Annotated in this window: 42 protein-coding genes and 1 tRNA gene (1 of these 43 running past the window's edge); 33 read left to right on the top strand and 10 right to left on the bottom strand. The window is 62.8% G+C overall.

What is annotated here, in order from left to right; genetic code table 11:
- Window positions 1-229 carry the 5' portion of a glucose-1-phosphate thymidylyltransferase RfbA gene (gene rfbA, locus ACLQ7E_RS10600; protein WP_411732539.1) on the bottom strand. 656 nt of this gene lie to the left of the window's left edge, so only the first 229 of its 885 coding nucleotides appear in the window; the start codon lies at window positions 227-229; its stop codon lies off the left edge, out of view.
- A 57-nt stretch (window positions 230-286) separates the two neighbouring features.
- On the opposite strand from rfbA, the gene rfbB reads away from it, so the two are divergent.
- The gene (gene rfbB, locus ACLQ7E_RS10595) at window positions 287-1,327 is read left to right on the top strand and encodes a dTDP-glucose 4,6-dehydratase (RefSeq protein ID WP_411732538.1); all 1,041 of its coding nucleotides are present in this window, start codon (window positions 287-289) and stop codon (window positions 1,325-1,327) included.
- The gene (locus ACLQ7E_RS10590) at window positions 1,324-2,724 is read left to right on the top strand and encodes a sugar nucleotide-binding protein (protein ID WP_411732537.1); all 1,401 of its coding nucleotides are present in this window, start codon (window positions 1,324-1,326) and stop codon (window positions 2,722-2,724) included. The genes rfbB and ACLQ7E_RS10590 overlap by 4 nt, the downstream gene beginning before the upstream one ends.
- Here ACLQ7E_RS10590 and ACLQ7E_RS10585 read toward each other — a convergent pair.
- The 3 genes from ACLQ7E_RS10585 to ACLQ7E_RS10575 are packed head-to-tail and all read right to left on the bottom strand — an operon-like array spanning window position 2,706 to window position 7,587.
- Window positions 2,706-5,153 (bottom strand): DUF3488 and DUF4129 domain-containing transglutaminase family protein, encoded by a 2,448-nt coding sequence (locus ACLQ7E_RS10585; RefSeq protein WP_411732536.1) that lies wholly within the window; start codon window positions 5,151-5,153, stop codon window positions 2,706-2,708. The two genes, ACLQ7E_RS10590 and ACLQ7E_RS10585, sit on opposite strands and share 19 nt — an antisense overlap.
- Window positions 5,150-6,574, bottom strand: a complete 1,425-nt coding sequence (locus ACLQ7E_RS10580; protein WP_411732535.1) for a DUF58 domain-containing protein — start codon at window positions 6,572-6,574, stop codon at window positions 5,150-5,152. The genes ACLQ7E_RS10585 and ACLQ7E_RS10580 overlap by 4 nt, the downstream gene beginning before the upstream one ends.
- A 32-nt stretch (window positions 6,575-6,606) precedes the next feature.
- Window positions 6,607-7,587, bottom strand: coding sequence for an AAA family ATPase (locus ACLQ7E_RS10575; protein WP_411732534.1), 981 nt, complete (start codon window positions 7,585-7,587; stop codon window positions 6,607-6,609).
- Between the two features lie 182 nt (window positions 7,588-7,769).
- Here ACLQ7E_RS10575 and ACLQ7E_RS10570 point away from each other — a divergent pair, with 182 nt between their 5' ends.
- The 5 genes from ACLQ7E_RS10570 to ACLQ7E_RS10550 all read left to right on the top strand — a co-directional run bounded on the left by ACLQ7E_RS10570 (window position 7,770) and on the right by ACLQ7E_RS10550 (window position 13,984).
- Entirely contained in the window at window positions 7,770-8,729 is a 960-nt protein-coding gene (locus tag ACLQ7E_RS10570) for a TatD family hydrolase (RefSeq protein WP_411732533.1), read from the top strand.
- A 321-nt stretch (window positions 8,730-9,050) separates the two neighbouring features.
- Window positions 9,051-10,154, top strand: coding sequence for a transglycosylase family protein (locus tag ACLQ7E_RS10565; RefSeq protein ID WP_411732532.1), 1,104 nt, complete (start codon window positions 9,051-9,053; stop codon window positions 10,152-10,154).
- A gap of 183 nt (window positions 10,155-10,337) precedes the next feature.
- Complete coding sequence (gene rsmA, locus ACLQ7E_RS10560) at window positions 10,338-11,219, top strand: 16S rRNA (adenine(1518)-N(6)/adenine(1519)-N(6))-dimethyltransferase RsmA (protein WP_411732531.1); 882 nt, start codon at window positions 10,338-10,340, stop codon at window positions 11,217-11,219.
- Window positions 11,216-12,157 (top strand): 4-(cytidine 5'-diphospho)-2-C-methyl-D-erythritol kinase, encoded by a 942-nt coding sequence (locus tag ACLQ7E_RS10555; RefSeq protein WP_411732530.1) that lies wholly within the window; start codon window positions 11,216-11,218, stop codon window positions 12,155-12,157. Before rsmA ends, ACLQ7E_RS10555 begins: the two co-directional genes overlap by 4 nt.
- An 18-nt stretch (window positions 12,158-12,175) precedes the next feature.
- Window positions 12,176-13,984 (top strand): ABC-F family ATP-binding cassette domain-containing protein, encoded by a 1,809-nt coding sequence (locus tag ACLQ7E_RS10550; protein ID WP_411732529.1) that lies wholly within the window; start codon window positions 12,176-12,178, stop codon window positions 13,982-13,984.
- A 219-nt stretch (window positions 13,985-14,203) separates the two neighbouring features.
- Here the strand turns inward: ACLQ7E_RS10550 and ACLQ7E_RS10545 are convergent, their stop codons facing one another.
- Window positions 14,204-14,650: a VanZ family protein gene (locus ACLQ7E_RS10545; protein WP_411732528.1), complete on the bottom strand. Its 447-nt coding sequence runs from the start codon at window positions 14,648-14,650 to the stop codon at window positions 14,204-14,206.
- 875 nt (window positions 14,651-15,525) lie between these two features.
- On the opposite strand from ACLQ7E_RS10545, the gene ACLQ7E_RS10540 reads away from it, so the two are divergent.
- From ACLQ7E_RS10540 to ACLQ7E_RS10460, 17 genes are all read left to right on the top strand, one after another.
- A complete protein-coding gene (locus ACLQ7E_RS10540) occupies window positions 15,526-18,150 on the top strand; it encodes a LuxR C-terminal-related transcriptional regulator (RefSeq protein WP_411732527.1) in 2,625 nt (874 codons plus the stop codon).
- Window positions 18,147-20,834: a LuxR C-terminal-related transcriptional regulator gene (locus ACLQ7E_RS10535; RefSeq protein ID WP_411732526.1), complete on the top strand. Its 2,688-nt coding sequence runs from the start codon at window positions 18,147-18,149 to the stop codon at window positions 20,832-20,834. The genes ACLQ7E_RS10540 and ACLQ7E_RS10535 overlap by 4 nt, the downstream gene beginning before the upstream one ends.
- Before the next feature lie 574 nt (window positions 20,835-21,408).
- Entirely contained in the window at window positions 21,409-22,986 is a 1,578-nt protein-coding gene (locus ACLQ7E_RS10530; RefSeq protein WP_411732525.1) for a sugar transferase, read from the top strand.
- Window positions 22,986-24,080, top strand: a complete 1,095-nt coding sequence (locus ACLQ7E_RS10525) for a Gfo/Idh/MocA family protein (RefSeq protein WP_411732524.1) — start codon at window positions 22,986-22,988, stop codon at window positions 24,078-24,080. The genes ACLQ7E_RS10530 and ACLQ7E_RS10525 overlap by 1 nt, the downstream gene beginning before the upstream one ends.
- On the top strand, window positions 24,077-25,099 hold the full coding sequence (locus tag ACLQ7E_RS10520; protein WP_411732523.1) for an NAD-dependent epimerase/dehydratase family protein: 1,023 nt from the start codon (window positions 24,077-24,079) through the stop codon (window positions 25,097-25,099). The genes ACLQ7E_RS10525 and ACLQ7E_RS10520 overlap by 4 nt, the downstream gene beginning before the upstream one ends.
- A 31-nt stretch (window positions 25,100-25,130) precedes the next feature.
- Entirely contained in the window at window positions 25,131-26,270 is a 1,140-nt protein-coding gene (locus ACLQ7E_RS10515; RefSeq protein WP_411732522.1) for a DegT/DnrJ/EryC1/StrS family aminotransferase, read from the top strand.
- A 1-nt stretch (window position 26,271) separates the two neighbouring features.
- Window positions 26,272-26,985 (top strand): NeuD/PglB/VioB family sugar acetyltransferase, encoded by a 714-nt coding sequence (locus ACLQ7E_RS10510; RefSeq protein WP_411732521.1) that lies wholly within the window; start codon window positions 26,272-26,274, stop codon window positions 26,983-26,985.
- Window positions 26,982-28,127, top strand: a complete 1,146-nt coding sequence (locus ACLQ7E_RS10505; RefSeq protein ID WP_411732520.1) for a DegT/DnrJ/EryC1/StrS family aminotransferase — start codon at window positions 26,982-26,984, stop codon at window positions 28,125-28,127. Before ACLQ7E_RS10510 ends, ACLQ7E_RS10505 begins: the two co-directional genes overlap by 4 nt.
- The gene (locus ACLQ7E_RS10500; protein WP_411732519.1) at window positions 28,124-29,293 is read left to right on the top strand and encodes a glycosyltransferase family 4 protein; all 1,170 of its coding nucleotides are present in this window, start codon (window positions 28,124-28,126) and stop codon (window positions 29,291-29,293) included. The genes ACLQ7E_RS10505 and ACLQ7E_RS10500 overlap by 4 nt, the downstream gene beginning before the upstream one ends.
- Window positions 29,294-29,536: 243 nt before the next feature.
- Window positions 29,537-31,048 (top strand): lipopolysaccharide biosynthesis protein, encoded by a 1,512-nt coding sequence (locus ACLQ7E_RS10495; protein ID WP_411732518.1) that lies wholly within the window; start codon window positions 29,537-29,539, stop codon window positions 31,046-31,048.
- Entirely contained in the window at window positions 31,045-32,130 is a 1,086-nt protein-coding gene (locus tag ACLQ7E_RS10490; RefSeq protein ID WP_411732517.1) for a glycosyltransferase family 2 protein, read from the top strand. Before ACLQ7E_RS10495 ends, ACLQ7E_RS10490 begins: the two co-directional genes overlap by 4 nt.
- Window positions 32,131-32,218: 88 nt before the next feature.
- Window positions 32,219-33,478 (top strand): glycosyltransferase family 1 protein, encoded by a 1,260-nt coding sequence (locus ACLQ7E_RS10485; RefSeq protein WP_411732516.1) that lies wholly within the window; start codon window positions 32,219-32,221, stop codon window positions 33,476-33,478.
- Window positions 33,475-34,797: a hypothetical protein gene (locus tag ACLQ7E_RS10480; RefSeq protein ID WP_411732515.1), complete on the top strand. Its 1,323-nt coding sequence runs from the start codon at window positions 33,475-33,477 to the stop codon at window positions 34,795-34,797. The genes ACLQ7E_RS10485 and ACLQ7E_RS10480 overlap by 4 nt, the downstream gene beginning before the upstream one ends.
- The gene (locus tag ACLQ7E_RS10475; RefSeq protein ID WP_411732514.1) at window positions 34,794-35,663 is read left to right on the top strand and encodes a glycosyltransferase; all 870 of its coding nucleotides are present in this window, start codon (window positions 34,794-34,796) and stop codon (window positions 35,661-35,663) included. Before ACLQ7E_RS10480 ends, ACLQ7E_RS10475 begins: the two co-directional genes overlap by 4 nt.
- 97 nt (window positions 35,664-35,760) lie before the next feature.
- On the top strand, window positions 35,761-36,567 hold the full coding sequence (locus ACLQ7E_RS10470; protein ID WP_411732513.1) for a hypothetical protein: 807 nt from the start codon (window positions 35,761-35,763) through the stop codon (window positions 36,565-36,567).
- 11 nt (window positions 36,568-36,578) lie between these two features.
- Window positions 36,579-37,928 (top strand): O-antigen ligase family protein, encoded by a 1,350-nt coding sequence (locus ACLQ7E_RS10465; RefSeq protein ID WP_411732512.1) that lies wholly within the window; start codon window positions 36,579-36,581, stop codon window positions 37,926-37,928.
- 62 nt (window positions 37,929-37,990) lie between these two features.
- Window positions 37,991-38,653 carry a hypothetical protein gene (locus ACLQ7E_RS10460; RefSeq protein WP_411732511.1) on the top strand — a complete coding sequence of 221 codons (663 nt, stop codon included), beginning with the start codon at window positions 37,991-37,993 and terminating at the stop codon, window positions 38,651-38,653.
- 62 nt (window positions 38,654-38,715) lie between these two features.
- Here ACLQ7E_RS10460 and ACLQ7E_RS10455 read toward each other — a convergent pair whose 3' ends face one another.
- Window positions 38,716-41,424, bottom strand: a complete 2,709-nt coding sequence (locus ACLQ7E_RS10455; protein ID WP_411732510.1) for a WecB/TagA/CpsF family glycosyltransferase — start codon at window positions 41,422-41,424, stop codon at window positions 38,716-38,718.
- A 79-nt stretch (window positions 41,425-41,503) separates the two neighbouring features.
- Window positions 41,504-42,124, bottom strand: a complete 621-nt coding sequence (locus ACLQ7E_RS10450; RefSeq protein WP_411732509.1) for an acyltransferase — start codon at window positions 42,122-42,124, stop codon at window positions 41,504-41,506.
- A 348-nt stretch (window positions 42,125-42,472) separates the two neighbouring features.
- Here ACLQ7E_RS10450 and ACLQ7E_RS10445 point away from each other — a divergent pair, with 348 nt between their 5' ends.
- Window positions 42,473-44,635: an Ig-like domain-containing protein gene (locus ACLQ7E_RS10445; RefSeq protein ID WP_411732508.1), complete on the top strand. Its 2,163-nt coding sequence runs from the start codon at window positions 42,473-42,475 to the stop codon at window positions 44,633-44,635.
- A 51-nt stretch (window positions 44,636-44,686) separates the two neighbouring features.
- Here ACLQ7E_RS10445 and ACLQ7E_RS10440 read toward each other — a convergent pair whose 3' ends face one another.
- Complete coding sequence (locus tag ACLQ7E_RS10440) at window positions 44,687-45,334, bottom strand: TetR/AcrR family transcriptional regulator (RefSeq protein WP_411732507.1); 648 nt, start codon at window positions 45,332-45,334, stop codon at window positions 44,687-44,689.
- Between the two features lie 153 nt (window positions 45,335-45,487).
- Here ACLQ7E_RS10440 and ACLQ7E_RS10435 point away from each other — a divergent pair.
- The 7 genes from ACLQ7E_RS10435 to sufU all read left to right on the top strand — a co-directional run bounded on the left by ACLQ7E_RS10435 (window position 45,488) and on the right by sufU (window position 51,791).
- Window positions 45,488-45,559 (top strand) — tRNA-Gln (locus ACLQ7E_RS10435).
- 97 nt (window positions 45,560-45,656) lie between these two features.
- Window positions 45,657-47,129 (top strand): bifunctional UDP-N-acetylglucosamine diphosphorylase/glucosamine-1-phosphate N-acetyltransferase GlmU, encoded by a 1,473-nt coding sequence (glmU, locus tag ACLQ7E_RS10430; RefSeq protein ID WP_411732506.1) that lies wholly within the window; start codon window positions 45,657-45,659, stop codon window positions 47,127-47,129.
- 46 nt (window positions 47,130-47,175) lie between these two features.
- Complete coding sequence (locus ACLQ7E_RS10425) at window positions 47,176-48,156, top strand: ribose-phosphate diphosphokinase (protein WP_411732505.1); 981 nt, start codon at window positions 47,176-47,178, stop codon at window positions 48,154-48,156.
- Between the two features lie 307 nt (window positions 48,157-48,463).
- Window positions 48,464-49,033, top strand: a complete 570-nt coding sequence (locus ACLQ7E_RS10420) for a 50S ribosomal protein L25/general stress protein Ctc (RefSeq protein ID WP_411732504.1) — start codon at window positions 48,464-48,466, stop codon at window positions 49,031-49,033.
- Window positions 49,034-49,054: 21 nt separating this feature from the next.
- Window positions 49,055-49,636: an aminoacyl-tRNA hydrolase gene (gene pth / locus ACLQ7E_RS10415; protein ID WP_411732503.1), complete on the top strand. Its 582-nt coding sequence runs from the start codon at window positions 49,055-49,057 to the stop codon at window positions 49,634-49,636.
- 392 nt (window positions 49,637-50,028) lie between these two features.
- On the top strand, window positions 50,029-51,345 hold the full coding sequence (locus tag ACLQ7E_RS10410) for a cysteine desulfurase (RefSeq protein WP_411732502.1): 1,317 nt from the start codon (window positions 50,029-50,031) through the stop codon (window positions 51,343-51,345).
- Complete coding sequence (gene sufU, locus ACLQ7E_RS10405; RefSeq protein ID WP_411732501.1) at window positions 51,342-51,791, top strand: Fe-S cluster assembly sulfur transfer protein SufU; 450 nt, start codon at window positions 51,342-51,344, stop codon at window positions 51,789-51,791. The genes ACLQ7E_RS10410 and sufU overlap by 4 nt, the downstream gene beginning before the upstream one ends.
- Before the next feature lie 94 nt (window positions 51,792-51,885).
- On the opposite strand, the gene nhaA is transcribed toward sufU, so the two are convergent.
- Together nhaA and ACLQ7E_RS10395 are read right to left on the bottom strand one after the other, a co-directional pair.
- Window positions 51,886-53,238: a Na+/H+ antiporter NhaA gene (nhaA, locus tag ACLQ7E_RS10400; protein WP_411732542.1), complete on the bottom strand. Its 1,353-nt coding sequence runs from the start codon at window positions 53,236-53,238 to the stop codon at window positions 51,886-51,888.
- 244 nt (window positions 53,239-53,482) lie between these two features.
- Entirely contained in the window at window positions 53,483-53,980 is a 498-nt protein-coding gene (locus ACLQ7E_RS10395; protein ID WP_411732500.1) for a DUF2505 domain-containing protein, read from the bottom strand.
- Between the two features lie 171 nt (window positions 53,981-54,151).
- On the opposite strand from ACLQ7E_RS10395, the gene mfd reads away from it, so the two are divergent.
- Window positions 54,152-57,671, top strand: a 3,520-nt coding sequence (gene mfd / locus ACLQ7E_RS10390) for a transcription-repair coupling factor (RefSeq protein ID WP_411732499.1), incomplete at its 3' end; no start/stop codon positions are given.

Genomic DNA, 57,671 nt, shown 5'->3' with positions numbered 1-57,671 from the left:
AGTCGATCCGGATCCCGAACTGCGACCCGTCGCCCAGCAGCCCGCGGAACTGGTGCGCGTCGCCCGGGGTCGTGATGACCAGGATTTCGGTGATGCCCGCGAGCATCAGCGTGCTCAGCGGGTAATAGATCATGGGCTTGTCGTAAACAGGTACGAGCTGTTTAGAAATCCCATGTGTGATTGGATGCAAGCGCGATCCGGTGCCCCCAGCAAGTATGATCCCCTTCATGAGGCCCATAGTAGGCACATCTAGCCGTGGTTGGGGAGGGGCGCTAGCCTTGCAACCATGAAAAGAATCCTGGTAACCGGGGGTGCGGGATTCATTGGGGCAAACTTCGTGCACTATTTGACCGAGCACTCCGACGCTGAAATCACCGTTCTCGATGCCTTGACCTATGCGGGCAATCTCGAATCATTGCGGGGGATCGATAAATCGCGCCTGCGGGTGGTCATCGGGGACATCACCGATGCGCCGCTGGTCGATGAGCTGGTGGCCGTGACGGACGCGGTGGTGCATTTTGCCGCCGAGTCGCACAACGACAATTCCCTTTTCGACCCCAGGCCGTTCCTGGACACCAACGTGGTGGGCACCTACACGCTGCTGGAGGCGGTGCGGCGCCACGGGGTGCGCTTCCACCACATTTCCACCGACGAGGTCTATGGGGACCTGGAGCTCGAGGACCCTGCCCGGTTCACCGAGTCCACCCCCTACAACCCCTCCAGCCCGTACTCCTCCACCAAGGCTGCCTCGGACATGCTGGTGCGGGCGTGGGTGCGCTCCTTCGGGGTCCGCGCCACCATCAGCAATTGCTCGAACAACTACGGCCCTTACCAGCACGTGGAGAAGTTCATTCCGCGGCAGATCACCAATATCCTGCACGGGGCGCGGCCCAAGCTCTACGGTGCCGGGGCCAACGTGCGCGACTGGATCCACGTGTCGGACCACTCCTCGGCCGTGTGGGAGATCCTGCGTCGCGGAACCCTGGGCAAGACCTATCTCATCGGCGCCGACGGGGAGAAGTCCAACCGCGAGGTGCTTCAAGCGATCCTGGGCCTCATGGGCCAGGACCCCGACGCCTTCGACACAGTCACCGACCGGCCTGGCCACGACCTGCGCTACGGAATCGACTCCACCGTGCTGCGCGAGGAACTCGGCTGGAGCCCGGTACACCGGGACCTGGCCGCCGGACTGGACCAAACCATCGCCTGGTACCGCGAAAACCCCTGGTGGTGGGAGGGGGCCAAGGCAGAAACCGAGGACCGCTACCTGCAACAGGCCGCCGCCCAGGCGTCCATGGGCCCCGGAACCGGAGGGGACAAGGCATGACCGCCCTCCAGGTGCAGCAGACCGGCATCCCCGGCCTGCTGCTGGTCCAGCTGCCGGTCCACGCGGATGCGCGTGGCTGGTTCAAGGAGAACTGGCAGCGGGAAAAAATGGTGGCAGCGGGGCTGCCCGATTTCCGGCCCGTGCAAAACAACGTCTCCTTCAACCGCAACCCCGGAACCACCCGAGGCATCCACGCCGAACCGTGGGACAAGTACGTGGCGGTCGTGGGCGGGGAGGTCTTCGGCGCCTGGGTCGACCTGCGAGCCGGGGAAGGCTTCGGGGCGAGCTTCAGCACCAGGCTGGGTCCCGGGCAGGCGGTCTTCGTCCCGCGCGGGGTCGGCAACGGCTTCCAGACCCTGGCACCCGACACCGGATACAGCTATCTGGTCACCGACCACTGGAGTGAGGCCGCCCAGGAAAAATACACGTTCCTGAACCTCAATGACGCGCGGGCCAACATCCCCTGGCCCATCCCGCTGGATCAGGCCACGGTCTCCGCGGCGGACCTGACGCACCCGCACCTGGATGCGGTGCTGCCGGTGGCCCCGCGCAGGACGCTGGTGCTGGGCGCCAACGGGCAGGTGGGCCGGGCCCTTGCCGCGCTGGCGCCGCCCGCTGGCGGCTACGATTTCCGCTCGCGGGCACAGCTGGACATCGCGGATGCCGCGCAACTGGAGGCGGTGGATTTCTCGGCGTATTCGACGGTCATCAACGCCGCCGCCTACACCAAGGTGGATGCAGCCGAGAGCGCCGCGGGCCGCCGCGAGGCGTGGGCCACCAACGTCACCGCCCTGGCTTCCCTGGCCGCGGCCTGCACCGCACACGACCTCACGCTGGTTCACCTCTCCAGCGACTACGTCTTTGACGGGGAGCGCACCGTGCATACCGAGGACGAGGACCCGAGCCCGCTGGGGGTCTACGGGCAGACCAAGGCCGCCGGGGACGCCATCGTGGCGGGCGTGCCCAGGCACTATGTGGTGCGCACCAGCTGGGTGGTGGGGGACGGGGCAAACTTCGTGGCCACCATGGCCAGGCTTGCCGGTGCCGGGGTGGACCCCGCGGTCGTCGATGACCAGATCGGGCGCCTGGGCTTTGCCACGGACGTTGCAGCCGGAATCCTGCACCTGCTTGCCCTCCGGGCACCTGCAGGCACCTACAACCTGAGCAACGCGGGCGAGCCGGTCTCCTGGGCGCGCGTCGCCGCCGAGGTCTTCACGCTGCTGGGACAGGATCCCGGACGGATCACCCCGACCTCCACCGCCGCCTACTACGGGTCCCGTCCCGGCATTGCCCCGCGCCCGGTGAACAGCACCCTGGACCTGGCCAAGATCCGCGCCACGGGGTTCACGCCAAGGGACCAGTTTCAGGCCCTGGCAGCCTACTTGGCCGAGGCGTAGCCCGCCGGGGCCAGGGGACGCGGGGCGAAGAGCGAACGCGGCCACAGGCTCCGGCCCAGGCGCTCGCCGGAGCCCAGGGGTGCGCCCAGGTGGTGCCGCACGTCCCTGAGCGCTGCCTCCAGCGCCGCAGGGTCGCCGTGCCCGGCCCCGGGCGCGTAGCGCAGGCGCTCATAGGCGTCGGCCAGCTGATGCAGGGAGGGTGCGGCCCCCGGGAAGGTGCGCGCCAGCCGCCAGGAGTAGTCCCCGGCTGACTCGTCCTGGCGCATGGGCCAGGAATGGTCAAGGCCCAGCGCCACGAGTTCGGACCAGGCCGCGGCGGGACCCGTCTCATGTCCGTAGCGCGCGTCGCCGCTGCCGGGCTGGCGGATGCGGGAAAGGCGGGAGGTGCGTTGGATGCGGCGCGCCAGCCACGGAATGCCGCCGGTCAGCACAGCGATGAGCGCCAGCTGCAGCACCCCGGCCACCGGGGTTCCGGCGCCGGGCACGCCGCCCGGGGCCGGCCCGGGTGCGCCGGAGGAGGCTTCGGTGGAGGCGGATGTGGCAGCGGAATTGGTCGGGTTGGACGGGTTCGGGTCCAGGGCCGAGCTGGCGCCGGGTGCTGGCAATGCCGGTGCGTAGGCCGGCGGGATCCCGCGCCCGGGGGTGGGTTCGAACGCGACCCACCCGGCGCCGGGGAAGTAGAGCTCCGGCCAGGCGTGGGCGTTGCGCGAGTTCACCGTGAACTCGCTGAGCTCCACACCGTTCTGCCCGGCAATCGACACCCCGGTGGGGGTGCCGGGGGCGTAGCCGGTGACGAGCCGGCTGGGGATGCCCAGTTCGCGGGCCATCAGGGCCATGGTGGAGGCGAAGTGCACGCAGTACCCGGCCTTCTGCGTCAGGAACGCGTCGATGACGTCCATGCCGCTGCCGTCGTAGCCGTCCTGGACCGGGGTCTGTTCCGAGTAGCTGAAGGCGCTCGAACGCAGGTAGTCCTGGATGGCGACGGCCTGGTCGTACGGGTCGCTGCCGGCATTGCCCACCGCTGTGGCCGTGGCCTGGGCCAGGGACTCGGGGACGTCCTCGGGCAGTTGCAGGTATTGCGGGTCGACCTCGGCAAAGAAGCCGCGGGGGATGGAGGAGGACAGGTCGGCCAGCATCCGTGCGGTGATCTCCGGGTTCACGCTCATCACCGAGTAGTCGGCGGCGGCAGGTGTCTGGTCTTCGGCGGCCAGCAGGGTGCCGGTGTCGGGGCTCCAACCCCAGTTCCCGCCCAGCCCGTTGAGCGTGATCGCGTTCCCGGGCAGCGGCATCCACGCGCCGCGGTACTTGTCGGTGATGACCCGCGTGAAGGCCGGTTGGGCGGACTCGAAGGCGCTCGGGAAGGCCCGGGTCACCAGGTTCTCGGTTGCCGGGACCCGGTAGACGGCGGGGTCCGGCAACCAGCGGTCGGCCGCGAGCTGGCCGATCACGGAGGTGCGCAGGTAGGTGGGGGACTGCGCATCGGTGAAGTAGCGCAGCACGGTGCCGGAGGAGCGGTTGCGCAGGTCGTTGCCCAGCGCGATCATGGGGTCGATGTTGGTGGCGAGCCTGCCCCAGGACGGGCGGGTGCCCTCGGTGAGCATGCCCTTGGAGAACCCGGGGACGGCGGCGGGCAGCACCAACAGCGCGATGAGGGCCCCGCCGAGGAGCGCGGCTCCTTGCAGCAGCGCCCCGCGGGGCTGCGGCCCGGGGGAGGCCCGCCCACCGGATGCCTGTTGCGGGTCGGCCAGTTCCACGGCGCGGCGCTTGCCGGAACGGGTGCCGGTTGAGAGCCAGCGGGATGCGGCCAAGATCAACAGGTAGCCCACGGCGGTGACTGACACCGTGACGATGCCCGCCCCGTGCGCCTCGAAGAGCGAGGCGATGGACAGCAGCAGGGCCAGCGGGATGCCGGCCAGGGCCGCGGCGCGGATCTCGAAGGCCAGGGCGTCGACCGCCAGTGCCGCCACGGCGGCCCAGACACAGATGGAGAAGACGATGACCCCGGTGCTTTGCACCGGCGGCACCTGGGATCCCATTTCCTCGTTGGCCATGGCCCAGACCTTCAGCAGGGCGCGGTAGGTCGATCCGGTCGGCAGTATGCCCAGCCAGGCAGTGTTGGAGAAGAACAGGACGGTGAGCGCCAGCACCGCCACCACGGCCCCGGCCAGCGTCCCCAGGTAGCGGCGGGCCGACAGGCAGCGCACCACGTTGGTGGCCAGCACGATCAGTGCCACGGCCACCGACACCTGGAGCATCCACCCCCAGTCGCCGACGACCCCGTGCAGCGAGGCGGTGGCCCCAAGCATGGCCACGAGTGTGGAGAGCGCGGCGAAGGCCGCCTCCGGGACCCTGGATGCAGGGGTCTTGGGCGCCCGGGCGGGCGGTGGCGTTTGGGGGCTACGGGTGCGGGGCAGGGTGGTGGTGCTCATGCCTGTCGCCCCAATTCGCCCCAGGCCTCGGCGAGCGTGGTTTTCGGGTTGACCGCGACGGCGGACCAGCCTGCCTGCCGGAAGCGGGAGATGACAGGGAACAGGTGCGCCTCGCGGTTGGCCACGCACAGCACCGTCACCTTGCTGCGTGCCCCGACCACTTCGAGCCAGGCATCGGCCTGCTCCGCGGTGGGCTCGCCCAGGATCAGCACCAGCCGGTCCCCGCGCTCGCGCATGCGTTCCTTCAGGGCCGCGGCGAGCGTGGCCCGGGCCGTCTCGTGGCGCTGGGCCCCGGCCTCCTCGAGCCCCAGGGCGGCGAGTGCCTGTTGCATCCGGGCCGTGGCGTGTGGCCCGGCAAAAAGCTCGTCGGCGTCCTCGGTGCCCGAGGCGGAAACGTTGTTGACGCCCTGGCCGCGGTGGTCGATCAAATCGATGCCAAATCCCGTTTGCGCCAGGTAGGCGCCGACGCCGAGCGCCGCGTGCAGCGCCCATTCGAAGCGTCGGCTGGAGTCCTTGGCGGCCGAGGTGAATTGCGGGATCGACAGGGTGGGTTCGGCGCCCACGCCCTGGGCGAGGAAGGCAGCGCGGGAGCGGTCCAGCATGATCACCGCCCGCGGGGTGGCCCGGTAGTCCTCCTGGCGCACCATCAGCGAGCCGCGCTTGGCGGTTGCGGGCCAGTGGATGCGCCGCACGGTGTCCCCGGGCCGGTATTCGCGGGTCATCACCTCGAAGGAGTCCGGGGTCAGCCGGCGGTTGGAGGCGGCCTGGCCGTGGGAGCCGTGTTCGCCGGGGATGCCGGTGGGCTCGAGCGCCTCGCACACCGGCAGGGCAATCAGTGCGCTGGGCGCATCGAGGGCCGCGGGGCGGGCGGCGAGCCCAAAGACGTCGGCGACCTGTGCCCGCACCGGCCCGACCGCGTAGATGCCGCGGGTGGCGGGCCGCAGCCGGTATTCGTACCAGCTGCCCGAGCCCCCGGGGCCCTGAGCCGCGGTGCGCGAGGGGTAGCTGAATTCCGGGCCCTTGCCGAAGTCCTCGGGCAGGGTGTCGGTGAGCGGAATCGATGCGCCGGCGCGCCCGGCGTGGGTGATGTGCAGCCGCACCCGGACCGGGGAATCGGTGGTTGCCTGGGGCGGGTTGAAGGTGCGGGTCACGTTAAGCGCGGGGTTGCCGAAGCGCAGCAGGAAGGCCGCCAGCAGCGGGGTGAGCAGCAGGAACAGGGACACTGCAAGCAGCTCGCGCCGCCCCAGCAGGAAGGCAAGGAGCAGGGCGAGCGCCCCGGTGGCAAACAGGCCCCAGCCGCGCGCGGTGAGGAACCCCAGGTGGACCTTTTCGCGCAGCGTCGCCGGCGGCCCGGCAATGGCCCAGCAGGTGTGGGAGGGGGATTCGCGGAACTCGTTGGGTTCCGCGGCGTCGGTGCTCATGCGTGCCGTTCCTTGCCTCGTTGCGCCCGGTGCTAGCCGCGTGCCCCGGCGCGCACGGGTATCGCGTTGAGGATCGCCACGAGGATGGACTCGGCGTTGGCGCCGGCGGCCTCGGCCCGGCGGTGCAGGATCAGTCGGTGGCCAAGCACCTTGGCGGCGATGTTGCGCACATCCTCGGGCAGCACGTAGTCGCGGGCGTTCAGCGCGGCCTCGGCCTTGGCCGCCCGCAGCAGCTGCAGCAGGGAACGCGGGGAGGCGCCCAAGCGGATGTCGGAATGTTCGCGGGTCGCCCGGCCCAGCGCCACGACGTATTCCTTCACCGGCTCGGAGACGTAGACCGCCGCAACGGTGTTGATCAGCGAGTGCAGCGTTGCCAGGTCAAGGACCGCTTGCAGGTTGTCCAGCGGCGAGGTGGACTGGTGGGTCTCGAGCATCGCCATCTCGGCGGCCGCATCCGGGTAGCCCATGGAGATCTTGGCCATGAACCGATCGCGCTGCGCCTCGGGCAGCGGGAAGGTTCCCTCGAGCTCGATGGGGTTCTGCGTGGCGATCACCATGAAGGGGCTCTCCAGCCGGTGGGTGATCCCGTCGACGGTGACCTGTCCCTCCTCCATGCATTCGAGCAACGCGGACTGGGTCTTGGCGTTGGCCCGGTTGATCTCGTCGCCGATCACGATGTGCGCGAAGACCGGGCCGGGACGGAACTGGAACTCATGGGTGTTTTGGTTGAAGATCGACACCCCTGTCACATCCGAGGGCAAAAGGTCCGGGGTGAACTGGATGCGGTGCACCGTGCAGTCAACGGACTTGGCCAGGGTCTTGGCCAGCATGGTCTTGCCGACCCCCGGCACGTCCTCCAGGAGCAGGTGTCCCTGGGCCAGCAAGACGGTCAGGGCGGTGCGCGCCACCTCCGCCTTGCCATCGATCACCGTGGCAATCCCGGCCAGCACTTCTTCGCAGACCCGGCCGAATTCGTCGGCGGGAAGAACCTGGGACTCGGTGGAAAGCGACATGCAACGTCCTCCTGGAGCGCATCCGATTGGCGGGCGGTCAAAGCCCTCCATCCCCACGATACCGCCAATGTTGTGCCCCGCATCACGCTGAAGCCGTCGAGTCGCCCATCCGCGTACGCTGGATGGGCGAGTGGTCATTGCCCCGGGAAGCCGGGGCGCGTAAAGAAGGGGACGTGGCATCCATGTCAACGGCAAAGCAGCAAGTGGAGACCTCAAGGACCCAGGGGGTGCCGGCCGCCTACCTGCCGGCCCCGGTGGCGGGGGAGTCCGGCGCCCCGGGCAGGAGCACCAAGGATGAGCAAGGCAAGAAGCGCGACCTCTCCTACCCTCCAGCCCCGGCGCCATTGCCCTTTGGCGTGCCGGATAACCACACGCACCTGGATTTCCGCGACGGCTCGGTCCACGTCACCGTCGCCCAGGCGCTGGATGCGGCAAATGCGGTGGGCGTGCCAGGCGTCGTCCAGGTCGGCTGCGACGTGGAATCCTCCGAGTTTGCTGTCCGCGCCGCCGAAGAGGACCCTCGGGTATTGGCCGCCGTGGCCATCCACCCCAACGACGCCGCACGCCTGGCCGTGACCGGGGACCTTGATGCCGCGATCGCCCGGATCGAGGAGCTGGCCGCGCATGGCCGCGTGCGGGCGGTGGGTGAAACCGGGCTGGACTATTTCCGAACCGGCGAAACCGGCCGGCCGGCCCAGGAGCACTCCTTCCGCGAGCACATCCGCATCGCCCGCGAGCACTCCAAGGCACTGCAAATCCACGATCGTGACGCACATCTCGATGTGGTGCGCGTCCTGGAAAGCGAAGAACTTCCCGAGCGCGTGGTCTTCCACTGTTTTTCCGGCGACGCGGAACTGGCCGAGATCTGCAACGCCAACGGCTGGTACCTCTCCTTCTCCGGCACCGTGACGTTCAAGAACTCGCACGACCTGCGCGCGGCGTTGTCGGTGGCCAACCCCGAATTGGTGCTGGTGGAGACCGATGCACCGTTCCTCACCCCGCATCCCTACAGGGGCCGGCCGAACGCCAGCTACCTGATCCCGCAAACCGTGCGATTCATGGCCGAAACCATGGGTGCGGACCTGGAGGAATATTGCCGCACGCTTGCCTCAAACACGAGGCGTGTCTACGGGGACTTTTAGCCCATATTGTGCACAAGGCAAGCACGAAGTGCTTGCGGCCTTATTACGATTCGGTTACGGTTGATTTTTAGTAGCCGGGATCGGGGAAGGTTCCCGGGTGCATTTGATTCTGCCTGCGGCGGGGAAACACGTGCCGCCGCGCGACATCGATGAGATGACAAGAATTGGATTGTGCTCGCACCAATCAATGGGCACACGGTGGGCTGCGCCCGGTTTTGCCGGGAGCAACCGTTCACCCGCCGTGTACGCATCGATCTGCCCCCGTGCCCGGGTTAGACCTAAGTTTGGAATCCTGTGCAGAATGCCCTTAAGAATCGTTGGGTGAAGATCGGCGCGCAAGCAGCCGTTTTGACCGCGTTGATACTCGGTCTGGTCATGTTCGTCGGAGGCAGCAAGACCCTTGCCGTGGCCGTCGATGGCCAGAGCCAAAGCATCACCACGCGCGCCGCCACCGTCGCAGATGTCCTGGAGGACTCATCGATCACCCTCGATGAGCTCGATGAAATCACCCCGGCACTGGATGCACCGGTCGCCGACGGAGCCGTCATCGACATCAAGCGCCACAAGGAAGTCAACGTGAGCATCGACGGCGTGGACCGCGTCGTGCACACCACCGGACTGACCGTGGCCGATGTCGTGGACCAACTCAACGTTTCCGAAAAGGCACAGATCGAGCAGGGCCGGGCATTGTCCCTGGCTTCGCTGGTCACCCCGATCGACATTTCCACTCCCAAGGACGTATCGATCAAGGCCGATGGCAAGACCAAGAAGCTGAACACCACCGCCGAGACCGTTGGTGCGGCGCTCAAGGAAGCCAAGCTCACCCTGGGCAAGGATGACGAGCTCAACGCCAAGGTGGCCGACGCCGTCAGCGATGACATGGAATTGAAGATCGTCCGCGTCAAGACCAAGACCGTCACCGAGACCGAGGTCATCGACCACGGCACCGACACCGTCAAGGATTCCGACGCACTGGTCGGCACCAAGAAGACCCTGGAAGAGGGCAAGGACGGCGAACGCACCCTCACCTACACCGTGACGCTGCGTGACGGCAAGGAATCCAAGCGCGAACTCGCCAGCGACAAGGTCACCACCAAGGCCGTCGACGCCGAGGTCTCCGTTGGCACCAAGCCCAAGCCCAAGGCCGAGCCGAAGGCACCCACGACCTCCGGCAGCGTCTCGAGCACCTGGGCCGCCCTGGCCAAGTGCGAGTCCGGCGGCAACTGGTCGATCAACACCGGCAACGGCTACTACGGCGGCCTGCAGTTCTCCGCCAGCAGCTGGCTCGGTGCCGGCGGCGGCAAGTACGCGCCCCTGCCGCACCAGGCATCGGCATCCGAGCAGGTCGCCACGGCCGAGGTGCTGCGCAGCAGCGGCGGCTGGGGCCACTGGCCCTCATGCTCCAGCCAGCTGGGCCTGCGCTAGAGACCTCCCGGGCCCTCCGGCCCTAAGCACCACCGCACGGGTGCACTTGATTTCACAATGAACCATGGGTTCCGCCTTCTCAAGGGGCGGGACCCATTGTTCATGGCAGCAACACCCTCCCGCAACCCACCCCAAGGGGACGCCCCGGTCGGCGGGCCATGGGCCCTGAACTAGGATTGAGACGTGACTTCCGTAGAATCGACCCCGCCACCACTGCTCGGCGCCACCGAGATCCGCCGCCTTGCCGGTGAACTCGACGTGCGCCCCACCAAGACGCTGGGGCAGAACTTCGTCATCGACGGAAACACCATCCGGCGCATCGTGGCCACCGCCAAGCTCGACCCGACCGAGACCGTGCTCGAGGTCGGACCGGGCCTGGGCTCGCTGACCCTGGGCCTGCTCGATGCCGCCGCCCGCGTCGTTGCGGTGGAAATCGACCCGAAGCTCGCGGCCCGGCTGCCGCAGACTGCGGCCGAGTTCCGCCCGGACAAGGCGGCGAATCTCACCGTCGTCCTCTCGGACGCGCTGAAGATCACCGAGCTTGAGCACCCTCCCACCGCCCTGGTGGCGAACCTGCCCTACAACGTGGCGGTGCCCGTGGTGCTGCACCTGCTCGAGCATTTCCCGTCGCTGCAACACGGCCTGGTCATGGTCCAGGACGAGGTCGCCGACCGCATGGCCGCGGGCCCGGGCAACAAGACCTACGGAGTGCCCTCGGTCAAGGGCGCCTGGTACGGCACCATGCGCAAGGCTGGTGTCATCGGCATGAACGTCTTCTGGCCCGCGCCCAAGATCAATTCCGGGCTGGTCAGCTTCGAACGCGGCACCCCGCCGGAAACCACCGCCACCCGGCGCGAGGTCTTCGCCGTCATCGACGCCGCCTTCGCCCAGCGCCGCAAGACGCTGCGCGCCGCCCTGGCCGGCTGGGCCGGATCCCCGGCCCTGGCCGAGGCCGCCCTGCTGGCCGCCGGCATCGACCCGCAGGCCCGCGGGGAAAAGCTCGGCATCGCCGAATTCGCCGCGATTGCCGAGGCAAAGGTCGCCCAGGAACCGGCCGCCCCATGACCCATGCCGTCATTGCCCGTGCCCCGGGGAAAATCAACTGCTACTTCAGGGTCGGCCCGCCCCGGGCGGACGGCTACCACTCGGTGGCCAGCCTGTACCTGGCCGTCTCGCTCTATGAGGACGTTTCGGCCACTGCCCGGGACGACGAGGAAATCCAGGTCTTCCTGCACCCGGATTCCACCGCCGTCTCGGACCCCGAGTCCTTCCCGCTGGGACCGGAAAACCTGGTGGTCAAGGCTGCAACCCTGCTGCGCGAACACACCGGGCACTACGCCGGGGTCGATTTGTGCATCACCAAGCGCGTGCCGATCGCCGGGGGAATGGGCGGGGGATCGGCCGACGCCGCCGCCGCGCTCGTGGCCTGCAACGCACTGTGGGGCACCGGGCTGAACCGCGAGGAGCTCTCCCGCCTGGGCGCCCGCCTGGGCGCCGACGTGCCGTTTGCCCTGCAAGGCGGCGCCGCCGTCGGCCTGGGCGTGGGAGACGAGCTGGCTCCGCTGCTGCTGCGCACCCGCACCGACTGGGTGCTGGTCCCTGCCTCCTATGGGCTGTCCACACCGCGGGTCTATGGCATGCTGGACCGGCTGCGGGCCAGCGAGGACGTCGAAACCCCCACCGAGGTCGACCCGCGCATGATCGGGGCGCTGCTGGACGGTGACCTGGATGCGCTGGCACCCCTGCTGGTCAACGACATGACCCGCGCCGCCCTTGCCCTCGCGCCGGAACTGGGCGTGGTGCGCGACGTGGGCGAGGCCGCCGGAGCCCTGCACGCGCTGGTCTCCGGATCCGGGCCCACCCTGGCGCTGCTCGCCCGCGACCACGCCCACGGCGCGGAAATCATCGCCCAGCTTTCCGACGAAGCGGGCGTGGCAACCCTGCAGGTCCATGGCCCGGTCCCCGGCGCCGGCATCCTGCCCACGCCCATCGAAACCCCGTAACAAAAGGAGCACCAAACCGTGGCCCACCTGCTCGGCGCCGAAAACGTTTCCATGTCCTTCGGCACCCGTACCGTCCTTGACGCGCTTTCCCTGGGCCTGGAGGACGGGGATCGCATCGGCATGGTCGGGCGCAACGGCGACGGCAAGTCCACGCTCATGCGCCTGCTGGCCGGGCGCATCACCCCCGACGAGGGCCGCGTGACCAAGCGCGGGGACGTCCGGGTGGCCTACCTCGACCAGTCCGACGTGCTCGACGGGGACCTCTCCGTCGGCGCCGCCATCGTTGGCGAGGCAGCCGACCACGAATGGGCCTCCAACCCGCTGGTGCGCGAGGTCATGGGCGGTCTGGTCGGCGAGGTCGACTGGCACGCGGAAGTCTCCTCGCTCTCCGGCGGCCAGAAGCGCCGCGTCGCCCTGGCCAAGCTGCTCATCGGCGAGCACGAGGTGATCATGCTCGACGAACCCACCAACCACCTCGACGTCGAGGGCGTCGCCTGGCTGGCCAAGCACCTGAAGGACCGCTGGCGCGCCAACGCCAACGGGTTGCTGGTCGTCACCCACGACCGCTGGTTCCTGGACGAAATCTGCACGCGGACCTGGGAGGTCCACGACGGCACCGTCGACCCGTTCGACGGGGGCTACGCCGCCTACGTGCTGGCCCGTGCCGAGCGTGATCGGACCGCCTCGGTGGTGGAGTCCAAGCGCCAGCAGCTGGTCAAGAAGGAGCTGGCCTGGCTGCGCCGCGGCGCCCCGGCCCGCACCGCCAAGCCCAAGTTCCGCATCGAGGCCGCGAACACGCTCATTGCCGACGTCCCCGCGGCCCGCGACACCGTGGAACTGAACAAGATGGCCACCGCACGCCTGGGCAAGGACGTGCTTGACCTCGAACACGTCTCCCTTGACTTCGGTACAGGCAAGCCGCTGTTCAACAACATCACCTTCCGGCTGGCCCCGGGCGAACGCGTGGGCATCGTGGGCGTCAACGGCGCCGGCAAGTCCACGCTGCTGCAACTGCTCAACGGCCAGATCGAACCCACGTCCGGGCTCATCAAGCGCGGCAAGACGGTCAAGACCGCCATCCTGACCCAGGAGGTCAAGGAGCTCGACGAGGTCAAGGACATGCGCCTGATCGAGGTCATCAAGGCCGAGCGGATGTCGTTCGAGGTCGGCGGCAAGGAAGTCTCCGCCGGGCAGCTCGCCGAGCAGCTGGGCTTCGGCACGGACAAGCAGTGGACCACGGTGAAGGAACTTTCCGGTGGCGAGCGCCGCCGCCTGCAGCTGCTGCGCCTGCTCATCGGCGAGCCCAACGTGCTCATGCTCGATGAGCCCACCAACGACCTGGACACCGACACGCTGGCCGCGATCGAGGACATGCTCGATGGCTGGCCCGGCACCCTCGTGGTGGTATCCCACGACCGCTACCTGCTCGAACGCGTCACCGACCACCAGGTTGCATTGCTGGGCGACGGCAAGTTGCGCGGGTTGCCCGGCGGCGTCGACCAGTACCTGGAGCTGCGTGCCGGCGCGCAGGGCGGCGGCAACACCGGTGCGCCCACCGACAAGTCAGGCCCGGCCGCGACTCCCGAGTCCACCGGCCCCAGCGAAGCGGAAAAGCGCGAGGCCCGCAAGGAACTGAACCGCATCGAGCGCCAAATGGGTAAGCTTGAAACGCTGGTTGCCAAGCTCCACGCCCAGATGGCAGCGGCATCCGAGGCCATGAAGTTCGACGAGGTCTCCACGCTCAATGCCACCTTGCGGAGCGTCGAGCTGGAAAAGGAAGACCTGGAAATGGCTTGGCTTGAGGCCGCGGAAACCGTGGGCGAGTAGCAGTCTCCTTTCCGCCGCGGCATCTTTCCGATCGCCGGCACACCAGGGCTTCGAGGCAATGGCCTCGGCCGTGGTGTGCCGAAATGGGTGACGCACCCAAGGGTCGTGTCGATGGCATAGCAGGGGAAACGCCCACCTGGCCTGTGGGCCCGGCACTGCCGCAGCTATGGAATGCCGGCCCCCGTGCCCGCTATGGGATTCATCCACTGGGTGCTATGTCTACTGGATTGCTCGCCGGGCGCGTTCGGTCCTGATTCGGACCACGACACAGGTCAGCAACGCACCGAATGCGGCGCCCAAGGCATTGCAGATGACGTCGCGCACGGAACCAACGCGGCCGTCCAAGAAGAAGTATTGAACCAATTCGATACAGACTGAAAGCCCGACGGCGCAGCACCAGCCGACGAATATCCGTCGACGGGAAAATACCAGCGGCAGCAGCATGCCCAGGGGAACGAAGAACAAGATGTTGGCAGCGGCCTCGACGTGCCCGAAGCGCACGCCGAGCAGCAAGCCATGGCCTTGAATTCCGTCCAGGACGCCGCCCACGGTTTCCGGCAATCGCATGTCCCCGAGCCGGAGCATGAAAGCCATCACAAATACGACCGACAAATAGGCCACAATGGCGCCGAAGGCCAGACGCTGAATTCTCAGCCGGGATTTCATCGCTTTCCGTAGGAAAAGCCAACCACGTTCCATTGGTCGCCCGTCGTCGGCGAACCCTGCCGTGCCGTTTGTGTGAGTGCAGGTTTGCCGGTCACTGTCGTGTTCGGGGTTCGGTGGGGGAGTTCAAGATCTGCACCCTCTTGCCATCCACATGCCGTCGAATGACTCAGGACCCCGCAATCGTTGCCCGTCGTCGAGGAACCGCCTGGGCGCGAACGGGTAACGGCCGGTCCTGCCTTTAGAAATGTCATTGGACCGCACCCCGTCTTGATGGTTCGGTCTAATGACCCGTCCGGTCAACTGTGCATGATAGCCCGGTGTGCTGGCAAGCAACGTCGGACGCCGGCCCACGTATGCAAGGTCCCGTGTGAACCAAGTGGACAAGAACACCATAGTCGAGCCTTCGGGTCTTGCGTCGAGGCGTTTTCGGATAATTCGGTTCCGCATCGCAGGATTCCCCTGCCCCGGAATGGACACCGGAACACGGGCATCCCCGGTGCATTTCCGTCAAGCTAGGCACTTCTTCGCGAGGCGCCGGCCCTGTCCTCTGCCTGTTTGGGAGTATGGGCCGCAGGTCTACCCCTTGTGCAACACGGATCCGCGCGGGAGACTTTGAACTGAAGGAAGCAAGCGGTGAAGCACGGTGGCAAAATGCGATCGAGTGGTACCCGTTGGACATTGGTGATTGTCGCTTAGGGGGATAGGAGCACCAGGGAACACTTCACGCGGGGAATGCTCTAGCCGGCTGGGGGGTCGGTTAGGCAAACAACTAGTGATTTCTCGACGCTTGCCGTCTAAGATAGCCATCAACGTCGACAAAGCGATGCGTCTTGGCGTACTTGGGGAAAGAACCGATTTTGGGGACGGTTTTTACGATGCAGTATTCGCAATATTTAACTGAAAATCACTCTCGAAATGCAACTGGACTCTTGGGGGAGACCAGCACTTCGTTCGTGACGACGGATCCGGCCGAACTGATCCACGGGATTCTCGCGGATCCCGCCAGCGGCGGAGCTGTGCTTATCGGTCCGGTTGGCAATGGACGCCAGGATGCCTTCGAGACCGGATTCTCTCGGCTCGATGTGCAACCGGAGCTCATTCGGCTCAACGGCACCAGTTTTGCCACGCGCGTGCCCAGGGGTGCCCTTGCATTCCTGCTCTCGCGACTGGACATTGGAATCGAGGCGTCGCGTCATGAAGTAATCCACGGTCTCGCAGGATTGCTCTGCCCGGCAGGGCGCCCGGCAGTGGTGCTCCTGGGACGCCCGGAACTTGTCGACGAACAATCGGCATCCGTTCTTGCTCAATTGGCGGCCATGAGGAAAATCGTCTTGGTCGTGGTTTGCGAACGGCTTCAGGACCTTCCACAGGATGTCCTCTCGTTATATCGATCCGGGAGACTGGCCCGAATCACCATGCGCAGCATGGACATGAGCGAGACGCGTTGTTTCCTGGAGCATGAGCTCGGCGGCCCGATGTCCATGCTCGCCGCAGCCACGCTTCGATACCTGACTGACAACAACCGGGATTTGATGCTGAAGCTGGCCCGCATCTGGGTAGCCGATGGCGAATTGCAACAGCACAGGGGGGTATGGGTCCTGCGGCTGGGCACGCTGGGTGCCGGGCCGGCGCTGAATGCCATGATGAACTCGATGCTCTCTGGCCTGAAACAACCCGAACTCCAATTGCTTCACTCCTTGGCCATTGGTGGTCCGATCGCGCTAGACATGGTGCACCGAAACGGACTGGCACGGGAGCTTGACGCGTTGTGCAGAAGTGGTCATGCCCGCATCGCCCAAGGGCCCATTGACCATGTGACGATTGGCGTTCCGCTACTGTCGCTCCTGTTGCGCGAAGGTCTTGACGATGATCTGCGACTAGGCGTCGAGGAAAGCCTTGTCCGGTTGCACACAGATCCGGTTGCCGCGCAGGCGCACACCTCGATGCGGGCACTGGTGGACATAGGTGCCGTCCAGGAGCTGGTCGCCGTGGCCCAGGATTTCGGCGTGGAAGGATTCACGGCGGAATCCTGGCCGCATGACCCGGAACACCGGATTGCCATCCTGAACCTGCATGTGAAAGCGTTGCTTACTCTCCATCGAGCCGGTGAAGCGGCAACTCTTTTGGCCAGCGCCGAAGCCGGATTCCAAGCAGCACCGTACGCAAGCGGTTTGGGCGACCGAATGGCTTCGGCACGGCAGGAACTGGAGATTCTCAAGAGCCGGGTGCTAATGGGCGCCGAAGGGGATCTCTCGGTCGATGTCCGACAATCTGATGGCAATCTGGTCGAATCAACCGAATGGCACACCGAATCACTGCACTTCCGGGCCTTGACGGTACAAATTCTTGGATGGGCGGCCCGGTCACGGCAGAGCGATGCCTTGAATGCCGTCGAACAGATCAACGACGACCTGGCCGGGCTGAGGATCAACGGGCAATTTGAAGAAATCTTCCCAGCAGATGAAGCTGCCGAGCTCGAAGCCATGCTGTTGCAAACCCAATTGATGGCAGGGAATTGGAGGGGTGCAGCACTCAGGGCCCAGGCATTGGCCAGCGGCCAATACCCCAATCCGAGGGTCACTGCCTACGCAGATGCGGTTCGGGGCATCCTGTTTGGGCTCTTTGACGAAGCCGAACGCGCATTGCACGTACTGAACCCCGCCTTGCAGCAATTTGCGTTCACCCCGGATGCAGCGGAACGTGCCGCCGTGGAAGCGGTCGCCACTTATTCACTGGTTTCCATGGGGCAGAGCGCCGAAGCCACCGAATTGCTGCTCAAGGAGCCGGAACCGGCGCGATCGGAAATGCCGCTGAACTTCTTCTCGTGGGTGGCCGAGGTCTTCTCGTCGCTTTCGGTGGCACGGATCAATGATCTGGGTTCGGGACAATCCAGGCTGGTGGCTTTTGCCGACAAGGTCCATGGTGCGGGGTACACAGGGCTGGAGATGCACACACTGGCGCTGGCGCTGAGATTGGGACATTTTGAGGTGGCCGACCGGTTCCAACGAGTCGCCAGGGCTTGCCAGGGCGCGGTTGCACTGCAATACGCTCGCCTGGCCGGGGCGATATGCCAGGGTGACAAAGCAGGCATGCTTAACGTCCTGGAAGAACTGGCACGATCCGGACAGATATTGTTGTCGGTCCCTGCTTCCAACGCATTGGTCGATGCCTTGGACGCCAAGGAGCAGCGCAGATTGGCCACGTCGCTTTCCCGGCTGAAACGCCAATATGACGATAATCGACGGAAGCCCTTCGACGCGGATCAAGGGCCGGCAGAAAAATTGCCCAGCTGGATGAAGGAGCTGACCAAACGTGAGTCGCAGGTTGCCCTTCTGGCCATCGACGGACACGGCAACTCCGAGATAGCGCGCAGCAGCGGCGTTTCAATTCGTACCGTTGAAGGACACCTGTATCAGGTGTATTCCAAGCTGCAGGTACGAAATCGCCAGGAACTCACTGCCCTTGACCGGGCCACCAGGCGCGCAGCGGGCAAGAGATGAGCAAGCCGACCCATAGGGACCGAGAAAACTCGCACGAATACCGCGAACTGCTCAGCATCGTCACTAGCCCGGAGCTCAGTGGCGCCATCGTTCTGGGCAGTATGGGCATGGGTAAGACGAGCCTGGTTGAAGCGGTGCTGGCACATCCTGATTCTCCCGCTCCCGTGATGCGGCTGTACTGCAGCCCCACTCTGGCCGATGTGCCCTACGGTGTCTTGTCACCGTATTTGGGTTCCCTGCTGCGTATTGAGGGTCCGGTTGAAGTGCTCCGTGAAATCAACAGGACACTCGAGGCGGCCGCCACGGGCAACATGAAACCTGTAGTCGTGGTGGAGGACGCACAGCACCTTGATGCGGAATCCGCGTTTGTCTTGTCCCTCTTGATGGAGAACGCTGCGCTGAAGCTAATTGCCATTGGGGCCGGCGTCCTTGACAGCGACTCGTCCCTGGCAGCGCTTTCCGACTCCGAGGTGCTGTCCACCATCGTTGTCCAGCCGCTTGGCCTCGACGGTGTTCGGGCGCTCGTCGAGGAAATGGTTGGTGGCAGGATCAGTGAAGGAACTGCCCGGATCATTCTTGCCACCAGCGGAGGCAATCCGAGTTTCGTCCAGGCGTATGTGCACTCCTGCAGGGATCAAGGCATCCTGTTTAGCGGCAGGGCGTTTGCGCACGAAAGCGGTGACGAGCCCTCGATATGGATCCTTGCGCGCCCGTTGCCGGTGGCGGATGACCGGCTGACGGACCTGGTGACGGAAATCCATGGGCTGACCCCTCCTGCCGAGCAGCGTACCCTCGAACTGCTGGCCCTTGGCGGTCCGTTGCCGAGCAAGCTCTTGTCCGCATGCGGCTGCCCATATCGGCACCTGCTGGACGCCGGTGAATTGCGGCAAACAACGGATTCCACGATTCGCATCAACTCCGCATTGCACGAAGCCGTGCTGCGCCAACTCGTCACGGCGCAGCGAAGGGCCGAACTATACGCATTGTGGGACACTACTCGCCGAGAACTTGTGCTTCAGCCAACGCCAACGCAGGTACTTTGGGGGATCGAAATCGGTGTGCAGGCCGAGGCCGAAGTCGTGTTGCGGGCCGTGCAACAGGCTGCTGACACCCTGGACTTTGAGCTGGCATGGAAGTTGTGCACTGCTTCGGAGATCGCTGCCCGGAACGAGGAGGGAACGCTACTTGAAGCCATGGTGCTGATGGGAATGGGCCGCTACTATTCCTCGCGGTCGCTGTTGGTCCGGCTCATTGAACAGGCCGGCGACGCATCCATGTTGACCATGGCCTTCAAACAGTTGCTGATTGTCCTGAGCAATCTGGGCGGCGAGGCCCATGACAGAGAGATAGTCGAGCAATTGTGGGAACATCGCGCCAGTCAATTCGACGAAAGCTCTGGCCTGGAGGAGATCGTGAAGGATCATCGGACCGCAGACCTGCTCCTCGACAACTGGAACTCCCTGAACACTCCCGATGCCGCACGCCCTCAAACCGAGGAACTGGAAAGACTCCTCGAGGATCCGGACATGGTTCCCGAGGGGCGCCTCGTTGTACTATCCCTGCTCAGCGATTTGCATAGCATCGAGGGGCACAGCGAGACTGCGCTCGGCCTTGCACGACAAGTGCTTGAGGGCTTGGGACGATACCCGCGCCTGGAGGGAACCTATCAATCAAAGACTGTCTTTCGCGTTGGATGGAACCTCATCTTTTCCGGACGGTATTTCGAGGCCAAGGAATTCATCGATTCCTACCAAGGAAACTCCATTCACGTGATCGTGCATCGCCAAGGCCTCCTCGCGCTGCTTCATGGGTTGGGCGACTTGCTGCAGGGCCGGAAGGCAAACGCCATTGAAGAATTTGCCGAAGCCGTCATGGAACTTCGGCTGAGGGACCCCGCCCAGTTGCTGGCCCTGGCGTTGTGCCTGTACCAGTGGGCGTCGGGAAGTAGCGGGCTTGCCATGGCAGGTAGAGGGGCGGGGGAGCATCTCGATACCGATTTGAACGACAGGCTGCGGGCCGAAGTCCTGGCCGGGATCCCCTCGGCCCATCGACTGTTTGCCCGGGCAGTCGCAGCGAGTGTTGGAAATCCCATGGGACATGAAAAAGTCGCGGACTTTCCGCTCATGGAACGAGAAATGTTGCTATTCGGCACGGCGCAATTGGATCACGAGGAACTGCAAGGCCATCGCGCGCAACAGCGGCTGGAAAAACTGCTCGAAGGCCATCAGGGCCCTCGGGCAGGGTTCATCGCGCGTCTGGTGATGCTCAGGGAGCGAAACGACGCCGAAGCCCTGGAAAGCCTGGGACGGGACGCCCTGCACCAAGGCGAATACCGGATTGGGACCGAGGCACTGACCAGAGCCGCGCTAAAGTACCTCGCTGAGGGCGAGCCGCGAGTCTGCGGCGCGATCCTGCGTCAGGTGGGGCGCATCATTGACGAGCAGGGACTTGTTGCCGAAAATCATATCGCTCGCGCCCTGGCCTTCACGGAGCTAACGGCTCGGGAAAAGGAAATCGTTGATCTGGCACGTTCCGGGATGAATAACGCCCAGATAGCCCGGGCCTTGACCGTATCCCAACGGACGGTGGAAGGGCACCTCTACAGGGTCTTCTCCAAACTGGGTATATCTGAACGCGCGGAACTGAACGTCATGGACCGCGAGCCGGGTAATGGCAGCAACTAAACAGGCGCGATCCACGCAATGTTGAAGTAAGAACCACGCGTGTCAAGGTACGACGGCGCTACGTAAGCTCTTTTACAGGGAACAACGCAGGAAATTGCGATTATGTCCTGTCCGAACGAGTTACCTCTAATTCCCGCCGAAACCTGACGGGTCTGGACTCATCCCTAGGGCGGGACCGGCGGCCAGCGGACCTTCAAAGGTCCACCCCCCAGCGACCGTCGGTCCCCTATCCGATCAAGCCCCATGCCGAACGCACAATGCGTAAGGCATGGGGCTTGATTGTTTGTCCGGACCCAGAATGCGAATTGAGTATTCTCCAAGTATTGACCAAGTAGCTACCGAGTGTCCCTTTCGTCCGGTACTTGGATAAACGAGTGACTGCCCACTCGTGCTCGATTTCCGCTTGCAACCTACGCTCGGTCTTGACCGGGGCACATGACCACTCGCGTGGGAACTTGGGGGCCCTGGAATTGAAACTGCATCATTGGGGAGATTGCACAAATGTGTAAAGAGCGGGCCGAATACCTTGCCCAATTCCACTGTGCTGATCCAGGTCACACGGTGGGGGCAAGCTATGTCGCAAATTAGTGGAAGACTGGACGGGCGCAAACTTGGGCCGATCCGGGCCTGGCATTCAACGACGCTTCCGGTATCGACGTCGGTTGCCGGCAGCAACGCCGGTGTCGGCGGGCGCGGCTATCGCCGCCGCTTGCTGCTGACCGACGTATTGATCATCTTCATGGCCAGTGTCCTGCCGGCCGCGGTTGCGTTGGGCGCAATCCAAGATGCGGGCGGAAAAGGCAGGGGATTGGCACATAGTCTCGGGTTGACGAACCTGACCGTCGCGGAACCGCCACGCTTCGCCCTGGCTGGCATCATCATCGCCGGTTGCTGGATCTTGAGCCTGAAATTCTTTAGGACCCGAGCCATCGGCCGCATCGCGGTGGGAATGCAGGAATACAAGTTCCTGGCATATGCCACCTGCGCGCTTGCAGGGGTGATAGGGAGCCTGGCACTGATCACGGCCACCACCGACTTGCGCATCTTTGTGGTGCTTAGCCTGCCGGTTGGTCTTGGCGCACTCCTGATCGGGCGGTGGGCGTGGCGCCAGTGGTTGGTCGTCCAACGGGCGCGTGGCTTCGCGCTGAGCAACATCCTGATTTACGGCCAGGCCAAGGACGCACCCTACGTCGTACGCCAGATATCCCGGAAGTCGGGCCCGGCGTACCGCGTGGTCGGGGTTCTCCTTGATGGAGAGCCGGACGCCGAGGCGGAGAACAAGATTCGGGCAGCGGATCCAACCTTGCCGTTGATTTACGACTCGGGTCGGGTTGAGGACGATGTCCGGCGCCTGGGAGCCGATGCGCTGGTGGTCGCCGGCCCCTTGACCGGGGGAAACCGCGCCATCCAGGAGCTGGGGTGGCGGCTGGAAACGTGTGCCACCCAGCTGATCCTCGTTTCGTCGCTGACCAACGTCGCCGGCCGACGCGTTCGCATGAGCCCCGTGGACGGCATGCCGTTGCTGCACGTTGACTTGCCTGCATTCACGGGATGGCGCTATGCCATCAAACGCGGCATGGACGTAGCCTTTTCGGCCGCCGTGCTGTTGATTCTCTTGCCGGTCTTGCTTGTCATTGCCCTGGTTATCCGCATGGACAGCCCGGGGAAGGTCTTCTTCAAGCAGGAGCGGGCCGGACGCGACGGCACCCCATTCAAGATGTACAAGTTCCGCACCATGGTGGAAGACGCCGAAGAGCAATTGGCCAAGCTTCAGTTGCTCAACGAGGGCGCGGGACCGCTGTTCAAGCTTAAGGACGACCCTCGCATTACCCGGGTGGGCGGCTGGCTGCGCCGGCACTCCCTGGATGAATTGCCCCAGTTCCTCAACGTCTTGAAGGGCGACATGTCCGTGGTGGGTCCACGGCCGCCGCTGAAAAGGGAAGTTGCCGACTACGAGGGGCATACCTACCGCAGGCTGTACATCAAGCCCGGGGTGACGGGGCTGTGGCAGGTCAGCGGGCGATCGAACCTCGATTGGGAAGAAAGCGTGCGGCTGGACCTGTACTACGTGGAGAACTGGACGGTCCTCAGCGACCTGCGCATCGTATGGCGCACATTCAGAGTCATGATCCAACCGGAAGGAGCCTACTAATGAGCGTCGCACCCGAAACGACTATTTACCCCGCCTTGCGCGTGGCCGTGATCGGTGCCGGATATTGGGGACCCAACCTGGCACGAAACTTTGCGATGAGCTCCGATTGGGAGCTGGTGGCAATCTGCGACATGGATCGGGAACGCGCCGGCGCACTGGCCCGAAAAACGGGGGAGCCGGCGGTGGTGTCCTCGGTGGAGGAGCTGCTGCGGGACCATGACATCGACGCGGTGGCCATCGCCACGCCCGCCCGCACCCACCATGGGATCGCCATGGCGGCCATCGCCGCGGGCAAACACGTGGTGGTGGAGAAGCCGCTGGCCGACAACAGCGTGCACGGCACCCAGATGGTGGAGGCGGCACGTACCGCCGGCACCATCCTGATGGCCGACCACACCTACTGCTACACCCCAGCGGTGCTTAAGATCCGCGAGCTCCTGCAAGCCGGAGAATTGGGCGAGATCCTGTACATCGATTCGGTCCGCATCAATCTGGGCCTCGTGCAGCCGGACGTGGATGTTTTCTGGGACCTGGCCCCGCACGACCTGTCGATCCTGGATTTCGTGCTCCCCGGCGGACTTCAGCCACTGTCGGTATCCGCCCAGGGAGCAGACCCGTTGAACGCGGGCAAGGCCTGCATCGGCTACCTGAACATGCCCCTGGCGAACGGGGCCCTGGCCCACATCAACGTCAATTGGCTTTCCCCGACCAAGATCCGCCAAATGGTGATCGGAGGCAGCCGCAAGACCCTGGTGTGGGACGACCTGAACCCGCAACAGCGCTTGAGCATCTTCGACCGAGGGGTCAATCTGGACCGCCAGGCAATGATCAGGGCGGATGCCGAGGACCGGAAGGGCGCCACGATTTCGTATCGGCTGGGCGACACCTGGTCGCCAGCGCTTTCGGAATTCGAGCCGCTGGGCCTGATGGTCGCCGAATTCGCCTCGAGCATCCGATCGGACAGTCCGGCGCCGACCGACGGACTGTCGGCACTGCGTGTGCTGAAGGTCCTGGAAGAGGCAAGCGCAAGCCTGTCGGCCGGGTCCCGGCCGCAGGCCCACATTCCTACGTCCGCCATGGAGGCAGCATCGTGAGCGACAACCTAAAGAAATTGGCGGGAGGCCGCTACCTGGTGACCGGCGGGGCCGGAACCATCGGTTCCGAAATCGTTGACCAGTTGCTGGCCGCCGGAGCGGCACGCATCGATGTCCTGGACAACCTGGTGCGCGGGCGCCGCAGCAATATCGCAGAGGCGCTGGCAACCGGGAAGGTCAACCTCATTGAGGGGGACATCGCCGACAGGGCATTGGTCAGGGAGGTCATGCAGGGGCAGGACGTGGTCTTCCACCAGGCCGCAATCCGCATCACCCAATGCGCCAAGGAGCCGCGTCTGGCCGTGGACGTGATGGTCAACGGGACGTTCAATGTCCTGGAAGCGGCCGTCGAAGCAAAGGTGCCCAAGATCGTCGCGGCCTCCAGCGCTTCCGTGTACGGAATGGCCGAGGAATTTCCCACCACCGAGCGCCACCACCCGTACAACAACGACACCCTTTACGGTGCGGCCAAGACCTTCAACGAAGGAATGTTCAGAAGCTTTCGGTCCATGTACGGTCTGAACTACGTCATGCTGCGCTACTTCAACGTGTACGGGCCACGCATGGATGTGCATGGTGCCTACACCGAGGTGCTGGTGCGGTGGATGGAACGCATTGCCGACGGGCTGCCACCGCTGATTTTCGGTGACGGGAGCCAGACCATGGACTTTGTCTTCTCAAAGGACATTGGGCGTGCCAATCTTCTCGCAGCGGCCGGCGGGATCAACGAAGGCGTCTACAACGTGGCCAGCGGCACCGAAACCAGCTTGAAGCAGCTGGCCGAAACGCTTTTGCTGGCCATGGACTCGGATCTGTCCATTGACTATGGTCCGGAACGCGCGGTGAACAACGTGGTCCGCCGTCTGGCGGATACCACGGCGGCGCGACGGGACCTGGGCTTCGAGTCAACCGTTGGCCTCGAGGAGGGCCTGCGCAAGCTGGTTGCATGGTGGGGCCCGCTGCGCGAGGAAGTGGCGGCCGGAAGGAACCTGGGCAACAAAGTCGGCGTAGCGAAGTAGAGGAACCAAGACTTCCTTGGGGGGAAGAACAATGAATCGCATCAGTGTCATGAAACCGTGGCTGGGCACAGCAGAATCCGAGGCGCTCGCCGAGGTCATCGCCTCGGGTTGGGTCGCGCAGGGACCACGGACGGCGGCCTTCGAAGAGGCCTTCGCTCAGCACCAACACGTCCAGCACGCGGTGGCGGCATCCAGTTGCACCACCGCACTTCAGCTTGCCTTGATCGTGGCGGGGGTCAAGCCGGGGGATGACGTTGTCGTACCCTCCTTCTCCTTCATTGCCACTGCCAATGCGCCGACCTACCTGGGCGCCAGGCCCGTGTTCGCGGATGTCGAGGAGTCGACGGGCAATGTCACTGCGGACACCGTTGATCAGGTGTTGACCAAGAAAACGACGGCGATCATCGCGGTTGACCAGGGTGGTATGCCCTTGGACCTGGAACCGCTGCGGAAGCTGTGCGACGAACGCGGAATTGCCTTGATCGAGGATGCCGCATGTGCAGCCGGCTCGACCTACAAGGGTGCCCCGGTCGGGGGCGGCGCCGATGTGAGCGCGTGGTCGTTCCATCCCCGGAAGCTGCTGACAACCGGTGAGGGTGGAATGCTGACAACGAACAATTCCGAGTGGGCAGCCCGGGCCCGGCGACTGCGGGAACACGCCATGGACGTCTCGGCGGCCGAGCGCCACGATTCGACCCTCGCCCCGCAGGAACACTATGGGGAGGTTGGCTACAACTTCCGGATGACGGACCTGCAGGCGGCCGTGGGACTGGTGCAGCTGGGCAAGCTCGATGCCATGGTCCTAATGCGCAGGGAACTTGCCGGGCGCTATCGCGAGGCCTTCAAAACGGTGCAGGGCCTGCGATGCGCACAGGATCCGGAGCACGGAACCTCGAACTTCCAGTCCTTCTGGATCGAAGTCGATCCCGGCTTCCGGCTTGATCGTGAACAGCTGCTCGAGCACCTGGCCAGTGACGGGATCTCTGCACGGCGCGGAATCATGGCAGCCCACCGGCAGCCGGCCTATGCCGGGCATTCGGGAACTGTGTCGCCGCTGCCGGTGACCGAGCGCCTGACTGCCAACACGTTGATCTTGCCGTTGTACCACGAGCTTGCCCAACACGAGCAGGATCGCGTGATAGCAAGTGTGCTCAACGCCGGTGGTGGTTGAGATGGCCCGGCTGCTTTTGATTGCCGCCAGCGGGCTGGCACGCGAAGTCATCTCCTCCGTCAAGCAAACTGGTGACCACGAGGTCGTGGGCCTGCTCGACGACGATACCGCCCTGCGCGGGCAGGTCCTCGGAGGCATTCGCGTGCTGGGCGGGCTGGAAATAGCTGCCGGCTCCGACGCCGGATTGCTGATCTGTGCCGGCCAAGGCAGTGCACGTGCAGGCATCGCCGAACGCCTGGAAGCGCTGGGCGTGGGAGTAGACCGTCACGAGACCCATGTGCATTCCTCCGTGGCACTTGGTGAGGGCTCCCGCATCGGTGCCGGCAGCATCGTCTTGGCCGGTTGCGTTGCCACCAGCGACGTTTCGGTCGGTCGGCACTGTGTGCTGATGCCCGGGGTCATCCTGACCCACGACGACAGCCTTGGAGACTTCGTGACCATGGCCGCTGGAGTGGCACTAGGGGGACGCGTCGTGGTTGGTCGTGCGGCGTACCTGGGAATGAATGCCTCGGTGCGCCAGGACCTGAACATCGGCCGTGATGCGGTGTTGGGCATGGGGTCCGTTCTCCTGGATGATCTTCCCGCCAGCCAGGTCTGGGCGGGAAACCCAGCCCGGCGCCTGGCCAGAACGAATGGCGATGGTGCCGGCAAGAATGCGTCGGTTCACCGGACGACCAATGACCAGAACGTGCAACGACAGGAGGCGAACTCATGAGCACCATCCCGGTGGCAGTACAGCAGATCCCATTGGTGGATTTGAAGGCACAGCAACGCGAAATCCAGGATGTGGTGGATGCCGGGCTCGCCGAGATCTTTGAGAGCACTGCGTTCATCGGCGGCAAGGCAGTCACCGAATTCGAGAATGCCTACGCCGGTTTCCTGGGAGCCAAGCACTGCGTGGGTGTCGGCAATGGGACGGACGCGCTGGAATTGGCCCTGCGGGCCAGCGGAATCGGCGCCGGGGACGAAGTCATCCTCCCGGCAAACACCTTCATTGCCACCGCAGAGGCGGTCAGCAGGGTGGGAGCCATCGTAGTGCCGGTGGACGTGGATCCGCTCTACCTGCTCATTGATCCGATGGCCGTCGCCCAGGCGGTCACAGCCCGTACCCGGGCAATCATGCCTGTGCACCTCTTCGGCCAGACGGCCTTCGTGGAGGAACTCGACCCCATCGCCGCTGCGTGCGGTGCGGTGATCATCGAGGACGCCGCCCAATCCCAGGGTGCCAAGCGGTTTGGGCGCAGCGCCGGTACGTTGGGGCACGCTGCCGGAACCAGTTTTTACCCGGGCAAGAACCTGGGGGCCGCCGGGGATGCCGGAGCGGTGCTGAGCAATGACGAGGAACTTTCCGAACGGGTGCGCATGCTTTCGGCGCACGGCAGCCGAGAGAAGTACAGGCACGAGGCCGTAGGCGTGAACTCCAGACTGGACGCTGTGCAGGCGGTGGTGCTCAACGCCAAGCTGGCACATCTGACCGCATGGAACGAGCTGAGGAGACAGGCGGCAACACGCTATGGGCAGCTGCTGGAGGGCGATTCCGCAATCACGTTGCCGCTGCAGGCCGAGGGCAACGCTGATGTCTGGCACCTGTACGTGGTGCGCGTGCCGCAGCGAGATCGGGTCTTGGAGGAATTGAATGCCGAGGGCATCGGTGCCGGCATCCACTACCCGACGCCGGTGCATCTGACGGAGGCATTCGCCCACCTCGGCTATGGGCGGGGTTCCTTCCCGGTGGCCGAACGCGCCGCGCAGCAGATCCTTTCGCTGCCGATGTATCCACATATCTTTGCGTCGCAGCAGGAATCCGTCGTACGCCTCCTGCGCACGGCGCTGCACGGCAAGGAGGGACTGCGGTGAAACGCATCCGAGTCATTGTTTGCCCGCATGAATTGGTCATGGGCGGCAGCCAGATAAATGCCATCGAGTTGGCCGGCAAACTCAAGCAGCGCGGGCACGACGTGGTTGTTTTTGCACCTCCGGGACAACTAAGCGGCCGGGTGGCTGAACTCGGCCTTGAACTTGTTGCCAGCCCGGACGGCACCCGGATGTCCTGGGGATGGATGCGTGAGCTGGGACGTCTGGCAAAGGATTGGAAGGCCGATATTGTTCATACCTATGAGTGGGCACCCAGCTTGGGAGCAGCCTGGCGGCTTTTGCCATTCACAGGTACCCGCGTCGTCATGACGGTACTGTCCATGGACGTTCCCGACTTTCTACCGAAGCACGTTCCACTGATCGTCGGGACCAAGGCATTGCACCATCAGTCAGGTCGTCGGAGCGCCCCCGTGCACCTCATGGAACCGCCAATTGACACGGAACAGAACAGCCACGGGGCCCTACCGTCTTCGCAGATCAAGCACGATGGATTGGTCATCTCTATGGTTTGCCGCATTACGGATGAACTCGACAAGGCCGAAGGAATATTGCAAGCCATCTATGCCGTGGCAGGACTTTCCCGGGATCGGAGATTGCAGCTAATCATTGCGGGTGATGGTGAAGCCATGCAGAAGATTAGGGTCGCAACCCGCGAAGTAAATGAGCAATTCGACCGAGAAGTAGTGCGCCTGGTCGGAACCCTATTCGATCCGCGCGCGGTGTACGACCAATCCGACATAAGCCTTGGCATGGGAAGCTCGGCATTGAAGGCGTTGTCCTTCGCGAAACCACTAATTGTGCAAGGGTCCGGTGGCTACTGGAAAACACTGACACCGGAAACCTTAACGGAATTCGAGTGGCAAGGATTTTACGGGCAAGGTGGAGGTGGGGCAGAGGCCCTCGCCACATGTTTGGCAAGGCTGTGTGACGATGCACCATTGCGGGAGCGTTTGGGCATCTGGGGTCGAAGCCTCGTCGAGGAAAAGTACAGTCTTCGCAATGCCACGGTTTCATTGGAAAGAATCTACTTCCAGACTCTTGCTGCCAACACGAGACGTGGTGTCGGTTCTGCGTGTATGACCAGATCCGCGTATGACTTCGGCAAGTTCTTGCTTGCGAAAAGAATACGCTCCGGGGTATCGCCATGAGACCCGCCATTTCCATCGACTTGAGCGCCCCAGTGGTGCAGCTGCACGGTGCCTTGAACCGGGCTATCCACCTCATCGGTGGCCGAATGCAGCGTATCGGCATGCGAGCCCAAATATGGTCCACGAATCAATCCCACGACCCGGAAAGCCGTTGCCGTGTTGATGCAGACCGGGGCGCAGCTTTGTCTGCGCAAGCAGGGTTCAGTTTGATTCCGCGGTCCCAAGCCCCGTTTGGAGCCAGCCATGCATCAAGTTGATCTGAGGTCGGGAATTCGCCGGGGACTTGTCTGGAGCTCACTGAACGCGGTGGTGCTACGAGTCGGCACTTTTGCCATGGGAATTTTCCTTGCCCGCATTCTGGCACCCGAGGAATTCGGGGTATTTGCAATCGCCCTAACGGTGCAAGCGGTTCTGATGACTTTGGCAGACTTTGGCCTGAGCACGGATCTGATCCGTTCCAAGAACCACGTTGCCAAGAGCCCCACCGTTGCCACATTGGGACTGATCATGGGCACATTGCTGTTTATCCTCATGTGGTCCAGCTCGCAGGCAACGGCAAATCTATTGGGAAGCCCGGAAGCGGGACCCGTTATTGCTCTCATGTCGGGTTCACTACTCTTGGCTGGACTGGGCGTAGTGCCTTACGCGAAGTTGCAGCGTGATTTTCAGCAAAAGCGGTTGTTTGGGATAAGTCTTCTAGATTTTTTTGTTGTCAACACTCTAACGGTTGTTCTGGTGCTATTGGGTTGGGGCGTGATGTCCCTGGCGATCGCTCGACTGGCTGCCCAGTTTGCAACGCTCATTGCACAATTCATTCTTGCCGGGGTGAAACCAAAATTTGGCTTCACCCGCGCACTTGCTCCCGAGGTCATTTCCTTCGGGCTGCCGGTGGCCGGCGCAAATATGCTCTCTTGGATGTTGCTCAACGTCGACAACATCGCAATTTCCAGCATGGCGGGACCTGTCAGTCTCGGCTTCTATTATCTGGCGTTCAATATTTCGAATTGGCCAATGAGCATGCTCGGTCAGGTCGTACGATCCATTGCGCTACCCGCATTCGCGCGAGTCGTGGGTGGTCAAAGGGACCGAAGCCTCGCCCTCGCCCTGGGACCGGTGTGGGCGATAGCCCTATTTGCGGGTTTCATGTTGTCCACCCTGTCGGAACCAGTGATCAGGCTTGTTTACGGGGATCGGTGGGTGCCATCGGCGAGAATCCTGGTGTTTCTCGGAGTCTTTGGCGCGCTTCGCATGATTTTCGATCTCTTTGTGTCCTACTTGCTGGCCACGGGCCATTCCAAGCGTGTCCTGACGGTGCAGGCAGTATGGCTTATTGGGCTGTTGCCCGCCATCGCATTTCTTGTGCGCCAAAGTGGTGCACCGGGAGCCGGACTGGCGCATTTGATCGTTTCGATTTGTGTGGTCCTCCCCGCTTACATCATTGTCCTTTATCGGAGTCAGGCCGATATCAAACTGGTGCTTCGATACATTCTTATACCGGTTCTGGCCGCCGTCCCCGCTGTTTGCGCGGCGTATTTCATCACGCTTGCCGTCGACACGAATTTCACCAAACTTGTTCTCGGCGGGTTGGCCGGATCCGTTGTGTATGCGGGGATCATTTTTCGGTGGTTTAGGACCAGGGTCCGAGAACTGATGAATTATTCGGAGAATGACGCCGACGTTGTGTCTGCCGTCCCTGTCGTCGTCACGAGGGAGACAGCGGTAGCTAGCCGTAGCGAAGCGGGGGAAGACAAATGAATCAGGGAAAACGAGGCCGATTCAGGGTACCGGGGACAGCAGGACCGATTGCAAAAGTCAGCGTTGTCATCCCGTGCTACAACTACGCAAAGTATCTGCCGGCTGCCGTGCACAGCGTGGCCACACAGGAAGGAATTCAAACGCAAATAATAGTTGTAGATGATGCATCTACGGACGATAGTTTGAATGTGGCGAACGAACTCGCTAATCAATACACTCAACTAATCGTCTTAGACAACAAGACCAATCGTGGGCCCGTGGAGACTTTCAATCGGGGATTGGAATTTGTGACGGGTGAATTCCTGGTTCGACTTGACGCAGACGACCTGTTGACGCCGGGTTCGCTCCGACGCTCCGTGGACGTCGCCCAATCGGACCCCGATATTGGACTTGTTTATGGGCATCCGATTCACTTTACCGGCGATACTCTGCCCAGGGCCAGGCGAGAGGTAAAGGGGTGGGCGCATTGGGATGGATTGCAGTGGCTGGAAGATCGTTGCCGGACTGGGCTAAATGTCATAACCTCGCCCGAGGTGCTCATGCGGATGTCCGTTGTGAGGCAAGTGGGAGGCCAACGAAACCTGGCGCATACCCACGACATGGAGATGTGGATGCGCATTGCGTCGGTGTCCCACGTTGCCTACATACGTGGCGCGGACCAGGCCTGGCATCGTGACCACGCCGGGAGCTTGTCAGCCCGCAAAGTCAATGTCACCACGGACTTTGAGCAACGGTGGTTGGCCTTTGAAACGTTGTTCGAGAATCGTGAGCTGCGGGATCGCCGATTCTCATCCTTGCGTGCCCTGGCTCGCCTGGCGCTGATCGAAGAGGGAATTAGATCTGCACGCGTGGAACTACAACTGGGCATACCCGACCAAAAACGGTTTGACGCATGGGTGGCGATGGTGCGGCGGATCGGGCCCAGCGAGACACAGAATGCCCAAATTGAACGCCTGGTATCGCATGCGCGGAACCCCCGTTCGTCGCTCGTAGGGAAAGCGAGCGCCTTCCTCAGACGTGCTTACCGTCGGCTGACTCGTGAATATCGGAAGAGGCATTGGGCCAGCTATGGGGTCTATTGAGAGCCAAGATGCTGATCGGAGCTTTATGGAACCGCCAGAAGAAGCCTATTTCTATTGAAGAAATAATAACCAAATCGAGGGGGAACAAATGTCCAATCCAACGCAACACGCCGAACAACTAATCCGCGGCCTCCGCCATTTTGGTGTTGAAGGCACCAAACGCCGCATCGCACGAAAGGTGTTCCGAATCGTAGATTCTCGGTTGAATCTCGCGGAGCTTGATTTCCCGTTGCGCCACGATGATGTAGTCGACCTTGTGCATTATTCATACGCGCATCCTCCGCAGGTGGCCAAAGAAAAGCTCCGCATTGGGTGGGTCTGCGTCCCGCCGAGTGTTGGGTCCGGGGGACACACCACGCTGTTCCGGATGATCCAGGCGGCCCAGGACGCCGGACACGACTGCAGCATCGTGCTGTACGACCGTGATGATGACGCCGTAGCGAGGCATCACGAAGTCTTGCGCCGGGGGTGGCCTTGGTTGACGGCCAAGATTGTCAGCAGCGCGGACATTGACGGACGGTTCGATGCCTTGGTGGCCAGTTCCTGGCCAACGGCTCATGTAATTGCGTCGCGCGCTCCAAGTACCGTGAGACGGTTCTACTTCGTCCAGGATTTCGAGCCCTACTTTTATCCACGGGGCTACCTCTACCAACTGGCCGAAGACAGCTATCGGTTGGGGTTCCATACCCTTGCACTCGGAGACATGGTGGCCTCGGAACTAGGCGCGCACTGCGATCTGGCCGCGGACGCAGTGCTGCCCTTTGGATGCGACCGAAGCATCTACCGCATCTTGCCTGCCCCGAAGCAAGGGCGACCGCGGTCGGGGGTCGTATATTATGCCCGCCAAGATTCGGACCGAAGAGGATACCTGCTCGCAAAAGCCGCCCTGGAACACTTCCATGTGTTGTGCCCGGAACAGGAGATCCACTTATATGGCGATCGCGTGCAGGGATGGACCATTCCCGTCACCAACCATGGGAGCCTGCGGCCCGAAGCCCTTAACGATCTCTACAACCGAACTATCGGCAGCATTGCGATGTCGTTCACGAACATTTCCCTAGTGGCAAGCGAGTTGCTGGCCGCAGGAAATATTCCCGTCCTCAACGAATCAAAGACCGCACGTCAGGATGCGTCGTTTGCGGTTTGGGCGCCGGCCACTCCCACGGGTTTGGCCGAGGCCTTGGCCAACGTCGTTAGTCATCATGACATTGAGGGTCGGGCGCTGGAAGCAGCGCTAAATGTGCCCCAAAGCTGGCAGGTCACTGAACAACAGATCGTGAACGAAATTGCGATCGCTTGTTGTGGAATGAATCAAAATAAGAGTTCCCGCGTGAGGGAGTTGTCATGAGGTATCGAGGCAAGAATCCCGCAAAGAACAGGCTTCGTTCGTACTGGGTGCTGTTTACTGTTGCAGCGATGTTGCTTAGCTCGTGCACGGCGAATTTTACTGATGAGGCAACACGCAAGACCGAAGCACCCAGCCTCGGTGGCCCGCTGAATCTTCCAATGATTCCTTGGGAGGGCGGTGGCGAATACTGGAACGCCTTCGATAAGGCACGTGATGCGGGTTGGTCAGATGAATCTTTTTTCCCCATCACTTTGTGGTTTAACGCGATCATGACCAACGAAGAAGTCCAGTACGACAAGAAACTTGGATTCAACACGTATATCGGACTGGACCCGAGTACCCCATATGAGTTGTTCGCCGACAATGAGGCCTTCTGGATTGGGGGGCCATTGAACGATTCATTTACCGATGAAAGCATAAATTGGGTCGGAGACTTCCTTGGCGATGAAATTGACGGAAGATTTGATGTTGCCACTGGGCAACGCATGATGCGTGAAGCGTCAGATCTATCAGAAGGTAGCGGGCGGTTCAGATACACCAATTACACGCAGATAGTAATGGCGCAATATATGAAGGCCAAGGACATTGAAACGTATGTGAATGACTATTCGGATGTGGTTTCGATCGACATGTATTGGTATACGGTGCCATTCTGCAGCCAACTTCCGTTGCAACATGCCTACCTCTTCACGCTGAGCGAATCCAACTGTCGAACATCAAGCAGCTATGGAAAGACGATTCAAGCATTGCGCGAAAGAGATGCGGTCGACGGTGACCTGCAACGCCTTTGGCAATTCGTCGAAATCCTCAACGGCGGCCCGGGCCAGGATGCGGACTACATTGAGGAAATATCACCCGGACAGCTAAAGGGCGCTGTCATGAATTCGTTGATACACGAGGCTCGCGGAATCGTGTATTTTAACCAGTCTCTCAGCGGCGACTGTCTCGCGGGTGCGGTGGTCCGGCAGAGCCAAGTGGTGGACAACTACTGCGGCAAGGAACAGGTCGAAGCGGCCGGTGAGATCAACTTGTTGATCCATTCCTTGGCGCCGGTATTGAACTCCCAGTCCTACGCTTTTGAGTTCGGTTCAGGTCTCGACACCATGCTCAAGGTCAAGGGAGATGCCGCATACGTATTTTCCATGCTTGACGATTCCCACCAGACAGGAGAGCGCATATTTGCTGTTCCGGAGCAGCTGCGCGGGAAAACCGTCGAAGTGATTGATGAGAACCGCACGATAGAGCCGAATATCGATGGCACCTTTACCGATACGTTCGAGCACGAGTATTCCTACCACGTCTACAAGGTACTGCTATGAAGACAGCTCACGACCATGTGATTTTGACGCGCTTCAATCTACCGTCGAAAGGTCCAGAAAGTTTCATTCGTTCACAAGACGGGTGGCTCATCGATCGAGTAATGCTTTTCGAGCAATATTGTCTGCCATCGGTACGCATGCAATCGTCCAAGGATTTTGAGTGGATCATTTATTTTGATCCCGAATCTCCTGCCTGGTTGCGTGAAAGGATCAAACGTTGGAGTCGGGATCCTGTCTTTTCTGCGATTTACCGTGAAGAGGTATCCCGCGACAATTTGCTGCATGACCTCCGCTCGGTTACCGGGGCCAAACGACAGCACCTCCTAACGACAAATCTCGACAATGATGACGGCCTATCCCGAGATTTTGTTGAACGACTGCAGTCTGTGCGAGTCCACCGGGAACGGCAGGCAATCTACCTCACCCAGGGACTCATCAAGAATGGAAACACCTTGTATCGGCACCTTGACCGCGAGAATGCCTTTTGCTCCGTCCTGGAAAACTGGGAGAACGCCGTAACGTGTTGGGTTGACTGGCATAACAGGTTGGCGGATCATATGTCTACAACCGAAGTGGCGGATGGCCCAGCGTGGCTCCAAGTAATTCATGAACGAAATGTGAGTAACAGGGTGCATGGGCGGAGAGTTCCGGCTGGTAGTTTCATCCCGAACTTCGGACAACTGATTGGGGACGTGAATGACCCGAACTGGTACGACACTGCACTAGATCGGCTTTGGGATGCACCACGGCGATTCGTCTATGAGGCGACGCGAGCTGGTGTCAAGAAAGCGACGATGCTCGTCGGCGGCAAGCCGGCATTGGACAGAATGAAAGTTCTGCTACAGCAAGGCAAAACAGGAAAATAGGGTCCGCTGACACTGGGGGTTAGGCAACATGGACAAGAAATCACATTTACGAAAACTTTGGGAAAGACATTTACCGCTACAAATGGTGGTTGAATAGATGTTTCTCCAAGATTTAGGTTTCGCCTTATTGCGTCGCTGGTATTTCGTTCTCTTCGGTGTATTAGTCACGGTTGCCGGCGTGTTTGGCATTTATCAAGTGGTTCCAGTCAGTTACCAAGCAACTGCCAGCCTGGTCTTGGTTCCGCCGCAAACTGCAGTTATCGAGGGGGAGAACCCCTACCTCTACATGGGGGCGCTGGATCAGGCTTTGAGCGTCATGGTCGTCAAAATGAACTCGGCGGAGGTGTCGGAACCCATTCTGCAGAAGGATCCGAATCTTAGCTACACGTTGACCAAGGATGCTGCCACAACCGGACCGATCATTCTGATTGAGAGCGAGGCGCCTGCTGATAAAACGGCCTTGTCCATCGTCAATGAGGTGCTTAAGAAGGTTCCGCCGAATCTGATCGAAATCCAGGACGCGCTGGGAGTACCCAAGGGCGCCCGCATCACGGTGATGACAATTGTGCAGAATCGCGAGGCCGAGGAAGTGACCAAGACTCAGCAGCGGATGATGATCGCGGGTGCTGCAGGCGGATTGGCCATGACAATTTTGGCAACTGGACTAATAGATAAAATCCTAACTCGGCACAAGAAAAAGAAACTCGCCAAGAAAAAAGCCCGAGCTGCGGTCGAGAACCACCGAATCGACAGCAACCAAGAATCCACAAACAGACCGGAGCCGGCACACGCCGCTTCCGCTGCTGGAGCTGGGGTCGAAGAATCTACGACTGCTGACGCTGAATCGGAAAGCGATGATTCTGTCCCGGCACGTGTCACACAAAGTACGTTGATTGAATCCTGAGGATCGCATCAATGGACAATCCGGTAGGCCTCGGCAAATCGTTGAAAGTGAAAACTCCGACGTCCTGGGATGCAGTTACAGTCCTAAAAGGATTCGTCATAGTCCAGTACGTGATCCCATCTGATCAGCGGATCCTGGCACTTGGCGCCGCAGGTTCCCCCGCGATCCTATATGCCCTGGGAGCCTTGCTCTGGTGGGTGTGGCACCGAATCCGATACACGGCGCCCATGCGAACAATTCGAGCCCGGATGCTTAGGGCTATGCTCTATTGTTTTCTCGCTGCCATGATTGCGAGCTATGCCGCGGCCAATGTCACTGCCCTTCCGGCGTCCGAATCCAACATGGCGGATATGGGTGCCATCAAGATCGTCGCGATGGTCGGACTCGTCCTCGTTGCCAGCGACGGGATCCCGAATATCCAACGACTCATGAGTTTTGTACGCTTCCTGAGCGCCGTCGGGGCGCTCTATGCCAGCCTTGGTCTTTTTCAATTCTTTACTGGAATTAGCGTTATCAACCTCATTAGCATCCCTGGGCTTTCGAGCGTCGGTGGTGCCGGTGTCGACGAACGCGGGGGCTTCGTAAGGGCAGTTGCAACCGCAATGCACCCTCTGGAGTATGCAACTGTGCTGTCCATGCTTTTGCCACTGTGCCTCACACTTGCTGTCTTTGACAGAAGAACCGCGGGCCTTGTGCGTTGGTTTCCCGTGGTGGTAATAACCATTTGCTCGACGCTCTCGGTAAGTCGATCGGCCCTCATTGGTGCTGCCGCAGTCTTTGTCATTCTCATCCCTTCATGGCCACGTGCGTTTCGCCATGGCATCGGCATAATGCTGGTTTTCGGGTTTGCCACTATGTACGTTGCCGTCCCAGGCATGGCTGGAACGATCCTTGGTCTGTTCTCTGGATCTGATACCAGCGTCAGTTCCAGAACGGGAAGCTACGATGCAGCATCCGAATTCCTAGCCGTTTCACCATTCTTCGGTCGCGGGCTGGGGACATTTCTTCCGGCCTACCATATATTCGACAACCAATATCTTTTGTTGGTGATTGAAACGGGAATTCTTGGGCTAGTGAGTTTCCTGGTTCTCTTGCTTGTGACGATGTATGGGGTCCTGAGGAGCCGTGTGGAATTTTCCGACGTCGTTGTCCGCGGACTCGGTATGGCCATTTTCGCGGCATTAGTCGCAGGCGCGCTCTTGTCTGCCTTTTTTGACAGTTTGTCGTTTCCCCAAGCCGGTAGCCTCATTTTTCTCATGATTGGAATCGCGGGTGCCTATGCATCCTTGGCCGCGCCCGCTCCCGGGCCACTTCAAAAGGTGGTGACATTGTGGCAAGGAAGAGGGCAGACTGGGGGCTAAAGGAACGGCTGAAGAGGCATCAGAGCGTTCTTATCCGTCGCTGGTATCTGATCGCAGCGACCATGATCGTGCTGATGCCCGCGCTTCTTGCAGTACACAATGCAACAGGGGTCTATCACTCGACCGTATCGTTTCTGTTCTTGGCTCCTTCATCGTCGGTAGAAGGTGGCGGGAACTCCCTGCGCGCGGATCCGGGCAGTACCATCTACTTCGCAGCAGTCGTTGAGCGCCATTTCAACCAGGGAGCCCATATTTACGACGTGCCCCGTCCGACGAGTGCGCCTCTTTACGCCACCGGAGTGAAGCACGGTTCGGCTGTTTACCTTCCCGATCAAGGCGGACAATGGCAGACAAACTTCAATAAGGCAGAGCTACGCATCGAAATTGTCGGTGAGTCCGAAGAAGTAGTTCTCTCGAAGATGCGCGAAACAATCGACAAGCTGCGCGAGCTGTCTACGAAACTCCAGCAAGAGATGGGTATTTGGCCGGAATCCAGGATCACAACAGAGACGTCGCCCGAGGAACCCGCCGTGGGCTACGCCTGGATACGCAACAACCGCGCCGAAATGGCTGTCGCAGCGCTGATCGTGGGGTTGAGCGTGGGTGCCGCGCACATTGGCGATTCTGTACTCACCACGGTTTCTCGCAAGCGCCGCGAACATTGGGCCGCGGACGCCGAGAAAATCCGCCCAAGACAACAAGCCGAGTCCGCCGGCAGGAACTGAACCATTGCGTTCCTTGACCGGACCGCGAATGGCTGAACTGGGTCCGGCGGGTGATACAAGGGCTACGAACGGCTCGAGTCGTCCCGTTCCCAGCGCATAGACGGAAGCCCCTTCACTTTGTGGGCGCGCAAACGTCCGCTGATGACAAGGGCGCCATAGACGCCTGCGTCAACGAAAGAGAATGGACCGGAGATCGAGGCAATAAGTTGCCTAAGCGTACGCACCGTGCTCGTTGCATCGTTGCCTGGCAAGCCGGCCGCAGTGGCGCGCAGTTCACCCTGGCCGCGGTAGTTTCTGCACAACACGGCCATTAGCGAAGCGACGGTTCGGGGAGTCGACACCCGGACTGGAACGGTTGGCAGGATCTTCTTCTCTTCCGGCGTGAACAGCCCGTCGACATACAAGTCGTCGGCTGTGAGTTCGGGAAACGAAGCGAAGCGCTGACGCCCTGATTCGCTCATGCCGTATGCGCCGGCTCCCCACAGCGCCTGGTTGGTTGCAGGTAGACGCCGGCGTGCGCGGTAAAACGCGCGGACCGGCCATGAGGCACCACTGGCGTCGTATTCGAACGCAGGCCGTGCGGACAAGGCTTCGGGACGCGCCAGGTAATCGAAGGTCATGCGAAGCGCAGACGGGGTGATGGAGATGTCGGCGTCCAGATACAGCCGCGGGAAAATCATCGTTTTGCTGTCGGCCAGATTCAGGGCGGCGACCTTCGACGGTATATCGGACTCAATGACTTTGACACCCGGAAAGCCCCGGGCGATCTTGGCGGTCTCATCGGTGCAGCCGTTGCACGCGACAATCACCTCGATGGCACCACTGGCGGCCAACTCGGCCAACGGTTCCAGGGTCCGGGCGATCACCGAGGACTCGTTGTGGGCCGGTACGATGACGACTCCCGGGGGGAACTCGGTTTCCCATCCGGGCTTCTGCGTTCCACGGGGGAGCCCATGCCAGTGTTGTTCATTGGCTACCACGCCGAAGATTCCTCGATGGCTGGGCTTCGCGGCGCGCAGCGCCTCGTGCAGGGCCACCACTGACTGGAAAGCGGACGCGTAGCGGGCCGATCGGTGCTTGCGGATGTAGCGGACGCGGTTGACGGCCATGAGCGCGTTGAGCGCGACCGAGGAACCGGAGCCTCCCATGTGGTGCGTCATGACGGCCTCGGGCTCGTACCAGATGGTTGCGCCAGACTCCCTGGCGCGCCGGAAATAGTCAGTCTCCTCCGAATACAGGAAGAACTGCTCGTCCCAGGCGCCTAGCCGCCCCTCGAGTTCGGCATCTATCAACAGCGCCGCACCGGTGGCCCAATCCACCTGGTGCGGGTGCGCGTAGCACTCCGGATCGAAATCAATCTCCGAGGCCCAGCCGGGACGTTGTGGAAACCTTTCGCCCAATAGCGCATCGCCCAACGCCCCACCGAGCGTAGGTTCGCGTCTCAGGGAAGGATAAGTGGTGCCATCTCCCTGCAACAGGCGCGGAACCACAATGCCGGCATCAGAGAGGCTGAGCCGATCCAGCATTGCCGCGATGGCACCGGGCCCAACGGTTAAGTCGGGGTTCAGGATCAACACGGCCGAGCAGTCCCCGGCAAGAGACCGAATGGCATTGATCCCCCCGGCATAGCCCAGGTTCGATTCCGTGGGAACTGAGATGACATCGGAATGGGCTGCAAGCCGTTGCATCGTTCCGTCCGCGGAACCGTTGTCGGCCACCACCACGCGCAGGGCCAACGAGTGTGCCTCATGGCGGAGGCTGGCTATCAGCTCATCAATCGTGTCTTCGTTGTTGTAGGTGACCACCAGGACACTCGCATCGGCACTTTCATGCCGCCCAACAAAACTGGCTTGCTGCGACTGGGCCCTGGAGTGCTCAGATGCCATATGGACCTGGCCGCTCACAGGTTCGTCGGCGTACACCACGCTGCTGTCACGACGGATCTTCAGCAGGCCGGGTGGGTCGTTGATCAAATAGCGTCGTGCCATCCGCTTCGGTTCCGCCCCAAGCCTCCATGCCCACTCCAACCCCCTGTCGGTGATCCAGGCCGGTGCACGTTTGACCGCACCGGCCAGGAAATCGACCACCGCACCGAAGGCGAGCAGTGTCCGCGCCCCGGTGAGCGCCCCATAGGCTGCCATCCACAATTCCTGGCGGGGCTTCCCCAAACCCACGACCAGGATGTCGGTTTCGGTCCGGTGAATCGAATCGGCCAGCGCGACGGATGTTTCGTGATCTTCCAGCTCCGATCGAGCCGGTGACCAGAACCCACTGACGTGTAGCAAGGGACGGTGCTGGGTCAACGAGTGCGACAGTTCGTCCTGGATCTCGATGGACCCCCCAAGGAATCCCACCGAAAGCCCGGTCCGTTCCGCCTCGTCCAGTATCGGCCCGATCAGGTCGCTTCCCGCCAGGCGCGGCCAGCTGCCTCCCGTGAGCCGGTTGGATTGTGCAACCAGAGGTGCCCCGTCCAGCAAGGTCAGCCACTCCATGGTGTGCGTACGGTCTTCCATGGATTCGTCGGCCTGCATGGACCGCAGTGGCAGGGTGGGGCGCAGGGAATCCCCGAGCACCCCGTGCCACCGTCCGCCGGCACCGAACTGCACGATGTGGTCGAGGTTCGCCGATACAACGGACAACGGTCTCAGGCGGTCTTGGCCGGACGAATATCCGGGCGCGGAATGGTCAATGATTCTCGCCACCGCGTCTTGCCGCTGGAGCAGGTCGACGACGATGCCAGCCAGATCGACGCGTTGATGTTCAAGTGACATGTTCTTCCTTTTTGAGGTGCGGGCGTTCAGCTTTGGGACGCGGGGCTGTTTGGATATCCAGGGAGTCATTTCCTCGGGCCTATCGACCGGTGCCGGCGTCTGGAAGAAGCTCGTAGGGGATTCGTTCCAGACCGTTGGTGGCCAAGCGGTAGCGGCTGGCACTGACCGGACACACCCATTGGTCACCTTCTTGGTGCAGCGGATGCCCTGCCTCTCCGACCCACCCGATCTGGCGTGCCGGGACCCCGGCGACGATCGCGTGGGCCGGGACATCCCGGTTCACCACAGCGCCGGCGGCGACGGTGGCCCACGGCCCAATGGTCAGTGGGGCGATGCACACCGCCTGCGCTCCGATCGAAGCCCCCCGGCCGATCGTCACGCCGACGGATTCCCAATCGTCGTGGCTCTTGAGCGATCCGTCCGTATTGATGGCTCGTGGAAACAGGTCGTTGGTCAGTACCGCGGCCGGACCAATGAAAACTCCGTCCGCCAAACGGGCAGGCTCGTAGACCAACGCATAGTTTTGGACCTTGCAGTTGTCGCCGAGCTCGACCTTGGGTCCTATGTAGGCCCCACGTCCGATGTTGCATCCGCTGCCCAGTATTGCGCCTTCGCGCACCTGCGCCAGATGCCAAATATTGGTGCCAGCGCCGATGGTCGCTTCCGGCGACACATCGGCGCTGCTTTCGATGCGAGTCATTTATTTTTCCCCCAAGTGCGTGGGCCCGAGATCAGGCCCACGAAGTATCCCCCCAATAGCTTTATGACACTTCTAATAGCGAGATTAGGGGTGGTTAGGGGCGCTTTCAATATGCCTTACGTAAAGAGCGTGCTAATTGAGTGGACCAATTTTCTGGAACGCGTAATTTGCGAGTGTGGTGCCTGTTGCGTCCACGCGGTCCTAGAATATTCGGTCCGCGGACTCGGGCCTGGCGCAGCGAGACCGCCATTGTCCGAAGGGTTGAATAACTTCCGTGGGATGGATAGTCTCAATCTGACTCGGGCCATGGGGGACCGGGCTATGTCGTGAATTTGGGGAAATTACGTCATGAAGCTCTTACGCGGCAGCGCAAAACGAAAAATACTGGCAGGTGTCGCGATACTAAGTTTGGCGGCGCTTACCGCTGGCTCCGTTGTCTACGCCCAGGCGGAACGTGAAGCAGAAATTATTTCGCATTTTCCACGCGACGGATCAAAATTTGTTTCGCGGGCCGCTTCCGTGGTCGCATGGCTGGATCGCCCGATCACCCAACAGACCGGCGACCTCGACCTGCTCCTATATGACCGGCATGGATTTTCGATTGATGGTGCGCTCGAATTGGGTGTTGATCGCAGATCCATCATCTTTGAGCCGTCAAGGGCTTTGGACCCAGGAAAATATGTAGCATCGGTTCGGGACAAGGCAACAACCGTGAGCGGGCCAGCCGATCTAACTACCTGGTCATTCTCCGTGCCCGACCAAGCCCCGCTTGCGGAAGGCCCGGGCGGATCGATCCTGCTGATCCTTGATGGGGCTGGCGAATTCGCTACGAACTATTCAGAAATTTTGCGCGTTGAGGGGCTAAACACCTTTGAAACCATTTCAGTCGACGACTTAACACCAAAGATCCTTAGTGCCCACCAACTGGCAATCCTGAGTACGGGTTCCGTTGAACCCGAAAAAGAGGAAATGATCTCCGGCTGGGTCGAGAATGAAAACGGGAACCTCATTGCCATGGAACCGACCGGGAAGATCGCCGAACTTGCGGGCGTGACAAACCACGGTCCAGGAGTTGATGACGGATATGTTCATATCGACTCTGCCCAAGCGCCAGGCGAGGGAATAGTCGCCGAACCCATTCAATTCCATGGCGAATCGGGGCTGCTTGAGATGGAATACGGCACCCGCGCGATCGCCTCGCTTCAGGCCACGGCAACGGATCCCCCTGGCCCCCCGGCCATAACCTTGAAGTCGGGGAACGAAGCGCACGGCTCGGTGGCCGCTTACGCCTTCAATCTTGCCAAGTCCACGGCGCTGACCCGACAGGGAAATCCTGAATGGGCGGGTCAGGAACGAGACGGCATCGCGCCGATCAGGTCAAACGACTTGTTCTTTGGTTCCAATGGCCGCGACTACCTGGACCTGTCAAAGGCGCACGTCCCTCAGGCCGATGAACAAATGCGGCTATTTGCCAACCTGATCGGCTACATGAATCAAGACAATGGGCCGATGCCAAAGTTCTGGTATTTCCCGAAATTCTCCAAAGCGATCCTGGTCATGGCATCGGATGACCATGGCACGCCCAACGGGACCGCGACGATGTTTCAGCAGTTGGACGAGCTCAGCCCCTACGGCTGTTCCGTTGATCACTGGGAGTGTTTTCGGGCAACATCGTGGCTGACTTCAAACTCCGGGCTTAGTATCGACGCTGCCAAGAATTACTCAGACCGTGGATTCGATGTCGGCGCCCATGTCAGCACGGGCTGTGCGGACTGGAACGCCAGATCGCTGATGCTGGCATTCTCTCAATCCTTGGGCGAATTCAGGTCAAAATATCGGAACCTTCCACCTCAGACCGGAAACAGAATGCATTGCATTGCTTGGAGCGATTGGTCAACGCAGGCAACGGCCGAGCGAAGCTGGGGCATGCGCATAGACATGAATTACTACTATTGGCCCGGTGAATGGGTCCGGGGTCGATCCGGGTTCATGACCGGGTCAGGGCTTCCCATGCGCTTCAGCGACTCAAGCGGAGGCCTGGTCAATGTCTTCCAACAAGAGACACACCTGGTTGACGAAGTTTTCGTATCGAATCCGGAGGCGGTGGAACGACTCTTGGCGCGAGCAACGGGACCGGAGGGGTTCTACGGAGCGTTTGGAACCCACTACGACTTCAGCAACGAATTCGACGTTGAGCTGGTGGATATTGCCATCCGAAATTCCATTCCCATGGTTTCTGCCAAGCAACTCCTGGAGTGGACGGACGCCCGCAATGCATCGAACTTCAAGAACACGAATTGGGACCAAGGTGTGCTTTCGTTCGAACTAGACATCGACCCCGGGACCCACGGGATGCTCAGAACCATGCTTCCGACCGGTTCCGTGGACGGCTCGCTGACCGGGATCCGGTCCCGGGGAGAGGACATCACCTTCATGGTCGAAACGGTCAAGGGCGTCGAATATGCAATATTTGATGCGGCTAGTGGATCTTTCGTGGCGACCTATAAATAGCCGTGGTGCATCCGGACCAGCCCGAAAACCGTCACACGAAGAGCGGGCCCTTTACGCGGACGTCGGTTCGGCCTGGCCTTCGCGCAATTCCGGTTCCTTGCGCAGGCCGGTCAATCCGTACCAGGCAAGGTTCACTACGTGGGCGGCGACCGTTCGCTTGTCGGGGTGCCGGGCGTCGAGCCACCACTGCGCGGTCATGGCGACCATGCCCACGAGCATTTGTGCGTATATCGATCCGTCCTCGGCGCTGAACCCGCGGCGGGAAAACTCGTCGGCCAGGATGTGCTCGACCTGCTCGGTCACCTTGGTCAGCAGCGTGGAGTACGTGCCCTCGGGCTGGGACGGCGGGGCATCGCGCACCAGGATGCGGAATCCCTCGGTGCAGTCCTCTATATAGGTCAGGATCGCGAGCGCGGCTTTTTCCAGCAACACGCGCGAGGAGTCGTCACCGGAGAGCGACTCCGTGATCCGGGCCAGCAGTTCCCGGTATTCGTTGGTGACCACTTCCATGTAGAGCGCTTCCTTGGAACCAAAGTGCTCATACACGATGGGCTTGGACACGCCGGCCGCGCGGGCAATTTCCTCGATCGTGGTTCCGTCCACGCCCCGCAAGGAGAAGAGCTGGCGTGAGATATCGATCAGCTGAAGCCGTCGTTGGACTCCGGTCATTCGTGTGCGCGGGCGTGCGGTGGGGCTCATAGGCAACATGGTAAGCACAGGAGCGGCATAAACCATGCCAAGTCACGCCGGTGTGAACGGAGGATTAACGCGCCGCCGTCCCTCAAGTCGCATCCATGCCTCCAGTCGTGGCAGAATAGTTCACTGTGCCGGTGAGGCAAACTCATCGCACATTCCGCCCTGGTGTAATGGCAGCACCCCAGCCTTTGGAGCTGTGGAGTATAGGTTCGAGTCCTATGGGCGGAACGCATCACTCATTGAAAATCCCGGTGTTCTCCCGGGATAGGATGATGAGGCCTGGCCCGGCCGGTCCGGCTAGCCAAAGTACAGGGGAGTCCCAATCTTGAGCGTTCACGCCAACGCACCAGCCGCTGTCATCGTTCTCGCCGCAGGCGCAGGAACCCGAATGAAATCGGCAAAACCCAAGATCCTGCATGAAATCGGCGGCCGCTCCATGGTGGGGCACGCACTTGCCGCAGCGGAGGGACTCGAACCCGAAACGCTCGTGGCCGTGGTCCGCTTTGAACGCGAACGCGTTGTCGAGCACCTCCTGCAGATCAAGCCAAACGTCGTCATCGCAGACCAGGACGAGATCCCCGGCACCGGACGAGCCGTTCAATTGGGCCTCGAGAAGCTGGATCCTGCACTTGAAGGCACCATCGTGGTCACCTACGGCGATGTTCCGCTGCTGACCACCGAGCTGTTGTCCGAACTGGTTGCAACGCACGATTCCGAAGGCAACGCAGTCACTGTGCTCACCGCACTGCTTGAGGACGCCACCGGATACGGTCGCATCCTGCGCGCCGAGGACGGAACGGTTACCGGCATCCGCGAACACAAGGATGCCAGCGACGAAGAACGCGCAATCCGCGAAGTGAACTCCGGCATCTATGCATTTGACGCGGAGGTCCTGCGCTCGGCACTGGCCGAGGTCACCACCGACAATGCGCAGGGCGAAATGTACCTCACCGACGTGCTGGGCATTGCCCGGTCCGCCGGGGGCCGCGTCGCGGCCGTCGTCACCGAGGACGCCTGGCAGGTCGAAGGCGCCAACGACCGCGTCCAACTTGCCGCGCTCGGCAAGGAAATGAACCGCCGCATCCTGGAAAAGTGGATGCGCGCCGGGGTCAGCATCATCGACCCGGACAGCACCTGGATCGATGTCGAGGTCGCCCTGTCCAACGACGTGACCATCAAGCCGGGAACGCAGCTGCATGGGACCACCGCCATCGGCACCGATGCCGTCGTGGGCCCGGACACCACGCTGACCAACACCCAGGTCGGCCGCGGCGCCAAGATTGTGCGCTCGGATGTCACCGACTCCATCATTGCCGAAGGCTCATCGGTCGGCCCCTTCGCCTACCTGCGCCCGAAGACCAACCTCGGCCCGGACGCCAAGATAGGCGCCTTCTACGAAACCAAGAACATCGTCGTTGGCCGTGGTTCCAAGCTCTCGCACCTGGGCTATGCCGGGGATGCCGAAATCGGCGAATACACCAACATCGGCTGTGGCAACATCACGGCCAATTACGACGGCGTCAACAAGCACCGCACCGTCATTGGGTCGCACGTACGCACCGCCTCGAACACCGTGTTTGTTGCCCCCGTGAGCATCGGGGACGGCGCATACACGGGAGCGGGTGCCATTGTACGCAAAAACGTTCCGGCGGGGGCCCTTGCGCTTTCCGTGGCTCCGCAGCGCAATACGGAGGGCTGGACGATTTCCAAGCGTCCCGGTTCCCCTGCCGCGGAAGCCGCATTCAAGTCCGCATTGGATTCCGGCGTAGCCGCCGAATCCGCGGACAAGGTCAAGTAACCCTCCACATCATTTCCGATCCCCGTCTGAGCGAGAAAGCGATCCCATGAGCGAACTGAGCCATACCGTCGATAAGAAGCTGGTGCTGGCTTCCGGGCGTGCCCACCCCGAGCTGGCCGAAGAGGTGGCAGCGGCCCTTGGGACCGAGCTGCTTCCGATGAGTGCCTACGACTTCGCCAACGGCGAGATCTACGTCCGCTCCGGCGAGTCCGTGCGAGGCAAGGATGTCTTTGTCATCCAGGCCCATCCGGCGCCGCTGAACAACTGGCTCATGGAGCAGCTGATCATGGTTGATTCCATGAAGCGTGCCTCGGCCCGGCGAGTCACCGTGGTGGCCCCGTTCTACCCGTACGCGCGCCAGGACAAGAAGGGCCGCGGCCGCGAGCCGATCTCGGCCCGACTGGTGGCGGACATGTTCAAAGTGGCTGGTGCCGACCGAATCATGAGCGTTGACCTGCACACCGCGCAGATCCAGGGCTTCTTCGACGGCCCCGTCGACCACCTCTTCGCCATCCCGTTGCTGGCCGAACACATCCGCAAGGTCGTCGGCGACGACCCGGTCACCGTGGTTTCCCCCGACACCGGGCGCGTCCGCGTTGCCGAGCAGTGGGCCGAACGCCTCGGCGGCGCGCCGCTGGCCTTCGTGCACAAGTCCCGCGACCTGACCGTCCCGAACCAGGCCGTTTCCAAGACCGTCGTCGGCCAGGTCAAGGGCCGCACCTGCGTCATGATCGACGACATGATCGACACCGGCGGAACCATTGCCGGTGCCGTGAAGGTGCTGAAGGACGCCGGCGCCAAGGACGTCATCATTGCCGCCACGCATGCGGTGTTCTCCGACCCCGCCGCGCAGCGCCTGTCCGAATCCGGTGCCCGCGAGGTCGTGGTGACCAACACCCTGCCGATCCCCGAGTCCAAGCGTTTCGACACCTTGACCGTGCTTTCGATCGCACCCCTGCTGGCCCGCGCCATCAAGGAAGTCTTCGAGGACGGCTCGGTCACCAGCCTCTTCGACGGCGACGCCTAGAAACCCGTCCCACGGGACATCGGTTTGATGTCGGGCCCCGCTGCCGCTCCCTCACGGGAGCCGCCGCGGGGCCCGTTTCCGTACGGGGCCCAATTCGGTTGATCGCCGGCGATTTCCGTCCGGCGCCCGGGCCCTGCTAAAATATCTACTTGTGCCCAGGCGAGGGAACCCCATGCAAATGGGGGTCCGTTATCGACGAGGCTAGAAACGCACTACGCGTCCTTCTCCTGAGAGGGAATCGGATGATGTTGCTTCTAGGCCCGAGCGGGGCAAGAACCAATCAATCATCTTCCTCAAGGAGAACACCATGAGCAACATCATCACGCTTGACGGCGAACTGCGCACCGACTTCGGCAAGGGCGCCGCCCGCCAGGCCCGCCGCGCCGGCAAGATCCCTGCAGTCATCTACGGCCACGGCACCGATCCGGTCCGCGTCCTGCTGCCGGCCGCCGCAACCACCCTCGCAGTCCGTGGCTCCAACGCCCTGCTGAACATCTCGGTCGAGGGCGAAGACACCATCACCCTGGTGAAGGACATCCAGCGCCACGCACTGCGCCAGACCGTTGACCACCTTGACCTCCTGATCGTCAAGAAGGGCGAAAAGGTCATCGTTGAGGTTTCCGTCCAGATCCAGGGCGAACTCATCGCCGGCGCCACCCTTTCCCTGGACCACGCGGTCATCGCCGTCGAGGCCGAGGCAGTCGCCCTTCCGGAGAACGTTGTGGCCAACGTCACCGGCCTGGCTGCAGGAACCCAGATCCTGGCTTCGGACCTGATCCTGCCGGAAGGCACCGCACTGGCCATCGAAGGCAACGTCGTCATTGCAACCGTCGACGCCGCAGTTGCGGAAGAGGAATCGGCAGCTTCCGCCGAGTAGTCACTTGATATTGGTTGTCGCATGACTAGCGATACCTGGCTCGTAGCCGGGCTCGGAAACCCCGGGCCCGGCTACGCGCATAACAGGCACAACGTTGGCCAGATGGTCGTTGACGAGCTTGCCTCCCGCATCGGGGGAAAGTTCAAGACCCATGGCTCCCGGGCGCAGATCCTCGAGGGACGCATGGGCATCGGGGGACCCAGACTCGTTCTGGCGAAGCCAATGACCTACATGAATCTCTCGGGCGGTCCCGTTGCCAATTTGGCCAAGTTCTTTGGCATCGATCCCGCACACGTCATTGCAGTGCACGACGAGATTGACATCCCCTTTGACACCGTAAGGCTCAAGCTCGGCGGCGGCGAGGGTGGCCACAACGGGCTGCGTGATATTTCCAAGGCCCTGGGGACCAAGGACTACCTGCGGGTGCGGGTGGGTGTGGGACGGCCTCCCGGCCGCATGGAAACCGCGGATTACGTGCTGAAGGACTTCTCGAAGGACGAAAAGAATTCCCTCCCATTCCTGACCGACGCGGCGGCCGACGCCGTGGAGGAACTGATGAACCACGGGCTGGAAACGGCGCAGCGCAAGTTTCATGATTCGTAACAACGCCTGAGTTGCTTCACGCTGAAACCGTCCGATCGCCGTTCGGGTGTGTTGGCGATTGTTCCCTCAAGAGGTTTGCGATTTGTTCAACAATCGCGCGCCTCGTACAATGATCACGTGCCAGTTTGGCCCCAAGACCAGGGGCCGGTAGCAGGCGGCCTCCGAGACTGGGCCACCCCCATCCCGCTACCGGCCCCTTTTTTGTGCCAATTTCCAGGGCATTGCCAAATTGGTAAGGGTTGACTTATGTGCCACGGCGGCCCGAACGTGGGAGAATTAGCGAAGTAAATGATGCCGTAATCACCTATCGCCCGATGGAACAAGCCGCACACTGCGCGGCGGAGAGCTGTTGCGGCGAAGTCGGCATGAAACGAACTTCGGAGGATCCCAACGTGTCCAGTGCATTGCCCACGACGCAAGATACCCTTCCCAAGGCCTTGGACGACATCGAGGTCGCGCGGTTGCGGGCAGACTTCCCCATCCTGGGTCGCAACGTCAACGGTGCGCCGCTGACCTATTTGGATTCCGGGGCCACCTCGCAAAAGCCCAGCTGCGTGTACGAGGCCGAGCAGCACTTCTACGAGAACTTCAATGCGGCGGTCCACCGCGGTGCCCACTCCCTGGCGGTCGAGGCCACCGATATCTTCGAACAGGCCCGCACCGATGTTGCAGGCTTCATTGGCGCCAAGGACAACGAGGTCGTGTGGACCTCAAACGCCACCGAGGCGCTGAACCTCATCGCGTACTCCTTCGGCAATGCCAGCGCCGGCCTCGGCGGGGAAGCCGCACGCGCCTTCGCGCTGGGTGCGGGGGACGAAATCGTTGTCACCGAGCTTGAGCACCATGCCAACCTGATTCCTTGGCAGGAACTGGCGCTGCGCACCGGCGCGACGCTCAAATACATTCCCGTCGACGAGTCCGGGGCCCTGCGCATGGACCTGGCCGACTCGATCATCACCCCGGCCACCAAGATCGTGGCCTTCACCCACGTCTCCAACGTGCTGGGCACCGTGACCGACGTGGCGGCGCTGGTGGCCCTTGCCCGCAACGTGGGCGCGCTGACGGTCCTCGACGGCTGCCAGTCGGTCCCGCACCTGCCCGTTGACGTCAAGGCGCTCGACGTGGACTTCATGGCGTTCTCCGGTCACAAGATGCTCGGCCCCACGGGGATCGGCGGACTCTACGGCCGCGCCGGACTGCTCGACGCCATGCCGCCCTTCCTGACCGGCGGTTCCATGATCACCTCGGTGACCATGGAGAAAGCCGAGTACCTGCCCGCCCCGATGCGCTTTGAGGCCGGCACCCAAAGGATTTCGCAGGCCCACGGGCTGGCCACCGCAGTGTCCTACCTGCGCGAAGTGGGCATGGACCGCATCGCGGCCTGGGAAGAGCACCTGGGGGCCCGCATGCTCGCCGGCCTGGGAACCATCGCCGGGGTGCGCGTACTGGGTCCGGCCCAAGGAGCCGCGCGCATCGGCACCGCACCCTTCGTAGTTGAAGGCGTGCACCCGCATGACGTGGGCCAGTTCCTGGATTCGCGCGGCATTGCGGTGCGCGTGGGACACCACTGCGCCCAACCGCTGCACCGGGCCCTGGGCGTCGTCTCCAGCACCCGGGCCAGCACCTACCTTTACAACACCACCAGCGACGTCGATGCCCTGCTCAATGCGGTGTCGGACGTGCGCGGATACTTCGGAGTCGGCAAGTGAACGATCTGGACCAGCTGTACCAACAAATCATTCTGGACCATGCCAAGGCCCGGCACGGCGCCGGGCTGCTCGAGGCACCTCAGGGCGTGGCCCATGGTGAATCGATGCAGCACAACCCCGTGTGCGGCGACCATATCCAGCTGCGCGTCCAGCTTGAGGGAAGCCTCGTGAAGAACGTTTCCTGGGAGGGAGACGGCTGCTCGATCTCCATGGCGTCGGCCTCGGTGCTCAGCGAACTGGCCACCGGGATCGAACGCGACGAGTTCATGGCCATCCTGGACGAATTCCGCGAGCTGATGCGCTCGCGTGGTTCCCGTGCCGGGGACGAAGAGATCCTGGGTGACGGCGCCGCCTTTGCCGGCGTCTCCAAGTTTCCTGCCCGGGTCAAGTGCGCCATGCTCTCCTGGGTGGCCGCGGAAGCAGCGCTGCTGGCGGCCAACGAGTAGGACTCGCGGCCCCACAACCGAAAGAGCCGGACTGGCTTGCCCCGTGAATTCCCGGGGCAAGCCAGTCCGGCTCTCTGTGTATGCCGTGGACCCGCTAGCCGTTGTTTTCCGGCTTCTGGAAGATGTCCGGGATGCCGTCACTGTCGTTGTCCAGGGCGGCACGTTCATTCACCAAGCGGTAGCGGCGGTCACGCGGCCGCAGCCAGATCGTCCCGAGGATCGCGGCCAGCAAGGAACCCGTCAGGATCGCGACCTTGGCGTGGTCGTAGTGTGGCGAGGCCAGGCCGAAGGACAGCTCGGAGACCAGCAGCGACACGGTGAAGCCGATGCCCGCCAGGAACGTCACGCCCAAGAGGTCGCCCCACTTGGTGTCGGGATCCAGGTTTGCCTTCGACGATCGGGTGACCAGCCACGTGGCGCCCAAGATACCAATGGGCTTGCCGAAGACCAGGCCGAAGACAATGCCCCAGAGCACCGGGTCGCCCAGAGCCGAGGCGAAGCCCTCGGCGCCGCCGACGGCCACGCCGGCCGAGAAGAACGCAAAGACCGGGACGCAGAAACCGCTGGAGAGCGGGCGGAAGCGGTGCTCGAATTGCTCGGCCAGGCCGGGCTTGTCGATTTCGTGCTTGTTCTTGCGCAGCACCGGGACACAGAAGCCCAGGACGACGCCGGCAATGGTCGAGTGGATGCCCGAGCCGAAGACCAGCGCCCAGCTCGCGATGCCCAGCGGCAGCAGGATGACCCAGGGTGCCCAGAGGTTCGCGGCAAAGAACCTCGGCCACATGTGGGTGAGGAAGGCGTAGATGGCGATGGGCACGATCGCCATCAGGAGGTACGGCGGGCGCAGGTCATCGGTGAAGACGAAGGCGATGATGACAATGGCAATCAGGTCGTCGACCACTGCGAGCGTCAGCAGGAAGATGCGTAGCGGGGAGGGAAGGTTCGACCCGATGACTGCCAACACGGCTACGGCAAAGGCGATGTCTGTGGCGGTGGGGATGGCCCAGCCGCGCAGGGTTTCCCCGCCGGTGGAGGCATTCAGGGCGGCAAAGATCAGCGCCGGCACCAGCACGCCGCCAAAGGCGGCTGTCACCGGGACGATGGCGCGTTTCATGTCGCGCAGGTCCCCGGCCACGAATTCCTTCTTCAGCTCCAGGCCGACCAGGAAGAAGAACACCGCCAGCAGCCCGTCGGCGGCCCAATGGCCCAGCGAAAGGTCCAGATCGATGCCCCCGAGCTGGAAACCGATGTGGAAGTCACGAAGGGCGAAGTAGCTGTCTGCCGCCGGCGAATTGGCCCAGACCAGCGCAACGATGGCGCCAATGATCAGGACGAGTCCGCCAACTGTCTCCTTGCGCAGGATCTCCCCGATGCGCAGGGACTCGCCGTAACTGCCTGGGCCGAAAACCGTCTTGGGTTTCGGCGTGGGTGTGGGGGTTTGGTTCATTGTCATCTTCAATTCTTTTCGGGGACGCTGAAGTTATCGCCGACCAGACTTCCCGGCACACCAGAAACCACCCTAACGCCTAACCGTGTCCCGGTGCACATTCCGCGGCCGTATGACGACTGCGGCCCGCCCCGCCAAAAAAGACAAGGACCGGCACGGGGTATGCCGCTTCGGGCATGGCACGTGCCGGTCCTGTCGTGAGTCCGGGTGCCCGTCGCAACCGCGGCGGGTGAAGCTCCGGTAATTAGCCGCGTTCGATCCAGGACGAGACCTTGGCTCCCTGCAACGAGAGCGCCTTGGAGATGAACGGCTCGGCGGCCGAGGCAATCTTTCCGCCCACGAACGGAATGGAGGAGGACACAGTGGCCTCCACGCCGAGGGCCGAGCCGGCCTCGGTGGCCCGCAGCGACTCGGTGCCCGACACCGATACCGGCAGCGAACCGACGGTGACCTTCAAGGTGGCCTCGCGCGAGCCGTCGGCGGCCGGGGCCGACCAGGACTCGATCTGGGTGACCTCCACGGACTGGCCCACGAACTTGCGGGCGATTTCCGGGGCGCGGTCGGTGGGCAGGGCGCGGACGGTGGTCAGCGTGAAGGCCGCGGCGGTGTCGCCGGAAACCTCGAAGCTCTTGAGCTCTCCGCCGACCAGGCCGGTCAGGTGCTCGGCGAAGTCGCGATCGGCAAGCGTGGCGATGACGGCGTCGGGGGCGTGTGTCAGGTCTGTGGTGGCGTTAAGGGCCATGGGGCAAGACTCCGTAAATTAGATTGGCCGAGCCAATGTTGATGCAACCCCACCAGCGTACCGGGCTTGCATGTATGCGGCGGTACGCTTGGAGGGCGCACCCCGGGACCCGGCATGGATCTCGGGTACTTGTGTTGTGCGCGCATCAGTCTTCGGAAAGGACCCCAGCCGATGGCGCTTCACGGCCTGCGCACCGCATTGCGAACCGACACCTCCTTTTCCCGCGTCAGATCCAATGCAGCAACCGGGTACGCGGCCCGCGCCAACGAGCTGGAGATCGCCGCCCCGGCCGGGATGCGCGCCGTCATCACCGCCGAGACCGTCGAGGCGCTGCGCTCCAAGGTCGCCGACGGGCTCGTGCTGGCGGTGACCGCCACCGGCCGCGAGACCGAGGAATTGGTCGCCGCCCTGCACAGCTACCTCCCGGAGACTGCCGTGGCGGAGTTCCCCTCCTGGGAAACGCTGCCCCACGAGCGGCTCTCCCCGCGTTCGGACACCGTGGGCCGGCGCCTGCACGTGCTGCGCCGGCTGGAAACGGGGGACCCGTCCCTGCAGGTCATCGTGGCACCGATCCGCGCGGTCATCCAGCCCCTGGTCGCCGGCCTGGGCAAGCTGGAACCCGTGGAGCTGAAGGTCGGGGACGAGTACGAGTTCTCCGCCGTGGTCAGGGCGCTGGCCGATGCCGCCTATGCGCGCGTGGACATGGTCACCCACCGCGGCGAGTTCGCCGTGCGCGGCGGCATCCTGGATGTCTTCCCGCCCACCCTGAACCACCCGGTGCGCATCGACTTCTTTGGCGACGAGATCGAGGCCATGCGCTTCTTCTCCATTGCCGACCAGCGTTCGCTGGAGCACGAGGCGCCCACCCGGATCCAGGCCCCGCCCTGCCGCGAGCTGCTGATCACCCCCTCGGTGATGTCGCGGGCCGCGAAGCTGCAGGCGCAGATGCCCGCCGCGCGCGACATGCTTGCCAAGATCGCCGGCGGCCTGGCCGTCGAGGGCATGGAATCCCTGGCCCCGCTGCTGGTCGATGCCATGGTGCCGCTGCTCTCGGCGCTGCCGGCCGAATCCATCGCCCTGGTCATGGAGCCCGAGCGGGTCCGTGCCCGCGCGCATGACCTGGAGGCCACGAACGCCGAGTTCCTGGCCGCGGCCTGGGCCACCGCCTCCGACGGCGGGGCCGCGCCCCTTGACCTGTCCCAGGCCCAGGCGCAGGCCGCCGCGGCGGAGCTGGAGGCCGGGAACTTCACCTCCCTGGCGACCACCCGCGCCGACGCGCAGGCGGCCACGGTCTCTTGGTGGTCGGTGACCTCGCTGGGCGCCGACGCCGAGCTGCTGCCCGAGGCCGACTCGATCCGCCTCGATGCCCGCGAACCGCGCGGCTACCAGGGGGATGTGGCCGAGATGCTCGGGTTCATTTCCGGGCGCATCAAGGACGACTGGTCCATCGTGGTGGCCACCGACGGGCCCGGCCCCGCCCAGCGCCTGGCCGAGCTCTTCCACGACGCCGACATTCCCACCCACCGCATCGCCTCCCTCGATGAGATGCCTACCCCCGGGCTCATCGAGATCACCACGGCGCAGGCCGGGCGCGGGTTTGCGCTCGATTCACTGAAGCTCGGCTTCCTCACCGAGGCGGACCTCTTGGGCCGCTCCAGCGCCTACGCCCCGAGCGGGGCCAAGCGGCTGGCAGCCAAGCGGCGCAATGCCGTTGACCCGATGACCCTCACCGAGGGCGACTATGTGGTGCACGAGCAGCACGGCATTGCCAGGTTCGTGGAGCTGATCGCCCGCAAGGTCGCCGGCGGGGCCGACGCCAAGCGCGAATACCTGGTCCTGGAGTACGCGCCGGCCAAGCGCGGCGCCCCGGGGGACAAGCTCTTCGTGCCCACCGACCAGCTGGACCAGGTCACCCGCTATGTCGGCGGCGAGGCCCCGACGCTGTCCAAGATGGGCGGCTCGGACTGGGCAGGCACCAAGTCCAGGGCGCGCAAGGCCGTCAAGGAGATCGCCGGGGACCTGATCCGGCTCTACTCCGCCCGCATGGCCTCCCGCGGGCATTCCTTCTCCAAGGACACCCCCTGGCAGTCGGAACTGGAGGAAGCCTTCGCCTACGTGGAGACCCCGGACCAGCTGACCACCATCAACGAGGTCAAGGCCGACATGGAGCGCGAGATCCCGATGGACCGACTGGTCTCCGGCGACGTCGGCTTCGGCAAGACGGAGATCGCGGTGCGTGCCGCGTTCAAGGCGGTGCAGGACTCCAAGCAGGTTGCGGTGCTGGTGCCCACCACGCTGCTGGCATCCCAGCACCAGCAGACCTTCACCGAGCGCTACTCGGGCTTCCCGGTGCGCGTGAAGACGCTTTCGCGCTTCCAGAGCGCCAAGGAGTCCAAGGACATCATCGAGGGCCTGAAGAACGGCACCGTCGACGTGGTCATCGGCACCCACCGGCTCCTCTCGGCCGACGTGAAGTTCCGCAACCTGGGCCTGCTGGTGGTCGACGAGGAGCAGCGCTTCGGCGTCACCCACAAGGAGTCGATCAAGAGGATGCGGGCCGACGTCGACGTGCTCACCCTCACGGCCACGCCCATCCCCCGCACGCTGGAGATGAGCCTCACCGGCATCCGTGACCTGACGATCCTCAACACCCCGCCGGCCGAGCGCCAGCCCATCCTCACCTACGTCGGCCCCTACGACGACCGGGCCGTGGGGGAGGCGCTCCGCCGCGAGCTGCTCCGGGAGGGGCAGGTCTTCTTCGTGCACAACCGTGTCCAGTCCATCGACCGGGTGGCCGCCGAGCTGCACGAGATGGTGCCGGAGGCCCGCATCGCCGTCGCCCACGGCCAGATGGACGAGGGCCTGCTCGAGCGGGTCGTGCTGGACTTCTGGGAGGGCCAGTACGACGTGCTGGTCTGCACGACCATCATCGAGTCGGGCATCGACATGCCCACGGTGAACACCCTCGTCGTCGATCGCGCCGACCTCATGGGCCTCGGCCAGCTCCACCAGCTGCGGGGACGGGTGGGCCGCGCCGGCCAGCGGGCCTACGCCTACCTCTTCTTCCCGCCCGAGCGGGAGCTCACCGAGCAGGCCTACGAGCGGCTGAAGACGATCGGCGAGCACACCGAGCTGGGCTCCGGGTTCAAGATCGCCATGCGCGACCTCGAGATCCGGGGTGCGGGCAACCTCTTGGGCGCCAGCCAGTCCGGCCATATCGCCGCCGTGGGGTACGACCTGTACGTGCAGATGGTCAGCGAGGCGGTGGCCGAGCTCAAGGGCGAGCCTGTGCGGGAGCCGGCCGAGGTCAAGCTCGACATCCCGGTCGACGCCCACCTCCCGCCCGAATACGTGCCGGGGGGTGAGCAGCGCCTGGAGGCCTACCGCCGCCTGGCGGCCGTCACCACCCAGGCCGAGGTCGAGGACGTGGCCGCCGAGTGGCTCGACCGCTACGGACCGCTGCCCCCACCGGCCGAGGCCCTGATCTCCGTCGCCCGCCTCCGGGCCGAGTGCGTCCGGACGGGCATCCGGGAAGTCACCGTGGCCCGCAACGTCATCAGGATGTCGCCTGTGGTCTTGAAGCTCAGTGCCCAGATCCGCCTGCAGCGCCTATCGCGCAACGCGGTCTACAAGGAGGATCTCAGCCAGTTGGTGGTGCCGGTCATGCGGGGCGCCGACCCTGTCACTGCAG

Source organism: Paeniglutamicibacter sp., assembly GCF_046714615.1.
Classification (GTDB): domain Bacteria; phylum Actinomycetota; class Actinomycetes; order Actinomycetales; family Micrococcaceae; genus Paeniglutamicibacter.
Note: the sequence above shows the minus strand (reverse complement) of the source record. Positions and strands in the feature narration are given on the sequence as shown.

What these genes read in the sequence shown, in the direction of transcription:
- rfbB (WP_411732538.1), top strand. Translation starts at nt 287, where the DNA reads ATGAAAAGAATCCTGGTAACCGGGGGTGCGGGATTCATTGGGGCAAAC.
- ACLQ7E_RS10590 (WP_411732537.1), top strand. Translation starts at nt 1,324, where the DNA reads ATGACCGCCCTCCAGGTGCAGCAGACCGGCATCCCCGGCCTGCTGCTG.
- ACLQ7E_RS10585 (WP_411732536.1), bottom strand. Translation starts at nt 5,153, where the DNA reads ATGAGCACCACCACCCTGCCCCGCACCCGTAGCCCCCAAACGCCACCG.
- ACLQ7E_RS10580 (WP_411732535.1), bottom strand. Translation starts at nt 6,574, where the DNA reads ATGAGCACCGACGCCGCGGAACCCAACGAGTTCCGCGAATCCCCCTCC.
- ACLQ7E_RS10575 (WP_411732534.1), bottom strand. Translation starts at nt 7,587, where the DNA reads ATGTCGCTTTCCACCGAGTCCCAGGTTCTTCCCGCCGACGAATTCGGC.
- ACLQ7E_RS10570 (WP_411732533.1), top strand. Translation starts at nt 7,770, where the DNA reads ATGTCAACGGCAAAGCAGCAAGTGGAGACCTCAAGGACCCAGGGGGTG.
- ACLQ7E_RS10555 (WP_411732530.1), top strand. Translation starts at nt 11,216, where the DNA reads ATGACCCATGCCGTCATTGCCCGTGCCCCGGGGAAAATCAACTGCTAC.
- ACLQ7E_RS10545 (WP_411732528.1), bottom strand. Translation starts at nt 14,650, where the DNA reads ATGAAATCCCGGCTGAGAATTCAGCGTCTGGCCTTCGGCGCCATTGTG.
- ACLQ7E_RS10540 (WP_411732527.1), top strand. Translation starts at nt 15,526, where the DNA reads ATGCAGTATTCGCAATATTTAACTGAAAATCACTCTCGAAATGCAACT.
- ACLQ7E_RS10535 (WP_411732526.1), top strand. Translation starts at nt 18,147, where the DNA reads ATGAGCAAGCCGACCCATAGGGACCGAGAAAACTCGCACGAATACCGC.
- ACLQ7E_RS10530 (WP_411732525.1), top strand. Translation starts at nt 21,409, where the DNA reads ATGTCGCAAATTAGTGGAAGACTGGACGGGCGCAAACTTGGGCCGATC.
- ACLQ7E_RS10525 (WP_411732524.1), top strand. Translation starts at nt 22,986, where the DNA reads ATGAGCGTCGCACCCGAAACGACTATTTACCCCGCCTTGCGCGTGGCC.
- ACLQ7E_RS10515 (WP_411732522.1), top strand. Translation starts at nt 25,131, where the DNA reads ATGAATCGCATCAGTGTCATGAAACCGTGGCTGGGCACAGCAGAATCC.
- ACLQ7E_RS10510 (WP_411732521.1), top strand. Translation starts at nt 26,272, where the DNA reads ATGGCCCGGCTGCTTTTGATTGCCGCCAGCGGGCTGGCACGCGAAGTC.
- ACLQ7E_RS10505 (WP_411732520.1), top strand. Translation starts at nt 26,982, where the DNA reads ATGAGCACCATCCCGGTGGCAGTACAGCAGATCCCATTGGTGGATTTG.
- ACLQ7E_RS10495 (WP_411732518.1), top strand. Translation starts at nt 29,537, where the DNA reads ATGCATCAAGTTGATCTGAGGTCGGGAATTCGCCGGGGACTTGTCTGG.
- ACLQ7E_RS10490 (WP_411732517.1), top strand. Translation starts at nt 31,045, where the DNA reads ATGAATCAGGGAAAACGAGGCCGATTCAGGGTACCGGGGACAGCAGGA.
- ACLQ7E_RS10485 (WP_411732516.1), top strand. Translation starts at nt 32,219, where the DNA reads ATGTCCAATCCAACGCAACACGCCGAACAACTAATCCGCGGCCTCCGC.
- ACLQ7E_RS10480 (WP_411732515.1), top strand. Translation starts at nt 33,475, where the DNA reads ATGAGGTATCGAGGCAAGAATCCCGCAAAGAACAGGCTTCGTTCGTAC.
- ACLQ7E_RS10475 (WP_411732514.1), top strand. Translation starts at nt 34,794, where the DNA reads ATGAAGACAGCTCACGACCATGTGATTTTGACGCGCTTCAATCTACCG.
- ACLQ7E_RS10470 (WP_411732513.1), top strand. Translation starts at nt 35,761, where the DNA reads ATGTTTCTCCAAGATTTAGGTTTCGCCTTATTGCGTCGCTGGTATTTC.
- ACLQ7E_RS10465 (WP_411732512.1), top strand. Translation starts at nt 36,579, where the DNA reads ATGGACAATCCGGTAGGCCTCGGCAAATCGTTGAAAGTGAAAACTCCG.
- ACLQ7E_RS10460 (WP_411732511.1), top strand. Translation starts at nt 37,991, where the DNA reads ATGATCGTGCTGATGCCCGCGCTTCTTGCAGTACACAATGCAACAGGG.
- ACLQ7E_RS10455 (WP_411732510.1), bottom strand. Translation starts at nt 41,424, where the DNA reads ATGTCACTTGAACATCAACGCGTCGATCTGGCTGGCATCGTCGTCGAC.
- ACLQ7E_RS10450 (WP_411732509.1), bottom strand. Translation starts at nt 42,124, where the DNA reads ATGACTCGCATCGAAAGCAGCGCCGATGTGTCGCCGGAAGCGACCATC.
- ACLQ7E_RS10445 (WP_411732508.1), top strand. Translation starts at nt 42,473, where the DNA reads ATGAAGCTCTTACGCGGCAGCGCAAAACGAAAAATACTGGCAGGTGTC.
- ACLQ7E_RS10440 (WP_411732507.1), bottom strand. Translation starts at nt 45,334, where the DNA reads ATGAGCCCCACCGCACGCCCGCGCACACGAATGACCGGAGTCCAACGA.
- ACLQ7E_RS10425 (WP_411732505.1), top strand. Translation starts at nt 47,176, where the DNA reads ATGAGCGAACTGAGCCATACCGTCGATAAGAAGCTGGTGCTGGCTTCC.
- ACLQ7E_RS10420 (WP_411732504.1), top strand. Translation starts at nt 48,464, where the DNA reads ATGAGCAACATCATCACGCTTGACGGCGAACTGCGCACCGACTTCGGC.
- pth (WP_411732503.1), top strand. Translation starts at nt 49,055, where the DNA reads ATGACTAGCGATACCTGGCTCGTAGCCGGGCTCGGAAACCCCGGGCCC.
- nhaA (WP_411732542.1), bottom strand. Translation starts at nt 53,238, where the DNA reads ATGAACCAAACCCCCACACCCACGCCGAAACCCAAGACGGTTTTCGGC.
- ACLQ7E_RS10395 (WP_411732500.1), bottom strand. Translation starts at nt 53,980, where the DNA reads ATGGCCCTTAACGCCACCACAGACCTGACACACGCCCCCGACGCCGTC.